The sequence below is a fragment of the Pseudomonas sp. W2Jun17 genome (assembly GCF_023127795.1).
Classification (GTDB): domain Bacteria; phylum Pseudomonadota; class Gammaproteobacteria; order Pseudomonadales; family Pseudomonadaceae; genus Aquipseudomonas; species Aquipseudomonas synxantha_A.
Genome location: NZ_SPKO01000024.1, coordinates 297,990 through 353,767, shown reverse-complemented (window position 1 = coordinate 353,767; position 55,778 = coordinate 297,990). Strand labels below are relative to the sequence as shown.

At 60.2% G+C, this 55,778-nt stretch carries 56 protein-coding genes (2 of these 56 cut by a window edge); 25 read left to right on the top strand and 31 right to left on the bottom strand.

What is annotated here, in order from left to right:
* The 5 genes from E4O98_RS13620 to E4O98_RS13600 form a co-directional block, all read left to right on the top strand.
* A protein-coding gene (locus E4O98_RS13620) for a response regulator (protein WP_005789979.1) crosses the window boundary here: on the top strand, positions 1–43 show its final stretch. The gene continues 638 nt to the left of window position 1, outside the view; the window shows 43 of its 681 coding nt (coding positions 639–681); its start codon lies beyond the left edge, outside the window; it ends in the stop codon at positions 41–43.
* On the top strand, positions 43–1,362 hold the full coding sequence (locus tag E4O98_RS13615; RefSeq protein ID WP_078821947.1) for an ATP-binding protein: 1,320 nt from the start codon (positions 43–45) through the stop codon (positions 1,360–1,362). The genes E4O98_RS13620 and E4O98_RS13615 overlap by 1 nt, the downstream gene beginning before the upstream one ends.
* Positions 1,363–1,485: 123 nt before the next feature.
* Positions 1,486–2,253 (top strand): N-acetylmuramoyl-L-alanine amidase, encoded by a 768-nt coding sequence (locus E4O98_RS13610; RefSeq protein WP_148852715.1) that lies wholly within the window; start codon positions 1,486–1,488, stop codon positions 2,251–2,253.
* A gap of 179 nt (positions 2,254–2,432) precedes the next feature.
* On the top strand, positions 2,433–3,830 hold the full coding sequence (locus E4O98_RS13605; protein ID WP_078821945.1) for an aspartate aminotransferase family protein: 1,398 nt from the start codon (positions 2,433–2,435) through the stop codon (positions 3,828–3,830).
* A gap of 82 nt (positions 3,831–3,912) precedes the next feature.
* Entirely contained in the window at positions 3,913–4,137 is a 225-nt protein-coding gene (locus E4O98_RS13600) for an MbtH family protein (RefSeq protein ID WP_003192847.1), read from the top strand.
* A 112-nt stretch (positions 4,138–4,249) separates the two neighbouring features.
* Here E4O98_RS13600 and E4O98_RS13595 read toward each other — a convergent pair whose 3' ends face one another.
* The 8 genes from E4O98_RS13595 to minC form a co-directional block, all read right to left on the bottom strand.
* Positions 4,250–5,596 carry an amidohydrolase gene (locus E4O98_RS13595; protein ID WP_032880106.1) on the bottom strand — a complete coding sequence of 449 codons (1,347 nt, stop codon included), beginning with the start codon at positions 5,594–5,596 and terminating at the stop codon, positions 4,250–4,252.
* A gap of 16 nt (positions 5,597–5,612) precedes the next feature.
* Positions 5,613–7,778, bottom strand: coding sequence for a mechanosensitive ion channel domain-containing protein (locus E4O98_RS13590; RefSeq protein ID WP_248135500.1), 2,166 nt, complete (start codon positions 7,776–7,778; stop codon positions 5,613–5,615).
* Between the two features lie 72 nt (positions 7,779–7,850).
* On the bottom strand, positions 7,851–8,027 hold the full coding sequence (locus E4O98_RS13585) for a hypothetical protein (protein ID WP_164699536.1): 177 nt from the start codon (positions 8,025–8,027) through the stop codon (positions 7,851–7,853).
* A 153-nt stretch (positions 8,028–8,180) separates the two neighbouring features.
* On the bottom strand, positions 8,181–9,470 hold the full coding sequence (locus tag E4O98_RS13580) for a M18 family aminopeptidase (protein ID WP_078821943.1): 1,290 nt from the start codon (positions 9,468–9,470) through the stop codon (positions 8,181–8,183).
* Positions 9,471–9,641: 171 nt separating this feature from the next.
* A complete protein-coding gene (locus tag E4O98_RS13575; protein ID WP_223018155.1) occupies positions 9,642–10,277 on the bottom strand; it encodes an RluA family pseudouridine synthase in 636 nt (211 codons plus the stop codon).
* A gap of 93 nt (positions 10,278–10,370) precedes the next feature.
* Complete coding sequence (minE, locus tag E4O98_RS13570; RefSeq protein ID WP_003175252.1) at positions 10,371–10,625, bottom strand: cell division topological specificity factor MinE; 255 nt, start codon at positions 10,623–10,625, stop codon at positions 10,371–10,373.
* Between the two features lie 3 nt (positions 10,626–10,628).
* Complete coding sequence (gene minD / locus E4O98_RS13565; RefSeq protein ID WP_003192835.1) at positions 10,629–11,441, bottom strand: septum site-determining protein MinD; 813 nt, start codon at positions 11,439–11,441, stop codon at positions 10,629–10,631.
* Between the two features lie 199 nt (positions 11,442–11,640).
* Positions 11,641–12,378 (bottom strand): septum site-determining protein MinC, encoded by a 738-nt coding sequence (gene minC, locus E4O98_RS13560; protein WP_005789962.1) that lies wholly within the window; start codon positions 12,376–12,378, stop codon positions 11,641–11,643.
* Positions 12,379–12,497: 119 nt separating this feature from the next.
* On the opposite strand from minC, the gene E4O98_RS13555 reads away from it, so the two are divergent.
* Together E4O98_RS13555 and E4O98_RS13550 are read left to right on the top strand one after the other, a co-directional pair.
* Positions 12,498–13,433: a lipid A biosynthesis lauroyl acyltransferase gene (locus tag E4O98_RS13555; RefSeq protein ID WP_005789961.1), complete on the top strand. Its 936-nt coding sequence runs from the start codon at positions 12,498–12,500 to the stop codon at positions 13,431–13,433.
* 29 nt (positions 13,434–13,462) lie between these two features.
* Entirely contained in the window at positions 13,463–14,611 is a 1,149-nt protein-coding gene (locus E4O98_RS13550; RefSeq protein ID WP_032880110.1) for a patatin-like phospholipase family protein, read from the top strand.
* 108 nt (positions 14,612–14,719) lie between these two features.
* On the opposite strand, the gene E4O98_RS13545 is transcribed toward E4O98_RS13550, so the two are convergent.
* From E4O98_RS13545 to puuE, 8 genes are all read right to left on the bottom strand, one after another.
* Complete coding sequence (locus tag E4O98_RS13545; protein ID WP_005789957.1) at positions 14,720–15,505, bottom strand: outer membrane protein OmpK; 786 nt, start codon at positions 15,503–15,505, stop codon at positions 14,720–14,722.
* 15 nt (positions 15,506–15,520) lie between these two features.
* Positions 15,521–15,901, bottom strand: coding sequence for a hypothetical protein (locus E4O98_RS13540; protein WP_248135498.1), 381 nt, complete (start codon positions 15,899–15,901; stop codon positions 15,521–15,523).
* Between the two features lie 44 nt (positions 15,902–15,945).
* Positions 15,946–17,289, bottom strand: coding sequence for a nucleobase:cation symporter-2 family protein (locus tag E4O98_RS13535; RefSeq protein WP_032880111.1), 1,344 nt, complete (start codon positions 17,287–17,289; stop codon positions 15,946–15,948).
* Positions 17,290–17,466: 177 nt separating this feature from the next.
* Positions 17,467–18,750 carry a urate hydroxylase PuuD gene (locus E4O98_RS13530; RefSeq protein WP_032880113.1) on the bottom strand — a complete coding sequence of 428 codons (1,284 nt, stop codon included), beginning with the start codon at positions 18,748–18,750 and terminating at the stop codon, positions 17,467–17,469.
* 51 nt (positions 18,751–18,801) lie between these two features.
* A complete protein-coding gene (locus E4O98_RS13525; protein WP_005789953.1) occupies positions 18,802–19,305 on the bottom strand; it encodes an ureidoglycolate lyase in 504 nt (167 codons plus the stop codon).
* Between the two features lie 118 nt (positions 19,306–19,423).
* Entirely contained in the window at positions 19,424–20,419 is a 996-nt protein-coding gene (alc, locus tag E4O98_RS13520) for an allantoicase (protein ID WP_032880115.1), read from the bottom strand.
* Between the two features lie 41 nt (positions 20,420–20,460).
* The gene (gene uraD / locus E4O98_RS13515; protein WP_223018159.1) at positions 20,461–20,976 is read right to left on the bottom strand and encodes a 2-oxo-4-hydroxy-4-carboxy-5-ureidoimidazoline decarboxylase; all 516 of its coding nucleotides are present in this window, start codon (positions 20,974–20,976) and stop codon (positions 20,461–20,463) included.
* Entirely contained in the window at positions 20,973–21,899 is a 927-nt protein-coding gene (gene puuE / locus E4O98_RS13510; RefSeq protein ID WP_005789948.1) for an allantoinase PuuE, read from the bottom strand. The genes uraD and puuE overlap by 4 nt, the downstream gene beginning before the upstream one ends.
* Before the next feature lie 401 nt (positions 21,900–22,300).
* Between puuE and uraH the strand changes: the two genes are divergently transcribed.
* Positions 22,301–22,684: a hydroxyisourate hydrolase gene (gene uraH / locus E4O98_RS13505; RefSeq protein WP_179119841.1), complete on the top strand. Its 384-nt coding sequence runs from the start codon at positions 22,301–22,303 to the stop codon at positions 22,682–22,684.
* 160 nt (positions 22,685–22,844) lie between these two features.
* On the top strand, positions 22,845–28,079 hold the full coding sequence (locus tag E4O98_RS13500) for a DUF6543 domain-containing protein (protein WP_248135496.1): 5,235 nt from the start codon (positions 22,845–22,847) through the stop codon (positions 28,077–28,079).
* On the opposite strand, the gene E4O98_RS13495 is transcribed toward E4O98_RS13500, so the two are convergent.
* Positions 28,063–28,701, bottom strand: a complete 639-nt coding sequence (locus E4O98_RS13495; protein ID WP_032880122.1) for a LysE family translocator — start codon at positions 28,699–28,701, stop codon at positions 28,063–28,065. The two genes, E4O98_RS13500 and E4O98_RS13495, sit on opposite strands and share 17 nt — an antisense overlap.
* A 13-nt stretch (positions 28,702–28,714) precedes the next feature.
* Positions 28,715–30,061: an NCS2 family permease gene (locus E4O98_RS13490; protein ID WP_032880123.1), complete on the bottom strand. Its 1,347-nt coding sequence runs from the start codon at positions 30,059–30,061 to the stop codon at positions 28,715–28,717.
* 307 nt (positions 30,062–30,368) lie between these two features.
* On the opposite strand from E4O98_RS13490, the gene E4O98_RS13485 reads away from it, so the two are divergent.
* Positions 30,369–30,971: a glutathione S-transferase family protein gene (locus tag E4O98_RS13485; RefSeq protein ID WP_032880125.1), complete on the top strand. Its 603-nt coding sequence runs from the start codon at positions 30,369–30,371 to the stop codon at positions 30,969–30,971.
* An 8-nt stretch (positions 30,972–30,979) separates the two neighbouring features.
* Here E4O98_RS13485 and E4O98_RS13480 read toward each other — a convergent pair whose 3' ends face one another.
* A complete protein-coding gene (locus E4O98_RS13480; protein WP_248135493.1) occupies positions 30,980–31,876 on the bottom strand; it encodes a LysR family transcriptional regulator in 897 nt (298 codons plus the stop codon).
* Positions 31,877–31,987: 111 nt separating this feature from the next.
* Here E4O98_RS13480 and E4O98_RS13475 point away from each other — a divergent pair, with 111 nt between their 5' ends.
* From E4O98_RS13475 to E4O98_RS13465, 3 genes are read left to right on the top strand one after another with little or no spacing between them, the layout of a single operon-like run.
* On the top strand, positions 31,988–33,280 hold the full coding sequence (locus tag E4O98_RS13475; RefSeq protein ID WP_032880128.1) for a citrate:proton symporter: 1,293 nt from the start codon (positions 31,988–31,990) through the stop codon (positions 33,278–33,280).
* A 1-nt stretch (position 33,281) separates the two neighbouring features.
* Positions 33,282–34,607, top strand: a complete 1,326-nt coding sequence (locus E4O98_RS13470) for an acyclic terpene utilization AtuA family protein (RefSeq protein WP_248135491.1) — start codon at positions 33,282–33,284, stop codon at positions 34,605–34,607.
* Complete coding sequence (locus E4O98_RS13465) at positions 34,604–34,924, top strand: hypothetical protein (RefSeq protein ID WP_248135489.1); 321 nt, start codon at positions 34,604–34,606, stop codon at positions 34,922–34,924. Before E4O98_RS13470 ends, E4O98_RS13465 begins: the two co-directional genes overlap by 4 nt.
* A gap of 48 nt (positions 34,925–34,972) precedes the next feature.
* On the opposite strand, the gene E4O98_RS13460 is transcribed toward E4O98_RS13465, so the two are convergent.
* The 5 genes from E4O98_RS13460 to E4O98_RS13440 form a co-directional block, all read right to left on the bottom strand.
* Positions 34,973–35,344, bottom strand: coding sequence for a glutathione S-transferase N-terminal domain-containing protein (locus tag E4O98_RS13460; protein WP_005789930.1), 372 nt, complete (start codon positions 35,342–35,344; stop codon positions 34,973–34,975).
* Between the two features lie 101 nt (positions 35,345–35,445).
* Positions 35,446–35,991: a GTP cyclohydrolase I FolE gene (gene folE / locus E4O98_RS13455; RefSeq protein WP_005789928.1), complete on the bottom strand. Its 546-nt coding sequence runs from the start codon at positions 35,989–35,991 to the stop codon at positions 35,446–35,448.
* Between the two features lie 76 nt (positions 35,992–36,067).
* Positions 36,068–36,625, bottom strand: coding sequence for a Smr/MutS family protein (locus tag E4O98_RS13450; RefSeq protein WP_005789925.1), 558 nt, complete (start codon positions 36,623–36,625; stop codon positions 36,068–36,070).
* Between the two features lie 75 nt (positions 36,626–36,700).
* Positions 36,701–37,021 (bottom strand): hypothetical protein, encoded by a 321-nt coding sequence (locus tag E4O98_RS13445; protein WP_005789923.1) that lies wholly within the window; start codon positions 37,019–37,021, stop codon positions 36,701–36,703.
* A gap of 136 nt (positions 37,022–37,157) precedes the next feature.
* A complete protein-coding gene (locus tag E4O98_RS13440; protein ID WP_032880134.1) occupies positions 37,158–37,748 on the bottom strand; it encodes a cysteine hydrolase family protein in 591 nt (196 codons plus the stop codon).
* 239 nt (positions 37,749–37,987) lie between these two features.
* Between E4O98_RS13440 and prmB the strand changes: the two genes are divergently transcribed.
* A complete protein-coding gene (gene prmB / locus E4O98_RS13435) occupies positions 37,988–38,896 on the top strand; it encodes a 50S ribosomal protein L3 N(5)-glutamine methyltransferase (protein WP_032880136.1) in 909 nt (302 codons plus the stop codon).
* A 128-nt stretch (positions 38,897–39,024) separates the two neighbouring features.
* On the opposite strand, the gene E4O98_RS13430 is transcribed toward prmB, so the two are convergent.
* Together E4O98_RS13430 and E4O98_RS13425 are read right to left on the bottom strand one after the other, a co-directional pair.
* Entirely contained in the window at positions 39,025–39,828 is an 804-nt protein-coding gene (locus E4O98_RS13430) for a hypothetical protein (protein ID WP_248135487.1), read from the bottom strand.
* A 99-nt stretch (positions 39,829–39,927) separates the two neighbouring features.
* Positions 39,928–40,890, bottom strand: coding sequence for an alpha/beta fold hydrolase (locus E4O98_RS13425; RefSeq protein WP_032880137.1), 963 nt, complete (start codon positions 40,888–40,890; stop codon positions 39,928–39,930).
* A gap of 143 nt (positions 40,891–41,033) precedes the next feature.
* Between E4O98_RS13425 and aroC the strand changes: the two genes are divergently transcribed.
* The 4 genes from aroC to E4O98_RS13405 all read left to right on the top strand — a co-directional run bounded on the left by aroC (position 41,034) and on the right by E4O98_RS13405 (position 44,385).
* Positions 41,034–42,125 (top strand): chorismate synthase, encoded by a 1,092-nt coding sequence (gene aroC, locus E4O98_RS13420; protein WP_032880139.1) that lies wholly within the window; start codon positions 41,034–41,036, stop codon positions 42,123–42,125.
* A 90-nt stretch (positions 42,126–42,215) separates the two neighbouring features.
* A complete protein-coding gene (locus tag E4O98_RS13415; RefSeq protein ID WP_248135485.1) occupies positions 42,216–43,379 on the top strand; it encodes an MFS transporter in 1,164 nt (387 codons plus the stop codon).
* A complete protein-coding gene (locus E4O98_RS13410; protein ID WP_032880142.1) occupies positions 43,376–43,906 on the top strand; it encodes an acireductone dioxygenase in 531 nt (176 codons plus the stop codon). Before E4O98_RS13415 ends, E4O98_RS13410 begins: the two co-directional genes overlap by 4 nt.
* A 209-nt stretch (positions 43,907–44,115) precedes the next feature.
* Positions 44,116–44,385: a helix-turn-helix transcriptional regulator gene (locus E4O98_RS13405; protein WP_032880144.1), complete on the top strand. Its 270-nt coding sequence runs from the start codon at positions 44,116–44,118 to the stop codon at positions 44,383–44,385.
* A gap of 58 nt (positions 44,386–44,443) precedes the next feature.
* Here E4O98_RS13405 and E4O98_RS13400 read toward each other — a convergent pair whose 3' ends face one another.
* Complete coding sequence (locus E4O98_RS13400; protein WP_003172952.1) at positions 44,444–44,722, bottom strand: DUF3509 domain-containing protein; 279 nt, start codon at positions 44,720–44,722, stop codon at positions 44,444–44,446.
* 405 nt (positions 44,723–45,127) lie between these two features.
* On the opposite strand from E4O98_RS13400, the gene E4O98_RS13395 reads away from it, so the two are divergent.
* From E4O98_RS13395 to E4O98_RS13375, 5 genes are all read left to right on the top strand, one after another.
* A complete protein-coding gene (locus E4O98_RS13395; protein WP_248135483.1) occupies positions 45,128–46,954 on the top strand; it encodes a long-chain-acyl-CoA synthetase in 1,827 nt (608 codons plus the stop codon).
* A gap of 106 nt (positions 46,955–47,060) precedes the next feature.
* Positions 47,061–47,576 (top strand): ankyrin repeat domain-containing protein, encoded by a 516-nt coding sequence (locus tag E4O98_RS13390; protein WP_032880147.1) that lies wholly within the window; start codon positions 47,061–47,063, stop codon positions 47,574–47,576.
* Positions 47,577–47,616: 40 nt separating this feature from the next.
* The gene (locus E4O98_RS13385) at positions 47,617–48,147 is read left to right on the top strand and encodes a hypothetical protein (protein WP_005789905.1); all 531 of its coding nucleotides are present in this window, start codon (positions 47,617–47,619) and stop codon (positions 48,145–48,147) included.
* 68 nt (positions 48,148–48,215) lie between these two features.
* Complete coding sequence (locus E4O98_RS13380) at positions 48,216–48,407, top strand: PLDc N-terminal domain-containing protein (RefSeq protein ID WP_003172956.1); 192 nt, start codon at positions 48,216–48,218, stop codon at positions 48,405–48,407.
* A 397-nt stretch (positions 48,408–48,804) separates the two neighbouring features.
* Complete coding sequence (locus E4O98_RS13375) at positions 48,805–50,892, top strand: LTA synthase family protein (RefSeq protein ID WP_005789904.1); 2,088 nt, start codon at positions 48,805–48,807, stop codon at positions 50,890–50,892.
* A gap of 55 nt (positions 50,893–50,947) precedes the next feature.
* Here E4O98_RS13375 and E4O98_RS13370 read toward each other — a convergent pair whose 3' ends face one another.
* Entirely contained in the window at positions 50,948–51,100 is a 153-nt protein-coding gene (locus E4O98_RS13370) for a DUF3309 family protein (RefSeq protein ID WP_003192767.1), read from the bottom strand.
* A 329-nt stretch (positions 51,101–51,429) separates the two neighbouring features.
* Between E4O98_RS13370 and E4O98_RS13365 the strand changes: the two genes are divergently transcribed.
* Positions 51,430–52,245, top strand: coding sequence for an SDR family oxidoreductase (locus tag E4O98_RS13365; RefSeq protein WP_248135481.1), 816 nt, complete (start codon positions 51,430–51,432; stop codon positions 52,243–52,245).
* Positions 52,246–52,372: 127 nt separating this feature from the next.
* Positions 52,373–52,576 (top strand): carbon storage regulator CsrA, encoded by a 204-nt coding sequence (gene csrA / locus E4O98_RS13360; protein ID WP_005789902.1) that lies wholly within the window; start codon positions 52,373–52,375, stop codon positions 52,574–52,576.
* Positions 52,577–52,585: 9 nt separating this feature from the next.
* Here csrA and E4O98_RS13355 read toward each other — a convergent pair whose 3' ends face one another.
* The 3 genes from E4O98_RS13355 to ngg form a co-directional block, all read right to left on the bottom strand.
* Positions 52,586–52,813, bottom strand: a complete 228-nt coding sequence (locus E4O98_RS13355; protein WP_003192759.1) for a YheU family protein — start codon at positions 52,811–52,813, stop codon at positions 52,586–52,588.
* A 75-nt stretch (positions 52,814–52,888) separates the two neighbouring features.
* Positions 52,889–54,073 carry an osmoprotectant NAGGN system M42 family peptidase gene (locus E4O98_RS13350; protein WP_005789901.1) on the bottom strand — a complete coding sequence of 395 codons (1,185 nt, stop codon included), beginning with the start codon at positions 54,071–54,073 and terminating at the stop codon, positions 52,889–52,891.
* A gap of 171 nt (positions 54,074–54,244) precedes the next feature.
* Positions 54,245–55,778 carry the 3' portion of an N-acetylglutaminylglutamine synthetase gene (gene ngg / locus E4O98_RS13345; RefSeq protein WP_078821927.1) on the bottom strand. Its footprint extends 212 nt past the window's final position, so the window shows 1,534 of its 1,746 coding nt (coding positions 213–1,746); the start codon falls outside the window, past its right edge — the gene reads right to left on this strand; its stop codon occupies positions 54,245–54,247.

The window sequence follows — 55,778 nt, the reverse complement described above, 5'->3', positions numbered from 1 at the left end:
CTATCGCCTGGGGCCGGCTGATGCAGGAGAGAACACTCAGTGATGAGCTTGCGCCTGCGCCTGACGTTCAAGCTGGGCGCCGCTTTTGTGCTGATCTGGGTGCTGGCGGCCGCCTGGATGCTCAACGATTTGCGCAACCAGATGATGTTCTCCCTCGACCAGCGCCTGGTGGCCTCGGCGCGCATGGTAGCCGGGCTCACCGAGCAGATGCCGGGTTTGGCCAGCGTCAGCGGTGGTGCACATTTGCGCACCGAACAGTTGAATGTGCCGGGGGGCATGGCCTGTCAGGTCAGCTCCTTGCGCGGCGAGATCCTGGCACGCAGCCACACGACCCCGGATGAAGGTCTGGAGTCGCGCAGGAGTGGTTTTCGTGACCAGATGATCGATGGCGTGGGTTGGCGCAGTTTCACCCTGTCCCGGGGCGACCTGCTGATCACCACCGCAGACCGCCAGGTGGAGCGTGAGGCACTCAACCTGTCGATCCTGCTGGCAGCATCGGTACCGGTCGGCGTGGCATTGCTCGGTTGCCTGTGCCTGTTGTGGCTGGGCATCGGCCAGAGCCTGGTGCCGCTCAATCGTATGCGCGACGCCTTGATGCGCCGCAGCGCCGACTCTCTCGAACCCTTGCAGATTCACCCGTTGCCCAGCGAGCTCAAGCCGTTGCTCGACACCCAGAACCAACTGTTGCAGCGCATCGCCAAGACCATCGAGCGCGAGCGCCGCCTGACCGGTGACGCGGCCCATGAACTGCGCAGCCCGTTGACGGCAATCAAGACCCACCTGCAAGTGGCGCGCATGACCGAAGGTGCGGCGCGCGACCAGTCGCTGGCGCACGCCGAGGAGGGAGCCGACCGCTTGCATCGCACGCTGGAGCAATTGTTGCTGTTGGCGCGGGTGGAGGGCAGCTTGTCGTTTGACGATGGCTTGCAGTCCAGTGCCGAAGAAGTCGCCAGGTTGGCGATCCAGGACGCCAATGCCGGTGACAATTCCCGTATCGATCTTATTCTTGCGCCGGACCTCTCCCACGTTCCGGTAGAAATGCCCGTAGGCCTCGCCGTCGCGGCCTTGCGTAACCTGCTGGACAACGCCTTGCGCCATACCCCCGCCGATACCCGCGTGGAACTGCACGTGTTTTCTACCCCGGATAACGTGGTGTTTCGCGTGCGTGACCATGGCAAGCAGATCTCCAGCGAAGACCTGCAATACCTTACCCAGCGCTTCTGGCGTAATGGCAACAGCGAAGGCTGCGGCCTGGGCCTGGCGATCGTGCAGGCGATTGTGCAGCGCTGCGCCTGCTCGCTTGAGTTCGACAGCCAGCCGGACGGCTTGCGGGTTGAGCTGGGTATGCCGCTGCGCCGCTGAACCTTGCTTTTCATGTGCCAAGTAATTACCGCCCGCCTGACATTCAACCCTTCAGGATGGCGGTAATTTTTTTGCGCTTGAACGGGCCGAATGATTCGGCCTGAAATGAAAAGGACGGTTCTTATGTTGGTTATCGACACCAGTTTCCCAGCCAGGGATTTCAACGACCGCCAAGGTGAATCCGTGCAGCAGGTTATTCTGCACTACACCGCGGCGCCTTTTGCTTCGTCCCTGCGTACCCTTACGCAACACGGCGTCAGCGCCCACTATCTGCTGCCCGACCCCGATGAATCCAGCTACCGCGCCGCGGGTTATGAAGAGTTGCGCGTGTTTCGCCTGGTGGAGGAGGACAAACGCGCCTGGCACGCGGGAGTGAGCCATTGGGCGGGGAGGGACGACCTCAACAGCCGCTCGATTGGCGTTGAAATCGTCAACCTGGCGCGGGATGACGCGGGGGTATTTACCTTTCCCGAATACTCCCCGGCACAGATCGATGCGTTGATTGCATTGGTTCGCGACGTGCTTGCACGTTATCCGCAGGTCGGCCCGACTGACCTGATCGGGCATTCGGATGTGGCCTATTGGCGCAAGAGTGATCCGGGGCCGCGGCTGCCCTGGCGTGTTCTGCATGAGGCCGGTATTGGGGCCTGGTTTGATGAGCCAACACGGGCGATGTACCAGCGCCGCTTTTGTGTCGGCTTGCCGCCAGAGGTTGAGGTAGAGCGGGCGTTTCAGCGTTTTGGCTACAAGCCCGCGCAGAATCGCCGAGCCTTTGAACAGCGCACCCGGGCGTTCCAGATGCACTTTCGGGCTAGGGATTATTGCGGGTTCCTGGATGCAGAGAGCTGCGCGATCTTGTATGCACTGAACGACAAATACCGCGGGCTATGAAGTGTGGGAGGGGGCTTGCTCCCACATCTGCATCTTCATTCATCAGTTATCGATCACCGCCCCCTAAATCCTGTTCTAGCTGATGCGTTTCCAGAACAGGAAATCCGTGCGCATGCCCTTGGGCCAGCCGCCAACGGATCGGCAGTTTGGTCATCATCAGCGTATTGAGGGATCGAGAGATGTCAGTCGCTACCAGCCGTATCGAAGACGCCCTGGCGCCTGCGGAAACGCTCTACCAGTTTGACGAAACCCCGCTGCTGGCCCGCCAGCGCCAGCAGGAGTCCAACGCCCGCAGCTACCCGCGGCGTATCCCCCTGGCGCTCAAACGCGCCAAGGGCCTGTATGTGGAAGACGTCGAGGGGCGGCGTTTCATCGACTGCCTGGCCGGCGCCGGCACCCTGGCGCTGGGGCATAACCATCCGGTGGTGATCCAGGCGATCCAGCAAGTCTTGAGCGACGAGTTGCCGCTGCACACTCTGGACCTGACCACACCGGTCAAGGATCAGTTCGTGCAGGACCTGTTCGGCTTGCTGCCATCGGAACTGGCGCGGGAAGCGAAAATCCAGTTCTGCGGCCCCACTGGCACCGATGCGGTGGAAGCCGCGTTGAAGCTGGTGCGCACCGCAACCGGGCGCAGCACTGTGCTGTCGTTCCAGGGCGCTTATCACGGCATGAGCCAGGGGGCGTTGAGTTTGATGGGCAGCCTGGGGCCGAAGAAGCCGCTGGGGGCGTTGTTGGGCAATGGCGTGCAGTTCCTGCCATTTCCGTATGACTACCGCTGCCCGTTCGGGCTGGGCGGCGCCCAGGGTGTGCGGGCCAACCTGCACTACCTGGAAAACCTGCTCAACGATCCCGAAGCCGGGGTGGTGCTGCCGGCGGCGGTGATTGTCGAAGTGATTCAGGGTGAAGGCGGCGTGATCCCTGCCGACCTCGATTGGTTGCGTGGCTTAAGGCGTATCACCGCGCAAGCGGGGGTGGCGCTGATCGTCGATGAAATCCAGAGCGGCTTTGGGCGTACCGGCAAGATGTTTGCCTTCGAACACGCCGGCATCATTCCGGATGTGGTGGTGATGTCCAAGGCCATTGGCGGCAGCCTGCCGCTGGCGGTGGTGGTGTATCGCGACTGGCTCGACACCTGGCTGCCGGGTGCCCATGCCGGGACGTTCCGCGGCAACCAGATGGCGATGGCGGCGGGCTCGGCGGTGATGCGCTACCTCAAGGATCACGACTTGGCCAGTCATGCGGCGGCCATGGGCGAGCGTCTGTGCGAGCACCTGCGCATCCTGCAGCGCGACTTCCCGCAGTTGGGGGATATCCGTGGTCGTGGGCTGATGCTGGGGGTGGAGCTGGTGGATCCGACAGGCCCGCTTGATAGCCTGGGGCACCCGCCGGTGCATCGCCTGTTGGCACCGCTGGTGCAGCGTGAGTGCCTCAAGCGCGGGCTGATCCTGGAGATGGGCGGGCGCCATGGCGGCGTGGTGCGCTTTCTGCCACCGCTGGTGATCACCGCGGCCGAAGTCGACCAGGTGGCCGAGATCTTCGGGCGCGCCTTGGCGGCGGCGGTTGCCGGCGTTTAATTTTTGCGGTGCCTGGTACGTTTCTACAGATATCAGCGCTGCGCGTGGTGCGCAGCCAGCCTTTGAGCGATGGAGAACAGCAATGACCTCAGTATTTGACCGCGACGACATCCTGTTTCAGGTAGTGGTCAACCACGAAGAGCAGTATTCGATCTGGCCTGACTACAAGGCTGTGCCTGAAGGCTGGCGAACCGTGGGCAAGAGTGGCATGAAGAAGGAGTGCCTGGCGTATATCGAGGAAGTGTGGACGGATATGCGTCCGTTGAGCTTGCGCCAGAAGATGGACGGCGCCGCCCTCGCCAACTGATTCACTTGGGCCCGACTGTGGGAGGGGGCTTGCTCCCGATAGCGGTGTATCAGTCAGCCAATGTTCAACTGAAACACTGCTATCGGGAGCAAGCCCCCTCCCACATCAAGCATTAGTGCGGGGTGTGGGTGTAGAGGTAATCCGTCGCCAACGACGCCAGCGTCCTCACGCCCACCACCAACGCCGACTCATCCACAAAGAACCCAGGGTTGTGATTCGGCGCCGCCTTGCTCATGTCCTGGTCCCTCGGTGTCACCCCCAGGAAGACAAACAGCCCCGGTGCCTCTTTGGCATAGAACGAGAAGTCTTCGGCGCCACCCACCAACGGGCCTTGCACCACATCACCCTGAGCCGCCCAGCGCAGGCTCGGCAGCATTTTCTCGGTCAGCGCCGGGTTGTTGATGGTGGGGTCGTACTTCTCGATGATCGTCACTTCGGCCTTGGCGCCACCGCTTTCGGCGATTTTCTCTACGGTTTGACGCACGTCTGCATGCAGCTTCTGGCGAATGCCGTAGTCGTAGGAGCGAATGGTGCCGCTCATGTCTACCGACTCGGGGATGATGTTGTAGCGGGTACCACCGTTGATGGTGCCGATGCTCACGACAGAGGGGAATGACGAAATATCGGTACGGCGGCTGACCACGGTCTGCAGGCCGACAATGGTTTGCGCGCCAACGGTGATCGGGTCGATACCGTCCCAGGGGCGGCCGGCGTGGGTCTGTTTGCCGAGGATCCTGATGCGCAGGTCGTCGGAGCTGGCCAGGGTCGGGCCTGGGCGGTAGGCGATTTGCCCGGCAGGCACACCGGCCCACACATGCAGGCCGAACACCGCGTCAGGCTTGGGCGCTTTCATCACGCCTTCCTGCACCATCATCTTCGCGCCCCAGGTGTTCTTGCCGTCGGGGATAAAATCGCTGGGGCCTTCTTCGGCCGGTTGGAAATAAAACACCACGGTGCCGGGCAGGCGGTCGCGCATCCCGGTAAGAATCTTCGCAGTGCTCAGCAGGATGGCGGTATGGGCGTCGTGACCGCAGGCGTGCATCACATCGACTTCCTTGCCCAGGTAGGTGCCCTTGGCTTTGGAGGCGAAGGGCAGGTCGGCGACTTCCTTGACCGGCAGCGCATCCATGTCGGCGCGCAGGGCCACGGTCGGGCCGGGCAGCGCGCCTTTCAATATGGCAACGACGCCGGTGCGGGCCACCCCGGTCTTCACCTCAAGGCCGAGTTCGCGCAATTGTTTGGCGACCAACTCGGCGGTGCGGGTTTCGGTATTGCCCAGTTCCGGATGGGCGTGGATGTCGCGGCGGGTTTCCAACAGGCTGGGTTCGAGTATTTTTGCCTGGGAGGCAATGGTTTCCCTGGCACCGTCCTGGCCGCTGCTGGCGGCAATCACTGCACTGCTCGTGACCGCGCAGAGCAAACCCAAAACCCATTGGTGTGTCAGACCGTTCATTCGCATACCAACCTCTGCTTGCTTATTGTTGTGGATCTTTCTCCTGCACGCTGCCGGCGGTCAGCACCTGCACGCTCAAGCGCGGCGTTGCCAGGTCGAGGCCGGCTTCATCCAGATGCCGCTTGAGCGACAGGTTGAACGCTCGCGAGACTTCCCACTGCTTGATCGGCGCGGTCTTGAAGCGTGCGCGCAGGATCGCGCTGCCGGATTCGAAACTCTCCACGCCCTGGATTTCCAGCGGCGACCAGATATTGCGGCGTTGCAGGGGGTCATTGCGCATGGCTTGGCCGACATCGCGCATCAGCTTGATCGCGTCGTCGATTTCCATGTTGTAGGGGATTGCCACCCGGAAGATCGCGTAGCCGAACTCTCGGGAGTAGTTCTTGATGCTCTTGATCTCGCTGAACGGGATGGTGTGCACGATGCCGTCGATATCGCGCAGGCGCACGGTGCGGATGGTCAGGCCCTCCACCGTACCCAGGTGGCCGCCAACGTCTACGTAGTCGTCGATGGCCAGGGAGTCTTCGATGATGATGAACAAGCCAGTGATCAAGTCCGCTACCAGCGACTGCGCACCAAAGCCGATAGCGATACCGATTACACCCGCACCGGCCAGCAATGGGGTGACGTTCATGCCCATGTTCGCCAGCGCCACGATGGCGGCGATGATGAAGATGGTCACGAACAGCACGTTGCGGATCAGCGGCATCATGGTTTGCGCACGCGCGTTGGCCAGGCCTTTGCGTGAGCGGGTCAGGGCGTGGTGGATGGCGGTGTCGCTGAGGATCCAGATCAGCCAGGCAAACAGCAAGGTCCCACCTAGGCCAAACAGCTTCACGGCTATTTCATGGCCGTCACCTTCGGTAAAGCGAATCATCGACAGGCCCCACACCCGCAGCCCCAGCTCGATAAACGCCAGCCACACCACCAGGTGCACCAGGGTGTAGACAAACCCTTTGAGGCGTTCGGAGTACAGCGCGTGGCGTTTGTGCCCGCGCTGCGGCTTGAGGGCGTGGCGGCGCACCAGGCCGTTGATCACCATGCACAACACCAGCAGCACCGTGCACAGCAGCGACTGGCGCAGGGCGGTGCTGGTATCGCCGGCCGACAGGAAGGTCGCGAACAGTGAGATACCTACCAGCAGCAAGGCCGGGATGTACCAGAAGGTACCGATGATCGACAGGGTGTCGGTGAGGGCGCGGCGGGTCAGGCGGCGCGACAGCGGCTGGTTGCGGATCAGGTGTGCAATCGGTCGACGGAAACGCAGGATAAACACGCCGGTGGACAGCGCCGCCATTACATTGGCCACGGTTGCGGCGGTGTGGGCCAGGTGCTGGCCGAGCGCCTCGACCAGGCGCGGATCGCTCAAGGCTTCACCGAAGGCGGCAAAGCTGCCGATCCACCACAGCGGGCGGAACGCCTGATGGCGCAGGATATACAGGGCGCGGTGGCGGTGCGGGCCGTCGAGTACGGAGAAGGCAATTACGCAGATTGCCGAAAAACAGGTGCCGACCACCAAGGCATACGCCAGCACCATCGCCAGGGATTTGCCCAGGGAGGAAGGCAGGGCGTAGCTCAGGTAAACCGTGATCACCAGGGCGATCAACCAGGGGCCCAGCTTGCGCAGGGCAAAGCGCAGCATGTCCCAGGTGCGCGGGTGTTGCGGCAACTCTTCGGGCAGGCCGAAACGCTCGCGTACCCGGTGGCTGAGCCAGATCAGCGCGGCTGCCAGCAGGCTCCACACTGCCAGGATCACGGCAAAACCAAAGATGATCGGCAGCCATTCGTTGGCCGGCAGCATCAGCGCGCCCAGTTCATCCTTGGCCAGGTCGACTTCATTGGACCAGCGCCCCAATGGGCTGTCGGCGCCGGAAAACTGCTGTTCAAAGCCCGACAGCGTGCTGCCGATCAACCCGAGCACACCTTGCTCAGTAGCAGGTTGGGCCTTTTGCGTGGCGGCGCGCAGCTTTTTCAGGTCGCTCAGCAACTGGGTGCGCTGTTGGTCGTTTTCGAGAGTCTTGATCACCTCGTCCAGCGACTGCCCTAGGGGCACTTCAGCCTGGGGTTGGGTCTTGCTGGAACCACCCAGCATTCCGGGCAAGCCTACGGCTTGGGCGGATGACAGCGGCAGCAGCGTGAGCAGGGCGATCAACAGGTAGCAGGGCAGGGCAAACAGACGGGAAAGCACGAGGCGGTCAACCTTCAAAGCAACGAATTGACCGAGTGTACGAGGCCGCTATGCCCAATGCGAGCGCATTTGTCATTGCGCCAGTTTGGCGAGGATCTTGTAGACCACGGTGCCCAGGATCAGCAGCATACCAACCCACATGCCGAACACGCCGAGGGGCTTGTCGCGAAAGTTGAAGCCGACCGCGAGCATGATCATGCCGATCACGATGGGGATGAGCATGGCGTGGAACGAGGACATTGAAATCATGGGAGCAATAGCCTTGTCGCAGTGGAAGTTTTGACAAGTCTAGGCGCGATTGCAGGAAGTGCAGGTGATACAAGTCAGTTTGGCAGTACATCGAACCAAATGTGGGAGGGAGCAAGCCCCCTCCCACATTTCGATCACATTTTGCCCGTCAAATCAGGGCAGGTCGCGGCTCGCGTAAAACGCCCCCAGCACCTTCACCAGATGCGCCAGGTCATGGCTGCCGCACAGCTCTCGAATGGAGTGCATGGCAAACGTCGGCAAGCCGATATCCACGGTGCGTACACCCAGGTGGCTGGCGGTGATCGGGCCGATGGTCGAGCCGCAGCCCATGTCACTGCGCACCACAAAGCTTTGTACCGGCACTTCTTCGGCCATGCACAGGTGACGGAAGAACCCGGCGGTTTCGCTGTTGGTGGCGTAGCGCTGGTTGCTGTTGACCTTGATCACCGGCCCGGCATTGAGTTTCGGACCGTGGTTGGCGTCGTGCTTCTCGGCGTAGTTGGGGTGCACGCCGTGGGCGTTGTCCGCCGATACCAGCAGTGATTTCTGAATGGTGCGTACGAACTCATCACCTTCAGGCAACAGGCGGCGCAGGGTCTGCTCCAGCATCGGGCCATCGGCGCCGCAGGCCGAGCAGGAGCCGACTTCTTCGTGATCGTTGCACACCAGCACGCAGGTTTCGTCGGTCTCGCTGGTCAGCAAGGCTTGCAGGCCGGCGTAGCACGACAGCAGGTTGTCCAGGCGCGCACCGGCGATGAAATCGCCATTGAGGCCTATGACCGCCGCGCTTTGGGTGTCGTAGAAGCTCAGCTCGTAGTCGAGCACCACGTCAGCGTTAAGCCCATGCTCGCGGGCCAACTGCTCGGTGAGCACGGCGCGAAAGTCCACGCGTTCGTCACCGGCAAATTGCGCAAGGATCGGCGGCAGCTCGGTCTGGGCATTGATCGCCCAACCCTGGTTGGCCTCACGGTTCAGGTGAATGGCCAGGTTGGGAATGATGGCGATCGGCAGCTTGAAGTCGATCAATTGGCTTTCGACCTTGCCGTCGCGGCGGAAGGTGACGCGGCCAGCCAGGGATAGGTCGCGGTCGAACCACGGCGCGAGCAGCGCACCGCCGTAGACTTCCACGCCCAACTGCCAGAAACCCTGGCGTTGCAGCTCAGGCTGGGGTTTGACCCGCAGGCACGGGCTGTCGGTGTGGGCGCCGACCAGGCGGATGCCGCCCTGCAACGGTGAGTGGCGACCGAGCTTGAAGGCGATGATCGAGGAGTCGTTGCGGGTCACGTAGTAGCGACCATTGGTCTCGGTGGTCCAGGTGTCGCGCTCGTCGAGACGCTGGTAACCGGCCGCTTCCAGGCGCTGGGCGAGGGCCGCAGTGGCATGAAAAGGAGTAGGGGAGGCCTTGAGGAAGTCGATCAGGCCTTGATTCAACGCTTCGCGCATAAATAGCTCCAGACAGCAATGCGCGGAGTTTACCGTTCGATGGCCAGAAGTGCACAGAACAAATGCGGGAGGGGGCTTGCTCCCGATTGCGGTGTGTCAGTGAGCAAATACAGTGACTGACACTCCGCCATCGGAGGCAAGCCCCCTCCCACATTTACCCGTGTTCACAGCTTAAAAGGGGGCAGGGCACTCGAAGCGCAAGCGCTCGCCGCTTTGTGGATGGGTGAAACTGAGCATGCTTGCGTGCAGGCACAGCCGCGGCCAGGCAGCCAAGGCTCGTTCATGAGCATACAAACCATCACCCAGCAACGGATGCCCGATGGACAGCATATGCACACGCAACTGGTGCGAACGCCCGGTGATCGGCGTCAGCTCCACGCGGCACCAGTCGCCACAACGCTCCAGCACTTTCCAGAAGGTCAGGGCGTGCTTGCCGAACTCGTGGTCCACCACATGCCGTGGCTTGGTCGGCGGGTCGTAGCGCAGGGGCAGGTCGATGCTGCCGCTGTCCAGTTCCGGCTGGCCCCAGGCCAGGGCGGTGTAGGCTTTTTCTGTTTCGCGGTCGTGAAACTGGCGGGACAGTTCGCGATGGGTGTCGGCATCCCGGGCCAGCAGGATGATCCCCGAGGTTTCCCAGTCAAGCCGATGGACGATACGGGCTTCGGGGTAGCCGTTTTCCTGCAGGCGGGTAATCAGGCAATCCTTGTTGTCGTCGGCGCGACCAGGCACCGAGAGCAGCAGGGTCGGCTTGTTCACCACCAGGACAGCGTCGTCCTGATGCAGGATATGTATATTGGACAGCGGCATTAAACAGCCTCGTAACAAACGCCAACGGCGGCTCGCCCACCTGGTTCCCGAAGGATCAAGGTGATCGAGCCGCCGTGGCGACCGCCTTTTCGATCAACGATCGGGCAGGGTGATATTGAGTTCCAGAATCGAGCAGCTGCCGTCATTTTCCAGAGCGACATGCACGTCATCGTTGCCGATATTGACGTACTTGCGGATCACCTCGACCAGTTCCTTCTGCAAGGCTGGCAAGTAATCCGGCGTGCTGCGTTGGCCGCGTTCGTGCGCCACGATGATCTGTAGACGCTCTTTCGCTACCGACGCGGTACTTGGCTTTTTGTTGGCGCGAAAGAAGTCGAGAAATTTCATTGTTTAGTTGCCTCCAAAGATACGCTCGAAGAATCCCTTCTTCTTGACATCGAGGAAGCGGTGTTCCACGGTCTTGCCCAGCAAGCGATCGACGGCATCGCTGTACGCCTGGCCGGCGTCGCTCTGGTCGTCAAGAATCACCGGCACGCCCTGGTTGGATGCCTTCAGCACGGCCTGGGATTCCGGAATCACGCCCAGCAGGGTCACGGCGAGGATTTCCTTCACGTCTTCAACGCCGAGCATCTCGCCATTGTTGACGCGCTCCGGGTTGTAGCGGGTGAGCAACAGGTGCTCCTTGATCGGGTCCTGGCCTTCTTCGGCGCGCTTGGACTTGCTGGCCAAGAGGCCCAGCATACGGTCCGAGTCACGTACCGAGGAGACTTCCGGGTTGGTCACCACGATGGCTTCATCGGCGAAGTACATCGCCAGGTGAGCACCGGTTTCGATACCGGCCGGGGAATCGCACACCACGTATTCGAAGGTTTCCTTGAGCTCGGCGAGAACCTTGCCCACGCCTTCCTTGGTCAGCGCGTCTTTGTCGCGGGTCTGGCTGGCGGCCAGTACATACAGGTTCTCAAGGCGCTTGTCCTTGATCAGGGCCTGTTGCAGGTTGGCTTCGCCGTTCACCACGTTGACGAAGTCGTACACCACGCGGCGTTCGCAGCCCATGATCAGGTCGAGGTTACGCAAACCGACGTCGAAGTCGACGATGACTGTCTTGTGGCCGCGCAGAGCGAGGCCGGTACCGATAGCGGCGCTGGTGGTGGTCTTACCCACACCACCCTTGCCGGATGTAACCACGAGAATCTTGGCCAAGGTGTTTCACCCCTAAGGAAAAAGGACTTTCGGTCCCTGAAAAACATCTCTTGAAACTCGCTGCAGGCGGACAGCCTTTGCAGGAAAAAGATGGTGTTTCCGTAGGGAGGCACCAACTTCCAAATATTCCTACACAAGTCTTGCCGGTTTCGCTTTGCTATCAGAGTCTAGAGATGCTTGGAAAATGCGGCAGTATCCGTTAAAGCCGGATGATGTTCAACACATCGCCCGACAGGTTGACCTGTACCGAAGCCCCCCACAGTGGATCGCGGCGCAAATCTTCGGAAACCTTGTACTGACCCGCGATGGAAACCAGCTCAGCGGTCAACTGCTGGCAGAAAATCCGCGCTCTGGTATCACCCTTGATGCCGGCGAGGGCACGCCCGCGCATCGGGCCGTATACATGGATGTTGCCATCGGCGAGAAGTTCCGCCCCCGGGCTGACCGAGGAGATCACCACCAGGTCGCCGCCCTGGGCGTAAATCTGCTGCCCGCCGCGTACCGGCGAGGTGATGATCTTTGTCGGCTTGATCGCAGGCTCGGGTGGTTTTTCCGGTTTTTTCTTCTCTTCACCGACCAGCGGTTCCAAGGGACGCTCGCGGGCACCGGACGGAGGCAGTACTGGCAGTTCAATGGCGATGGCGGCGGCAATGTCTTCGATGCGGCTGGCACGAATCGCCAGGGTGCGCAGGCCATGGGAGCGGCACACGCGCATCAGCCCGGGCAAATCAATCACGCCCTGGCCGGCCGGCAGCTTGTCCAGCGCCAGCACCAGCGGGGCGTTGTTGAAAAAGTTTGGCGCCAGGGCAACCTTGGCGGCCAGTTGGCGGTCCAGGGCATCAAGGTCATTGCGCGCCAGTTCCAGCACGGTAATGGCGAGCATGCTGCCTTTTAGCTGGAACACGGGATCTTGGTCTAGCGGTTCGGTTTGGCTCATGGTCGGCGAAAGCGGCTTGTCACGAAAAGTGTCGAGACTTATAACGAGAACACTCACCCGCCGCAAGCCGAGTCGAACCGTTGTAGAATGCGCGGCCCTTGTCTTTACCGGAATCTGTAATGGATCGCCCGCGTTTTCGAGCTGTATTTCTTCACCCGCGTTTTTGGCTGCTATGGCTGGGGCTCGGCCTGCTGTGGCTGGTCACCCAGTTGCCGTACCGGGCGTTGTTGACCATTGGTCGCCTGCTGGGTGCGGGCATGTACCGCGTGGCTGGCGATCGCCGCCGTATCGCGGCGCGTAACCTTGAGCTGTGCTTCCCGGAAAAATCCGTGCAGGAGCGCAAACGCCTGCTCAAGGAAAACTTTGCCTCCACCGGTATCGCCTTTTTTGAAATGGCCATGAGCTGGTGGTGGCCCAAGCCGCGCCTGGCGCGACTGGCCCATGTCGAAGGGCTGGAACACCTCAAGCAGGCACACTTGGAAGGCAAGGGCGTGATCCTGATGGCCCTGCACTTCACCACCCTGGAAATCGGCGCGGCGCTGCTGGGGCAGAAACACACCATCGATGGCATGTACCGCGAGCATGGCAACCCGCTGTTCGATTTTATCCAGCGCCGTGGTCGTGAGCGCCATAACCTCGATTCCCTGGCCGTGGAGCGCGACGACGTGCGCGGTATGCTCAAGCTGCTGCGTGCCGGCCGGGCCATCTGGTACGCACCGGACCAGGATTACGGCGCCAAGCAAAGCATCTTCGTGCCGCTGTTCGGTATCCAGGCAGCTACCGTCACCGCTACCAGCAAGTTCGCACGCCTGGGCAAGGCGTTGGTGGTGCCGTTCACCCAGGAGCGCCTGGCCGATGGCAGCGGTTACCGATTGGTGATCCATCCACCGTTGACCGATTTTCCGGGTGAAACCGACGAAATCGACTGCCTGCGCATCAACCAATGGGTCGAAGCCTCGGTACGTGATTGCCCCGAGCAATACCTGTGGACCCATCGCCGTTTCAAGAGCCGGCCGCCGGGTGAGCCCAAACTGTATGAAAAGCGCCGTCGATAACGCTGATTTTTACCACACGGAGTGACGCAATGCGCTCAGTTGAACCGGTCACAGGCTTGATTCTTTCCGGCGGCGGGGCGCGAGCGGCGTATCAGGTGGGGGTGTTGGCGGCGATTGCCGAGTTGCTGCCACCGGGGGCGCCGAATCCATTTCCGGTGATTGTCGGCACCTCCGCCGGCGCGATCAATGCAGTGAGCCTGGCCAGTGGCGCTACCGATTTCTCGGCAGCGATCCAACGGCTGACGGCATTCTGGCAGGGCTTTCGCAGCCACCAGGTGCTGCGCAGCGACTGGCCTGGGGTAATACGCCAGGCCAGCCGTTTCCTCATCCACAGCCTATTGGGCCTGGGCGCCCAGGTGCCCGTGGCGCTGCTCAACAGCTCGCCACTGCGCGACTTGCTGCAAGAACGCTTGAACCTGGACGGCATCGACGAGGCTATTCGCCGCAAGCACTTGCAGGCAGTGGCGGTGACGGCGTTTGGCTATGAGTCCGGGCAAGCGGTGACTTTCTACCAGGGCGGCGGCACCATCGATGCCTGGCTGCGCCATCGGCGTATCGGCGTGCCGACCCAACTGACGGTGGAGCACTTGCTGGCGAGTTCGGCGATTCCGCTGTTGTTTGCTCCGGTCAAACTCGACGAAGAGTACTTTGGCGATGGCGCGGTGCGGCAGTCAGCGCCCATCAGCCCGGCTTTGCACCTGGGCGCCAGCCGCGTGTTGGTGGTCGGCGTGAGCGGCAATCCCAGGGGCAATGAAGCGTCGACGCAACGTACCTACACCGGCCAGCAACCGACCCTGGCGCAAATCGGTGGGCATATGCTCAACAGCACCTTCATTGACAGCCTGGAAAGCGATATCGAACTGCTGGAGCGCTTGAACCAGTTTAGTCGGGTTGTCCCTGTCGACGCCGCGGTGCAGGGCCTGGCGCCGGTAGACGTGCTGGTGATTGCGCCCAGCCAGCCTATCGATGAAATCGCGGCGCGACATCGCCAGGAATTACCGGCGGCGTTGCGCTTGTTCTTGCGCGGACCGGGGGCGACCAAGACCAGTGGGGCGGGGGTGTTGAGTTATTTGCTGTTCGAGGCGGGGTATTGCAGCGAGTTGATCGAGTTGGGGCGCAAGGATGCGCTGGCCAAGCGCGACGAAATCACCCGATTCCTCGGCCTGACGCCTAACTGAATGTGGGAGCTGGCTTGCCTGCGATAGCGGTATGCCAGCCAACACTGCTGGCACAGACACACCGCGATCGCAGGCAAGCCAGCTCCCACAGGGAACCGCGATCAACCTTTAGAAGTGGTACTTGACCAGGAAGCTTGCGGTGTCCTGAGTCGTCTTGAACGCGCCGCTGTCTTCAATCCCGTACTTGTTCTTCCAGTAGTCGTATTCAAAACCTACATACAACTGCTTGTCGCCCCAGTGCAGCGCCTTGCCCAAGTCGTATTTGACCTGCGGGTTGAAGTGCAGGTTGGCGTGATAAGTGCCACGGGCGTTTTTGTCGTTATCCACCACCCAGTCCATGAAACCGTCGATCAGCACGTCGGAGTTGCCCACGGGGATGGTGTACGACCACACCGGAGTGATCTGCCACACACCGTCACCCGGGCGATTGCCCTCGGTCTGGCGCTGGTAGAAATTCAACTGGAAGTAGTCGAAACCGGGGATGTTCAAGTCGAATGCCGGGCCCAGCAGGTAGGACTCGTTATCGCCCTCGCCGAACTCGTAGGTGAAGGCCAGCAGCACGTCCTTGATCGGGCCGAACGACAGGTCCTTGTCGAAAATCTTGCCGAACGACAAACGCGGGCTGAACTCGCCGTAGTAAGTGTTCGGGCCGACATTGCCGTCTTCCTTGCCGTTGTAAAAGATACGGTCGAGGAAGAAGAAGTTGTCGCCGTACTTCCATGCGTCGGCATGTTCGAAGGTGACGGTTTGCTGGATCTGCGGGTTGACGGTAAAGCTCTTGCCCCACAGGTAAGTCAGGCTGTTGTTCTGCCACTGCAACAAGTCACCGGCGACGGCCTGGCCACCAGCCAGCAGGGATCCCGCCAGCATCAGGCCTTTGAACATGGGTTTCATTCGGTTGCTCCCGAGTTAAAGTTTTATGGTTTTTTTTTCTTCTACGCAGGCGCTCTGGTATGGCGCCTTTTGGTTCGCTGCAAAAATCGTCTGTTCGGTCAGCTTTAATGCTGTTAGCAAGAGCTGCGCCAAGGTGTTTGAAAAGCCAAAAAATCCCCGTCGGCTGCAGCGGATGCAGTCGAATTCAGAGGACTTTTGCGCACTTTGGCAGCCAACATCAGGCCGGGATAAGTTGGCCTTGAAGTCAGCTTTTACATTCGCTGTTTTTTTTTGAGTCGATTCGAGCGGGCGCGGAGAATACTGGCTCCCAGGCCTGGGCTCAAGTGCGCTGTAACAGAGCGCGAGGGGCGAGAATGGGGCGCGGCGTGTGGCCGGCCCCGGTTGAAGGCTGTGCATGTGGCTGTTCCCTGTTTGTTGTTATTTTTGTACTAACAAAGGAATCAATGCGTATGGGCGACTTCGGGGCGTTCAGCGCCGCCGAGGATGTTGAACAGGATGTTCAGCGACAACGCGCTGAGTGTGGCCATGGCGATCCCGCTGTGGGTAATCGGGCTCATCCACAGTGGCAGTTGCGCGAAGAACTCCGGCCGTACCACGGGGATCAGGCCCATGCCGATGCTCACGGCTACCAATAGCTGGTTGCGACGGTCGGCGATGTCGGCTTCCTGCAGGATCTTGATCCCGGTCGCCGCCACCATGCCGAACATGGCTATCGCCGCGCCACCGAGTACTGCCGGCGGAATCGACGCGACCAGATAGGCGGCCTTGGGCAACAGGCTCAGCACAATCAGAAAGGCCCCGGCCATGATCGTGACCGAGCGGCAGCGCACGCCGGTCATTTGTACCAGGCCGATATTCTGCGCGAAGGAGGAGTGGGTAAAGGTGTTGAAGAAACCGGCAAAGAACGACGCGCCGGCGTCACACAACAGGCCACGGCGCAGCATCTTCGGGGTGACCTCCTGGCCGGTGATCTTGCCCAGGGCGAGGAACATGCCGGTGGACTCGACAAAGATAATCACCACCACCAGGCACATCGACAGGATCGGCGCCAACTCGAACTTGGGCATACCGAAGTGCAACGGCGTGACCACCTGCACCCAAGGCGCCTGGGCCAGGCCACTGAGGTCGACCATGCCGATAACGCCGCACAACCCATAACCCAGGCCCATGCCGATCAGCACCGAGATATTCACCCAGAAGCCGCGCATGAAGCGGTTGATCAGCAGGATGGTCGCCAGCACCAGGGCAGCAATCGCCAGATACACCGGCGAGCCGAACGTGGCGGCAGCGCTGCCGCCACCGGCCCAGTTCACGGCCACGGGAAACAGCGAGAGGCCGATGGCGGTAATGACGGTACCGGTCACCAGCGGCGGGAAAAAGCGCACGACCTTGGACATGAATGGCGCGATAAGGATGCCGAAGAACCCGGCGGCGATAGTCGCGCCAAAGATGCCTTGCAAACCGATACCGGGCATACCGGCCATGGCGACCATGCTGCCGACGGCGGCGAAGCTGGCACCCATCATCACCGGCATACGGATACCTACCGGGCCGATGCCGAACGACTGCACCATGGTGGCGATACCGGCCACCAGCAGGTCGGCGTTGATCAGGAAGGCGATTTCTTCACGGCTCAAGCCTGCGGCCTGGCCAATGATCAGGGGGACGGCGACGGCGCCGCCGTACATCAGCAAGACGTGTTGCAAGCCAACCAGAATCAGTTGCAAGAGGGGCAGCCGCACCATGGCGGGCGCGGCAGGAGTCTGCGTTTCTAACTGGGACATGCAACACCTCGAATCTTTTTATTTTTGTGTTGTTTGCAAAGCAATTTTCAAAACACGGCAGATCTCAATTGTGGGAGCTGGCTTGCCTGCGATAGCGCAGGGTCGGCAACTCATCCGGTGACTGACACACTGCTATCGCAGGCAAGCCAGCTCCCACATTGGTCCCGTGTGAAACAGTCAGTTGGTGCGGGCCCCCTGATTGATCCAGGTGCCGATCAGGTCTCTTTCCTGCTGGGTCATCTGGGTAATATTGCCCAACGGCATGATCTGGCTGGCCACGGCCTGCGCTTGAATACGCGCGGCCTGCTGCTGGATCTGTGTCGGTGTGTCGAACATCACCCCAGCCGGAGCGGTGCTGAACAACGGGCTGGTGGGCTTGGCCGAATGGCACACGGTGCAGCGTTGCTCGATCACATGGTGCACCTGGCCGAAGTCGGTCGTGGCCTGGGCCGGTGCCGGTTCAGCGGCGGGGGCGGCAGGCGCTGCGGGTTTCAAGCCACCGCCCAGGGCGGTTTCCGGCAGCGGCTGGTACTCGATCGCAGCAGGTGCCTTGGCAATCGGTTCTGCAGGTTTGGGCCCGGTTACATACGCCAGGCTGATCATCGCCAACGCGCCCACCGGCAAGGTCCACGCATACTTCTGGCTGTCATGCCGGGTGTTGAAGTAGTGCCTTACCAGCACCGCCGCCACTGCGATCCCGGCCAGGATCAGCCAGTTGTATTGGCTGCCGTAGGTACTCGGGAAGTGGTTGCTGATCATGATGAACAGCACCGGCAAGGTGAAGTAGTTGTTGTGGCGTGAACGCAGCAAGCCCTTGGCCGGCAGCGCCGGATCCGGTGTGCGGTTCTCGGCGATGGCTGCCACCAGTGCACGCTGGGCGGGCATGATGATGCGGAACACGTTACCGACCATGATCGTACCGATCACCGCACCCACGTGCAGGTAGGCGCCACGGCCGCTGAACACCTTGCTGAAGCCATACGCCGCCGCAATCAGCAGCACGAACAGGATCAAGCCGAGCAGGGCAGGGCGCTTGCCCAGGGCCGAGTCGCAGAGGAAGGAGTAGATGAACCAGCCGGCGAACAGTGAGCCGATGCCCAGCAATACGCCTTCGGTGCCGCTGAGGCTGCTGCCGGGGGCGAGCAGGTACAGCGTGGGGTTGAGGTAGAACACCACGCAGAGCAGCGCGACGCCCGACATCCAGGTGAAGTAGGCTTCCCATTTGAACCAGTGCAGGTTGTCCGGCATGGTCGGCGGAGCCAGTTTGTATTTTTCCAGGTGGTAGATACCGCCACCGTGGATCGCCCACAAGTCACCGGCCAGGCCGTTCTTGGGGTTGACGCGATTGAGGTTGTTTTCCAGCCAGACAAAGTAGAACGAAGCGCCGATCCAGGCGACGCCAGTGATCATGTGAACCCAGCGCACGCTCAGGTTCAGCCATTCCAACAGATGTGCTTCCACAGTCTTTACCTCTCGCCTGTCACCCTTGTTGTCGGGTGATCCGGCCTTCTCTTATTGGTGGGGGGCGAGGATCAACCGCTCATCCTCTTTGAAAAAATGCTCATCGCAGTTATTGCCTGTGCCACTGCGATCAACCACCAGGAAGTCATCCCGCTTTTCGATCGTCAGCACCGGGTGGTGCCAGACGCCGCGATGGTAATTGATGCCCTGCCTGCCGTTGGTAACGAAGGCGCGGACCAAGCCTGATACAGGTGCATCGCCAAGTGGCGCGACCACGATCAGAAAGGGGTTGCCGAGCAGCGGTATGAACGCCTGGCTGCCCAGCGGGTGTCTCTCCAGCATGCACACGGTCAGCGGCATGTCCTGCGCGTCGGCGCGGAAGATGCTGATGATGGCGTGGTCTTCAGGCTGTGCTGTTTCGACCGTTGCCAGTTTGTGAAAGCGCATGGTCGACCCGTTGTTGATCATGAAGTGATCGCTGCCATCGGTTTCGATAACGTCTCCGAAAGGGGCGAAGGCTTCTTTGGTCAGGGGTTCGATCATCAGTGTGCGCATGGCTGTCTCTTATCCGAATACTGTGTTGTTTGGTCTATTGCTATCGCGGGCAAGCCCGCTCCCACATTTGGAATGCATTCCCCTGTGGGAACTGGCTTGCCTGCGATGGCATCACCGCTTATTTCGACACTTTGCCCAGGACGCGCAGGCGACTCACACCGCCATCCGGGAACACATTCAGGCGGATATGGGTAATCGGCCCCAGCGCCTTGATCTGCTCGGCGAAGGTGTGTTCTGCGTGCATTTCCAGTTTCTGCGCCGGCAACAGTTCACGCCAGAACAGCGATTGGGTTTCGATCTGGCTGTCGGTGCCGCCTCTGACGAAGGCGCCCTGGATCGAGCAGGTGTCCGGGTAGTTGCCCTTGAAGTGCAGGGTGTCGACGATGATCTTTTCGATCTCGCCCGGGTGGCCCAACGCGACGATCACCCAGTCATTGCCCGGTGTACGACGACGCGCGGTTTCCCAGCCATCACCCATGTTGATGCCACGGCCCGGGTTGAGGATGTTGCTCATGCGGCCGAAGTGTTCATCGGAGCAGGCCAGGGCACGACCGCCATTGAGCGCGGCAGCCAGGTCGACCTGTTCGTTGTCGCCCACCGAAGACCAATCGCGGAACGGCACGCCATACACACGCAGACGGGCGACGCCGCCATCCGGGTAGATGTTGAAGCGCAGGTGGCTGAACGCCTGGTCGTTGTTGATCTCGTGGTAGTGGTGACTGTTGCCTTGCAGCTCTACCGCCGACAGCACTTCAACCCATTGGGTATTGGCGTCCGGCTCGCCCGAGGCCAGGAAGCAGGCTTCCAGTGAGGCCGACGGCGGGAAGTTGCCGGTGAAGAATGAAGTGTCGATGTCCACGCCTTTGATCGAACCCGGCACGCCCAGGCGGATCACCGCGCTGTCGTAGCCTTCGAAGCGCTTGCGGCGTGACTCCCAGCCGTCCATCCACTTGCCGTTGTCATCGAAAACGCCCTCCTTCCACACGGCCGGGGTCGGCTGGAACAGGCGGTTGGCGTCGGCGAACCAGTCATCGGTCACCGAGATGATCTTGGTGCCCAGGCGGGCGTCGGCCAGGTTGACGAACTTTTCGAAAGGTACGGCGTAAGCTTTCATTCTTCTTGTCTGCCTTGGATAGAGTGGCTGGGGATGGTCGTTTAGAGGGTCAATAAACGGAACAACGCGATCTTGTTGATCTCGTCCAGCGCGCACTTGAACTCGGTGTCTGTCGAGTTATGGATGCGCGTTTCGAACGCGGCGAGAATCTGGTGCCGGTTGCTGCCTTTTACCGCCATGATGAAGGGAAACTTGAACTTGGCCTTGTAGGCGTCATTCAGCTCGGTGAAGCGAGAAAACTCTTCGGCCGTGCATTGGTGGATACCGGCGCCAGCCTGTTCATTGGTGCTGGCTTCGGTCAGTTGGCCCTGGACGGCGGCTTTACCGGCCAGGTCCGGGTGGGCGTTGATCAGGGCCAACTGGCTTTGATGATCAGCGCTCAACAGGATATCGCTCATGCGCTGGTGCAGGATTTCGATCTGGTCGATCGACGCATCCTGGCCCAGCTCGAAGGCCTTTTCGGCTACCCATGGCGAATGTTCGTAGATGTCGGCGAAGGCAGCGACGAAGGCGTCGCGGCTCAGGGTCGACGGTTGCAAGGTCTGGAACGCAGTCATTTCGCCGCTCCCGTGCAGGGGTGGGTTTGGTGCCAGTGACGGGCGATGTCCACGCGGCGGGTGAACCACACCTGATCATGGCCTTTGACGTATTCAATGAAGCGCTTGAGCGAGGCCAGGCGTGCCGGGCGGCCGATCAGGCGGCAATGCAGGCCGATCGAAAGCATCTTCGGCGCTTCGGCACCTTCGGCATACAGCACGTCGAAGGCATCCTTGAGGTATTCGAAAAAGTCGTCACCCTTGTTGAAACCCTGCACCTGGGTGAAGCGCATGTCGTTGGTGTCCAGGGTGTAGGGGATCACCAGGTGCGGCTTGCCGTTAGGGGTATTGGGTTCCCAGTAGGGCAGGTCGTCGTCATAGGTGTCGCAGTCATACAGGAAACCGCCTTCCTCCATCACCAGGCGGCGGGTGTTGGGGCCGGTACGACCGGTGTACCAACCCAGCGGGCGTTCGCCGGTCAGCTCGGTGAGGATGCGGATGGCTTCGAGCATGTGCTCGCGCTCCTGGGCCTCGTCCATGTACTGGTAGTCGATCCAGCGGTAGCCGTGGCTGCAAATCTCGTGGCCGGCGGCGACCATGGCGCGGATTACATCCGGATGACGCTGGGCAGCCATGGCCACGGCGAAGATAGTCAGCGGTATGTCGAATTCTTTGAACAACTTGAGGATGCGCCACACCCCGGCACGGCTGCCGTATTCGTACAGCGACTCCATGCTCATGTTGCGCTCGCCTTGCAGCGGCTGGGCCGAGACCATTTCCGAAAGGAAGGCTTCAGACTCTTTGTCGCCATGCAGGATATTGCGCTCGCCGCCCTCTTCGTAGTTGAGTACGAACGACAGCGCAATGCGTGCGTTGCCCGGCCAGTGGGGGTGAGGAGGGTTACTGCCGTAACCGATCAGGTCGCGTGGGTAGTCAGCGCTCACTGCAGTCTTCCTTCTTGTTCGTGGTAGCTAGGTGTGTGGCGGCCGGGCAGTGGAAAGACTGGGTGGCGTCACAGCGATGAGTGATTGTATACAACTTATCGCAAACTTTGTAAGCCTGCATTTCTGCATTTTTTCTGAACGGTCTGTCTGCAAGAAACTTGCCTAAGTGGTCAGGTTAAAATGAAAAAGCCCACTGCGGGAGCGAGCTTGCTCGCGAAAACCCTGAGGGCGCCACTTTTCATTCTGAGAGCCCGCGTCATCGTTGGCGTTTTTCGCGAGCAAGCTCGCTCCTACAGGAGGGTGGAAGCGCTGTGAAATTTATTGTGTACAATTTTTTATAAAAGTGTCTTAATCGGCCATCGCCGGCTTTTTCACTGCCCTGAAAGAGTGCGGGTTTCTCTATGACTGACTTCGGGAGGCGCATAAAAGCCATGGGACGTTTGACCACACACGTTTTGGACGCCGCACACGGCTGCCCCGGCAGCGCGATCAAGGTCGAGTTGTATCGCGTCGAAGGCGCGCAGCTTGAACTGGTGGGTAGCGCCGTGACTAATAGCGACGGCCGTTGCGACGCGCCGTTGCTGCAAGGCGATGACTACCGCAGCGGTGTCTACCAATTGCAATTCAGCGCTGGCGACTACTACCGCGCCCGCGGTGTGCAACTGCCGGAGCAGGCTTTTCTCGACGTGGTGGTATTGCGTTTCGGCATCAGCGCCGAACAAGACCATTACCATGTGCCACTGCTGATTTCGCCTTACAGCTACTCCACCTATCGCGGTAGCTGAGTCGTCACCTCGCTTCACACCCCCCCCAAAAAAATGCTCTTCGTTGGTTTCGCCCGCGCACACTGCGGGCTTTTTTTGCGCGCGCTGCATTCAACTATCTAAAGCCTTAAGTGCCTGTGCGTTGCCTAGGCTCGGTGTTTTCCTCAATCAAGAAAACATCATGGCCTCACTCAACCACATCCCCGACCCAGAAGATCCGGAGATCGCTGCTCAAGCAACGCTTCAGGGTATGCGCAGCCAGCTGACCCGGCGAATCAACGCTCACGCCCATCCAAGCCGCCTGATCAATCAGATTGCTTTTGCCGAACTGCGCTGCGTCGAGGTAATAAAGGTGCTTGGAAGGCTGATAGCGCGCGCGCCAAAAGTTTTGTGGGTGATCCGCGACGAGCTACGCAAAGAGTTTGAAATAGACCCGGACACCCTGCTGTTCACCGTGCCCAAACCACCAGCAGAACCCCAGAAAGTCGACAGCCTGACTGATCGGGCGCTGCTGTCACTGGCCTTGCCCGCAGTGCCGATCAACCTGAATCAGTTCACTGCCCTGAGCGTCAAGGGTGACCCGACTCGCCAGTTGCCTTATACGCCGTTGCAAGTGCTGCAGCGAGTTATCGCCATGAAGCTGCAAGACAGAATTGCCTGGTCGGCCACGCCTTATTGGGACGCGCTGCAGCCCGGTTCCTCGCAAACACGCAGGGGGTATTGGGCAGAGCTGCACGCCGAACTCTTCGCTGACCGGGCTTTTATGGCGCAGCAATTGGACGAGCTGTCGAGTGCCGGGATGGCTCTGCTTCAGGCCCTGATCGACGCACCCAGTGCTGGGGCGCGCCAGCGAGCAGGGGGCGATTGGGCCACTGTGCGAGCGAGTTCGTTGATGTGGCCGGGTACGCCTGCGGTTGCAATTCCCGGTGCATTGCATATCTACCGTGAAGGCGATCCTGATGGTGCACCGCATGTGATTTATCTGCCGGGTGTGGTGCGCAATTTCTACGAGTACCCGTCCTTCTTCGACCTGCAATGCGGTTTGGTAAAGTTGGCCAGTGAGTCACTGTTCGACGAACTCTGGCAATGCCTGCCGTTAGAGCGCCGACATGAGTTGTGTCGGCCTACGGACCTGACCCCCGCGTTAAGCGTGGATCGCGGTTCGACAATCTCCGGTGATGCGCTGGCGATGAGCGCGCAAGCGTTGCTGGAAGGTCAATGGGAAAACGAGCTGGCCTGTGCGCTGGCGATCAATCACGCACACGTGTTTTCTCCAAAAAAGCCGCGACCTCAACCGCTGACCGCTGTGCCTTTTCTGCGTTTTATCGAGCGTGCAAGGAAGCAACTGGTCGGTAAAGTCCGGCTTGGGACCCTCCTCTATCAATTGCTCAAGTGGGACGAGCAGCGACGACGCGCAGAAATTATCTTTGCCAGCACCGCGCCCGGCCTGGCCCTGCTCACCGCAGAACAGCAGGTCAAACGCTACGAAAAAGGTCTGCTCGCACTATTCAACGCCGATGACCTGAGCGTCGAGACTGCAGCGCTTGAGGAATTTGTGGTGCTTGAGAGCCAACTCAAAGCGCATAAAGAAGCGTTGAATTCGCTGATTAACGGTGCACAGCAGCGGCTCTACGATATGCCTTTTTGGATTGAGCGCCCAACCGGTGCGCACAAACGTTATGCCTTGTTCCTGCGTGCCCATGTCGAGGCCCTGCGCTGTGAAGTTCAGTTGCAACACCGGCTCAAGCTGATACCCACTGCACATCAGGACTTGGTGATGGAGGTCGTGGAGCGGCTGTCGGCATCCAAATACGTGGGCGGTAAAGCCCAGGTGTTTTCGGTCTCTGTGGGCAGCGTGCAGGCTGCCTTCTACCCGCTTCATAACGTTTGGGTAGTGGCTCGGGCGACGGCGATGAAGCACCCGTCCCGTGGGGTTCCGGTCGCGCTGTATGCATTCGGGCAATATGGCGGGCTGAAGGCTTTTTCAGGCCTGGACGCTTTGACCCGCGGTCTGAAAGCCAGCCTCGGGAGCAGTGATGATTCGGTCCTGTGGGGCTGTATAGAGCACGATAAGCGTCACGACTTACGTGACCATGCCCGGCGTGAAACCCTGACGGTGCGCTATGAACCCATTGAGGGGAACCCTGCGACGGTTTCTTTCAAACACTTGATGGCCTACTACTTTCGCTTGAACAAGCGCATTGAGGGTACTGCCGGTCTGTTCAATGAGGTAAAAGATGCCGAGCTGAGCCGTTTGTTGCTATTGGCTGAGCTGGACGCGCACTTGAAGATTCCCGACAGTCCCGCCTTGAACCAGGCTCAGGCCAACATTGATCTTCTGCGCAAGGCTGCGCTTGAGGCAAAAAAATTGCCACAGTGGTTAGCGGGCGCAACACCTGCCCAGCTTAAACACTTCAAGCGCTTGCAGCGCCGGTACCTGAGCAGCGCCTTTGCCTCTGAAAGCCTGCTTGAACGCTCTCTGACTGACTTGGAAACGTTCGCCCGCCGCAAGTTGATCGCCCGCTTAACCGAGGATGGTTTCTACCCGGAGCTGGACATCGACAAGCCCCTGATCACGATGCCGGATGATGTCAGAGGCAGCTTCTGCGGTAATCAAAGCCACTGCACGCCGGGTGATCGCGGGCAGGTCCTGACCCCAAGTACTCAAACCACAACCTTCAGCATGTTGCAGCTGGCGTTGCATAATCTTGATCCGCAAGCACCCTGGGTGCCTTGGCGATTGAATCGAGCACGCTATCTGCAACCGCAGTGGAAGCAACGGCTGAACAAGGACTATCTGATCAAGACAGTCTCCTCGCTGGATATCGGCGGAAACTACAACACGCAGATCAACCACACCTTCTACCCCACGGTTAAAACCAAACCGAGTTCGGATGCAGTTCGCATTCCTGCGCTGATCAATCGCACGCTGGATGAATGCGCGCACATGCAGCTTTTTTCGGCGGTTCAACAAGGGCTAAGCACCTTTGCACAGAGCCTGTTCAGCACGGCGATGGCGGCGCGAACGCCTGAGGACCTGCTGAAAAACGGGTATGATTTGAAGTTGTCCGTCGTTCATCTGGCGGCGCACACGATGCAGCATGATCGCTATATCTCAGGGATCGTGGTCATGCAGGATCAGGGCAGCGGGCGCTGCGTAGTTTACTGGCCTGCTGCGCCGCATGCCTTGATCATCACCGAGTACATCAGCGTGGCGATGGCGCGGGTAGAACTCAGTCGCGTTGCCGCTTCGGCTGACCTTGTAAAGTTACTGGCGCGGCAGGTAGCGCCCGGTTGGGCATTTGACGCAATCATTCATGACGCCGATGAAGCAGGAGAGCCTGGATGGCTTTCTGTCATGCCGGATGCTTATTATTTCGAAGGTAAGTGGAGGCTCCCTGGCTTTGTTCGCTCCTTCAGCATTACACATCTGCAACCGACGCCAGTGCTCGATGAGATCGAAAAACTGATCCGCGAGCAAATTGCCAGTAACCCGTCAAACTGGCTGGCGATCGTTCCCATATCCCACAGTGAACCCAGGGCATTGCTGTATTACGCCAATGTGCTGGATTTGCAACGCCGCACTCAAGCGGCGAGTAATTCCGGCAAGGTGCTGGATGAGTATCGTGTCCGCCGCCTTGCGGAGCAGACTGATAGCAGCCTGCGAGCGCTCATATCTTTTTTCTTTCCGTTATTTGCGCTGGCTAACTCCTTTTATGAATTGCTGATTGTGGCACGACGTTTTCACCGTTTCGCAGACCCCAATGATGTCGTGGATATTGTGTTTATGACCCAGTATCTGGTGTTCGATTTGTGGCAGACCTTTACCCCCGGCCCCAAGGTCAGAGGCGTAGCGGCGGGTATCGTGCGGCGCCCGCTGGGGGCGGTGTTGAATCGGATACATCGTTCGCATTTCAGCCGTGGCCGAGTGCTGCGTCAGGCTGCGCCTTCTGCGGCCGCGTTAAAACCCTTGGACCGTTTCAAAGTCAAGGGCGTGCCTCCGGATGCTGTGGCGCTCAAAGGGCGTGGCAGGGAGGGCGTTTATGTGAAAGACGGTCAGCAATTTGTAACGGATGACACTCACCATTATCCCGTTTACCAACGTGATAGCGAGTCTGCGTTTCGGCTGAGAAACATGCTGAAAAGCGGTGAGGATGAGTTGGTCCTGAATATCCATCAGCCCAAGGAGTGGATGCTGGAGGCCGATAATCCTCAACCTGGGCCCAGCTCCGGGGTGCATGACCCATGGCGCGCTCCCCGGGCGCCCTCGTCGGATTGGCAACCCCCTCGTGAGCGCATGGCGACTGAGAACCGGATTGTCCAGTCACGTACAACGGACACCCAGTGGTTGAGTTGGCGTGCTCAAGTTCACCCCCGTGACATTGTGGGCTTCCCTGCGCCTGGAGTGTTTGAGGTTGGCTCGGCTCCCAGAGGTTCTTCGCTCAATGCCAGGTTTTTGCGCGTGGCTCCTCCTTATACCGACTTCCAGGATCCGAACAGCGGTTTTTACCGGATGCTCCCGCAGGGCGACCATGCATCGTTGACCGACCTGGTGTTTATCACCCGAAATGAGCCACCGGGGCCATCCGCGCGAGCCGATATCATGCGCTGGACCAGCACTGATATTCGCGACCAGCCCATTCCTGTATCACGCCTGCCTACAGGTGAATGGCAACATCATTCGGCGCTGTTCGACAGTTCGTTGGAGCACTCTGTGGGCAGGGCCTTTCCCTCCATGACGAATGAAGCTCGAAAGTTTACCGTCATGAGAATGATTGAATTGGCAGATCCTTCCCACTCTGCCACGGCAAGCCATTTGCTCGGCATCCGCGCGACGCTGGACGAATGGCTACCCCCGCTCCCTGCGAGGAGCGGCCAAACGGACGATTTACTACGGATGTTGCGGACTAATGAACGGCGCAAGCAATATCTATACGTCGGTTTCGAAGGCAAGGCACCCGGCTTCACGCGCGTTGATTTCACGCCGCCTCATCCGTTAGACCCGAGCCTGCAATATGGTGTCGTCCCGGTCAGGACGCAGAGGCTTGAAGCGGAGCGCGCCGCCGTCAGGACCGTGCTGGAGCAGCAGGGTTACCGCGTCGAGGACTTGTCTGTGCGGCGCGCAGGGATGCGTTTTGGAGAACCCAGTATTGAATCAGTCGTTACTCATCCCCGTTCGAACACCATTTACTACGTGGCCTACCAATGGCTTGAACTGGGGCGAATGACCGTGAGAGGGAAGCTTTCGAACCGTTGGGTTCGGATAGCCATCAACTCACACCCCGACTCTCTTTTATTAAGGGCAGTTGACACCGCGATGCAGGAACAGCGCTTGGTGCGGATTGTGGCCGGCATCCAATGGCCCACAAAGGGGCGTCTCGATCCAACTGTTTATTTCGTCAAATTGACCCCTTAGCATTGATGAGTGCCATCGCACCGGCGCCGCCGAACAGTGCCGCGCTGATGCGGTTGAACCAGCTCTGGCCCGAACCGCTGCGCAAGTAACGCGCTGCGCCATGGGCACCCAGACCGTAGGCCAGCTTGCACAGCAGGTCGAGCACCGTCCAGGTGGCGATCATGATCAGCAATTGCGGCAGGAACGGTTGCTGGCTGCTGAGAAACTGCGGCAGGAAGGCAGCGAAAAACAGGATGTCCTTGGGGTTGCTGGCGCCCAACACAAAGGCTCGCCCAAACAACGCACGAAAGCGCGGTACAGACGGCGTTTGTGGGACTTCGGCGCCTTCGCTCGGCAGACGCGATTGCTGCCAGCTCTGCCAGGCCAGGTAGAACAGGTACAGCGCGCCGACAATTTTCAAGGCACTGAACAGCTGTTCCGAGGCCAGCAACAAGGCCCCCAGACCCAAGGCCGAAGCACTCAACAGGCAGATCGACGCAAACACTCCGCCCAAAAACGCCGGGTACGAGCGGCGCAGGCCGTAGTTGAGACTGTTGCTGATCATCAGCAGCGACAATGGCCCTGGAATCAGGATCACGATCAATGCAGCCCCACTGAACAGCAGCCAGGTATCCAGGTTCATCATTTGCTCCTTTTTATAAAAATATGAATTTCGCAATGAAAATCGCGCACAACACCCACAGGCTGACAGAAATCTCGCGGTACTTGCCGGTGCCGGCCTTCAGCGCTACATAGGTGATAAAGCCCAGAGCGATCCCGTCGGCGACCGAGAACGTCAGCGGCATCATGATGGCAGTGACGATCGCCGGAATGCTGTCGGTAGCTTCATCCCAATTGATATGGGCCATGCTCGCCATCATCAGCATCGCTACGTAGATCAGCGCGCCAGCGGTGGCGTAGGCGGGAATCATGCCGGCCAGCGGTGCGAAGAACATCGCCGCCACGAACAGCACACCCACCGTTACAGCGGTCAACCCGGTGCGGCCACCGGCTGCCACACCTGCGGCGCTTTCCACGTAGCTGGTCACTGGCGGCACGCCAACCATGGCGCCGAACACACTGGAAGCACTGTCGGCCTTCAATGCGCGGGACAGGTTGTCGATCTTGCCGTCGGCCTTGACCAGCCCGGCCCGTTGGGCAACGCCCATCAGTGTACCGGCAGTGTCGAACATGTGTACAAAAAGAAAGGCAAATACCACGCTGATCATGCTCACATTGAACACACCCATTACGTCCATCGCCATCCAGGTCGGTGCCAGGCTCGGTGGGGTGGAGAGAATGCCGTTGTAATGCACCAGGCCCAGGCCCCAGCCGGCCAGGGTCACGGCGATGATGCTGATGAGAATTGCACCGAATACACGGTGATAACTGAGGATGGCGATCAGCAGGAAGCACACCGCCGCCAGCAGCGGGGCGGGTTCATGCAGGGAGCCGAGCTTGATCAGGGTGGCCGGGCTGTCGACGATGATGCCGGCGGTTTTCAGGCCGATCACCCCGAGGAACAGGCCCACACCTGCGCCCATGGCATGACGCAGGCTGACCGGAATACTGTTGAGCAGCCATTCTCGGATGCGTGACAGCGTCAGAATCATGAACAGTACGCCCGAGATAAACACCGCGCCGAGGGCGGTTTCCCAGTTGTAGCCCATGGTGCCGACCACGGTGTAAGTGAAAAACGCGTTCAGGCCCATACCCGGCGCCAGGCCCACCGGCCAGTTGGCGTACAGGCCCATCAACAGGCACCCCAGGGCTGCGGCGATGCAGGTGGCGACAAAGGCCGCACCGTGATCAATACCGGCGTCGGCCATGATGTTGGGATTGACGAAGATGATGTAGGCCATGGTGATGAAGGTGGTGAGGCCGGCGATCAGCTCGGTCTTCACTGTGGTGCCATGCAAGCGCAGTTTGAACAGGCGTTCCAGCCAACCGCCTTGCGGCGTGGCCTGGTCCAACGTAGGGGCTTCGGTTTTACGGCTATCCACAGCGAGTACTCCTCAATCGTTTTATTGTTATGTCCAGCGCCGGTCACATGAGTGGGCAACAGCGCTTTGAGGTACTGGCGGGTTTGTTGACCAAAAGGTCAGGAACTCGCACGAAGCGAATTATGCTTTTGTATACAAATAAAGCAAATAATGTTTTCGAATGTCTGGGCGAAAGTGGATGAAAGGCTGACTCCCAGGGGGACAGGTAGATTTATTCCGCCCGCCGCCTTGAAACATTGCCGCAATACCCGCACTTTGAGGGCGCAAGCATTCGCTCGGAATGCGCAAAGCGGCATAAGGGGAGCCCATGTACAAGGTTTATGGCGATTACAAGTCGGGCAACTGCTACAAGATCAAATTGATGCTTAGCTTGTTGGGGATCCCGTTTCAGTGGATCGATATCGACATCCTCAAGGGCGACACCCAGACCCCTGAGTTCCTGGCGAAGAACCCCAACGGCAAGATCCCGGTGCTGGAACTGGAAGACGGCACCTGCCTATGGGAGTCCAATGCGATTCTCAATTTCCTCGCCGATGGCAGCGAGTTCCTGCCCACGGAACCGCGCCTGCGCACCCAGGTATTGCAGTGGCAGTTTTTCGAGCAGTACAGCCATGAGCCGTATATAGCGGTGGCGCGGTTTATCCAGTTTTACCTGAATATGCCGCAGGACCGTCTTGAGGAATACAAGACCACCCACAAGGGCGGTTACAAGGCATTGAGAGTCATGGAGCGCCAGTTGCAAGCCACGCCGTACCTGGTGGGCGACACCTATTCGATTGCTGATATCGCGCTGTATGCCTACACCCATGTAGCCCATGAAGGCGGCTTTGATTTGGCGCCTTACCCGGCGGTGCAGGCGTGGTTGCAGCGGGTGGCCAGCCATCCCAAGCACGTGGCGATGCTGGATTGAGTTCACATTTAGAGCGATGTGCTTGCAGATAATGTGCTGTTGAGCAGTTCAAAGCAGCGCTGCGCCGCCGGGCTCAATGCCATCGCGCTGCGTGTGATCAAGCCGATCTCCCGGCTCACGCCGGGATGATCGATGTCGATTCGCTTCAATCCCTCCAGGCTGTCCGCCGCCGATTCCGGCAGCACGCTGATCCCCAACCCCTGGCGCACCAGCGCCAATACCGTCGACATGTAGTTGGCCTCCATGCCCGCATTCAGCGTCAGCCGTGTCTGGTCGAACAGTGCGTCGACCTGTTCGCGCACGCTGCTGTCACGTCCGGTAAGGATAATTGGCTGGTCGGCCAGTTGCGCCAGGGTCAGTGACCGATAGCGCGTCAGCGCATGATCCAGCGGCACAAACGCGCACAAGCGATCATTGAGCACCGGCTGAAATTGCAGGCCATGGCTCAGGCGCGCCCGTACGCCGATGCCGAAATCCACCTCGCCGTTGCGGACCTGGGCATGAATGCGATGGGCCACCAGGTCATGCAGGCGCACCTCGATCCCGGCAAAGCGCTGGCGAAACAGGCGCAAGGCCGGAGGCAGGGCGCCGGCGCAAACTGACGGCAGGGCGGCGATGGTCACCACGCCGCGACGCAAGGCTGCGAGGTCGCGTGAGCCGGTGACGATGTTGTCCAGGTCCAGCAGCAGTTTTTCCATGGGCCCGCGCGCATCCTGGCCGGCAGCGGTGATGCTCACATGGCGCGGGCTGCGGTCGAGCAGGGCGACGCCGAGCCAGTCTTCCAATTGCTGTACTTGCACGGTCAGGGCCGAAGGCGACAGGTGCAGCTCGTGGGCCGCCTTGGTGAAACTACCGGTGCGGGCCACCGCGAGGAAGGCCTGGATGTGCTGGATCGAGTTCTTCATTTTGTTTTTCCGAACGTGCTAGGCCGAATATTCCAATTTACAAAGACTAACCCGCTTCCAATACTCCGGGAAAACAATAACCGGCCCAAAACGGCCACCCTGGAGTTATCCATGCTCGCAACCCTGGGCGTCATCACCATTCTCAGCCTGCTTGTCGCTGTCATGAGCAAGCGTCTCTCGCCACTGGTGGCCCTGATCGCCTTGCCGATCATCGCCGCGCTGGTCGGTGGGTTCGGCCTGCAAACCAGTGCCTTTATCATCACCGGTATCAAGAACGTCGCCCCTGTGGTCGGCATGTTTGTGTTCGCGATCCTGTTTTTCGGGATCATGACCGATGCCGGGATGCTCGACCCCATCATTGATCGCATCCTGCGCACGGTAGGGACGCGTCCTACACGAATTGTGGTCGGCACCGCGACGCTGGCGTTGCTGGTGCATCTGGACGGCTCCGGCGCGGTGACCTTTCTGGTGACGGTGCCGGCGATGCTGCCGCTGTATACGCGGCTGGGCATTGATAAACGCATCCTCGCCTGCGTGTGTGCGATGGCCGCAGGCGTCAACTTCCTGCCCTGGACCGGCCCGGTGCTGCGTTCGTCGGCGGCGCTGCATGTGCCGGTGGCCGATCTGTTCCAGCCGTTGATCCCGGTGCAGATCGTCGGGCTGATCTTCGTCTTCGCGTGCGCCTGGTGGCTGGGCCATCGTGAAGAAAAGCGCCTCGGCCTGGGCGCCGGTTCCGGCGTGGAGGCGGTGCCGCAACGGGTGCTCAGCGACGACGATATCAAGCTGCGCCGCCCACGGTTGTTCTGGGTCAACCTGATCCTGACCGTGCTGGTGATGGTGGTGATGATTGCCGGTTGGGTCGACCCGGTGGTGATGTTCATGCTCGGCACCGTGGTTGCGCTGTGCATCAACTACCCCAACGTGGACGCCCAGCGTGCGCGCATCGACGCCCATGCGAAAACCGCCCTGACCATGGCCAGTATCCTGCTCGCCGCCGGGGTGTTCACCGGCATCATGCAAGGCTCCGGCATGCTCAAGGCTATCGCCGAAGTAGCGGTGGCGCAGATTCCGGCGGGCCACGGCAAGTTGATCCCGGCGGTCGTGGGGTTCCTGTCGATGCCCCTGAGCATGTTGTTTGACCCCGACTCCTATTACTTCGGCGTGATGCCGGTGATCGCCGAAGTCGGCAAGGCGCTGGGCGTCGACCCCCTGCAAGTGGCCCAAGCCTCGTTGCTGGGCGTGCACACCACCGGTTTTCCGGTCAGCCCGCTGACGCCTGCGACCTTCCTGTTGGTGGGCCTGTGCAAGATCGAGTTGGCCGATCACCAGCGATTCACGATTCCTTTTCTGTTTGCCGCCTCGGTGTTGATGACCCTGACGGCGTTGCTCCTGGGAGTGATTTGAGATGAACACCTTGCGCATTGGCTCCGGCGCCGGCTATTCCGGTGACCGTATCGAACCTGCCGTGGAACTGGCCGAACATGGCGACCTGGATTACCTGGTCTTCGAATGCCTGGCCGAACGCACCATTGCCCTGGCACAACAGGCGCGCATCGGCGACCCGCAGGGCGGTTATGACCCGTTGCTGAGTGAACGCATGCGCCGAGTATTGCCCTGCGTGGGCCAGCCCGGCGGTCGCCGTCGCTTACGGGTGATCACCAACATGGGCGCGGCCAACCCGGTGTCGGCGGCCATTGAAGTGCGGCGCATTGCTGCCGAGCTGGGCCTGGGTCTGAAGGTTGTCGCGGTGGTGGGGGATGATGTGCTGCACGCTTTGCCTGCCGAGCAGGTGCTGGATAACGGCCAGTCTGTTGGCTCCCTTGGCGAGCGGTTGATCTCTGCGAATGCCTACCTGGGTGTTGACGGCATTCTTGAGGCGCTGCGCGCCGACGCCGATGTCGTCATCACCGGGCGGGTGGCCGACCCTTCGTTGTTCCTGGCGCCTCAGATGTTCGAGTTTGGCTGGGCCTTCGATGATTGGCAACGATTGGGCCGGGGCACGTTGGTGGGGCATTTGCTGGAGTGCGCGGGGCAGGTCAGTGGCGGTTACTTCGCTGATCCCGGTTTCAAGGATGTGGAGAATCTGGCGCGCCTGGGCTTTCCCCTGGCCGAGATCGACGCCGACGGCAATGCGGTGATCACCAAGGTGGCAGGCTCCGGTGGGCGGGTCAGTCGCGCGACCTGTGCTGAACAACTGATCTATGAAGTTCACGACCCAGCAGCCTATTTGACCCCGGATGTGACGGCCGACTTTTCCCGGGTGGGGTTTGTCGAGGAGGGCGTGGACCGGGTGCGCGCTGAGGGGGCGAGCGGGCGTGCTCGGCCTGATCAACTGAAGGTCAGCGTCGGTTATCTGGACGGTTGGATCGGTGAAGGGCAGATGTCCTACGGCGGTCCCGGTGCTGTCGCACGGGCCGAGTTGGCGCGGGACGTGGTGCTCAATCGCCTGGCGTTGATCGGCGTAAACATGCAGGACCTGCGCGCCGAATTGATCGGCATGGATTCATTGCACGGCCCGCGCAGCAGCGTCGAGCCTTGGGAAGTGCGCCTGCGGATTGCCGCCCGTTGTGACGAACGCAGCGACGCCGTGCGGGTCGGCAATGAAGTGGAAACCCTCTATACCAATGGCCCAGCCGGCGGCGGTGGGGCTAGCAAGAGTGTGCGCCAAGTCGTGGCGGTGGCGTCGTTGTTGCTGCCCCGTGAAGCGGTCAAACCGAGGATTGAAGAATGAAACTGCATGCGCTGGCCCATTCCCGCACCGGGGATAAGGGCGACACGTCGAACATCTCGATCATTGCCTATCGCGCGCAAGACTACCCGTTGCTGTGCGAACAGCTTACGGCGGAGCGCGTCACAGAGTTTTTCAAGGATTTGCTGGACCCGTTAGCGGCCCCCGTTCGACGTTATGAATTGCCGAATGTGCAGGCGCTGAACTTCGTGTTGCCGGGTATCTTGCGTGGGGGCGTGACCCGCTCACTGGCGCTGGATGCCCACGGCAAGTGCCTGGGCTCGGCATTGCTGGATCTCGACCTGACAACACCGGTCTGATTTCTGTAGGAGCGAGCAAGCTCGCTCCTACATTGACCGTCGCGTGCTTCAGATTGCCGCGAAGCGCTTGTCCAGGTAGTCGATGATCACCTTGGAGTCGTACATCCAGGTGGTCTGGCCGTTCTCTTCGATGCGCAGGCACGGCACCTTGATCTTGCCGCCTTGTTCCAGCAGGGTCTGGCGGTCCTGCTCGTTGTTCTTTGCGTCCTTCAGGGCTACCGGCACGTTCAGGCGATGCAGGGTGCGGCGGGTCTTCACGCAAAACGGGCAGGCGTGGAATTGGTACAGCGTCAGCGCCTTGGCCGCGTCGTTCACCCGCGCCTGTTGTTCGGCGGGGCGCTGCTTTTTGCGTGGGCGGGTCAGGAAATCGCCCGCGATGATAATCTGGCCGAGGCCCACTCGAAGTGCTTTGACGAACATGGCTGTTACCTCTTGCCCATAACTGAGGGGGCGCAGCTTACCTGATTTCTGCAGGCGAAAAAAAACCGGCGATGAACGCCGGTTCTTTCCTACCCAGCCCGTTACTTGATCAGGCTGAGAAATTCGCTGCGAGTGGCCGCGTTATCGCGGAACTCACCGAGCATCACCGAGGTGATCATCGACGAATTCTGTTTTTCCACACCGCGCATCATCATGCACATGTGCTTGGCTTCGATTACCACGGCCACGCCCAGGGCGCCGGTCACTTGCAGCACCGCATCAGCGATCTGGCGGCTGAGGTTTTCCTGGATCTGCAGGCGGCGCGCATACATGTCGACGATTCGTGCAACCTTCGACAGGCCCAGCACTTTGCCGCTTGGAATGTAGGCCACATGGGCCTTGCCGATAAACGGCAGCAGATGGTGTTCGCACAACGAGTACAGCTCGATGTCCTTGACCAGCACCATTTCGCTGTTATCGGAGCTGAACAAGGCACCGTTGGTGACTTCTTCGAGCGTCTGTTCATAACCGCGGCAAAGGTACTGCATCGCCTTGGCGGCACGCTTTGGCGTGTCGAGCAGACCCTCGCGGGAGACGTCCTCGCCGAGTTGGCCGAGAATCTCTGTGTAATTCTGTTCCAGGGACATGAAACTACCTGTGGGATTTTCGCAAAGCGCAAGGTTACGGTGGCGGGCACATCGCTGCAAGCCTGACGATGGCACTTTACTCGTCGCGGCCTTCGAGCATGGTGCGCTTGAGCATCACATACACCGCACCGGCACCGCCGTGGCGGGCCTGGCAGGAAGTAAAGCCGAGCACCTGGGCATGTTGACGCAGCCAGGTGTTGACGTGGCTCTTGATCATTGGCCGCTTGCCATCCAGCCGCACAGCCTTGCCGTGGGTGACGCGCACGCAGCGGATTTCGAATTTAGTCGCTTCGGCGAGGAAGGCCCACAGGGTTTCCCGGGCCTTTTCCACGTTCATGCCGTGCAGGTCGAGGCTGCCTTCGAACGGGACCTGGCCGGCCTTGAGCTTGCGCATCTGGCTTTCCTGCACACCATCTCGGGCCCACATCAGCTCGTCTTCGGGGCCGACGTCAATCACGAACTGATCCGACAGGCCATCCACGGTAGTGGCATCGCTGCGCACGGTCGCGGCCTGGCGCAGCTTGGCGATCTGTGCCCGGTCGGTCTTGGGTTTGCCGGTGTCGGCGCGGTCGTGCTTGATCGGCTTGACGCCGCGCAGCTCGTTTTTGAACAGGGAAAAATCGTCGTCTTGCATGTCAGCCTCCGCGAAGGGCGGGCAGTTTACCTAAATCGCGGCGGCCAGGGCGCAGCAAACGCTATCCAAGCGCCATCAGTCGTGCTTTTTCATCAGGTGCGAGGCGATATTCAACGACAAGGGCTGACGCATCCGCCGACGGCTGCGGCGCCATAACCATACGCCCAACCACAGCACCAGCAGGCCGATCCCCAACAGGATCGCCGAGCCGCCCGGGCTGGCATTCAACTCGCCCAGTGCCGGCGAATGCCCAAACAGGCCGGCGCCACCAGCGCCTGCCAACAACAAGCCTATGATCGCCAGCAACGCGGCAATGCCCGCCACCAGGCGCAGACGCCAGTTGCTCGGGCCCTTGGGGCGCAAGCGACGAGCATCAAAACCATCGGATATCTTCATTCCGACCTTTCCTCCAGGGTATCGGCCCTTCGACCGGACAATACACAGGTTGTTCCGGAGGGAGGGGTAAATGCGCCAAATGAAAGGGCTTTGCGGATGAGCGGAGCAATAAACACGCCGCTCAACGCCAGAATGATCAGATCAGATCTTTAGTCAGTGCGAGGGTGGCGAAGTTGTCGGCCATGATCGCCATTTCGGTGTGCTGCACATGTTCGGCGCTCAGGATGCCGCCCTTGTAGGGCAGGTCGCGAGTGGCGCAGGCGTCTTCCACCAGGGTGCAGCGAAAGCCCAGGTTCTTGGCCGCACGCACGGTGGTGCTGACGCTGGAGTGGCTCATGAAGCCGCAGACGATCAGGTCCAGGGAGCCAAGGTCCTGCAAGTGTTTTTCCAGGCCGGTGCCGTGGAAGGCGCTCGGCAGCAGCTTGCCGATGATGGTTTCGTCACCCTCTGGCTCAAGCCCCGGGATGAATTCGCCGCGCTCGCCCTGTGGATCAAACAGACCGCCTACGGTACCCAAGTGGCGTACATGCACAATCGGGCGCCCGGCATTGCGCGCGGCGCTGACCAGTTGTTTGATATTAGCGACAGCTGCGTCCATGCCCGAGAGGGCGAGCGGGCCGCTGAGGTATTCCTTCTGGGCGTCGATGATCACGAGGGTCGCATGACTGAGGTTGGCTGCTGCGTAACCGCGACCGCTGAGTTGAAACATCGTCTTTGGAACGGACATTCTGGGGCTCCTGTGAGTGGGGCTTTTGCGACATTGTCCACTGGCTGAGCGCTTCTGTGAATCGCTACTATCGTAAGGTACGCCGTTGCTGGCGTGCAGCCATGTCAAGAGGTGGGCTTGTTTAACACAATGCGGGGCAATTGGATGAAATCCGACGTACGGCGCCAGTGTTTTCGTACATCGTCGGTACAGGTGAAGGCTGTTAGAATTGCCAGTCGTTTTTTCCAGGAGCTTGCCCCGTGATCACTTCCCGCCTGCGCACTTTGCGCGACCATATCCGTTGGGCTGTCAGCCGTTTCCATGGGGAAGACCTGTTTTTTGGCCATGGCACCGACAATGCCTGGGACGAAGCCCGGCAATTGGTGCTCGGCGCCTTGCACCTGCCGTGGGAAATTGCTGACAGCTACCTGGATTGCAACCTCGAAGAAGAGGAAATCTCCCATGTGCAGCGTTTACTGCATCGCCGTATTCACGAGCGTGTGCCCACCGCCTACCTGTTGAAAGAGGCGTGGTTCTGCGGCATGTCGTTTATTGTCGATGAGCGCGTGTTGATCCCGCGTTCACCGATTGGCGAACTGATCGAAAACCGCTTCGAACCCTGGTTGGCGCAGCCGCCGGCGCGCATCCTCGACCTGTGCACCGGCTCCGGTTGCATCGGCATTGCCTGTGCGTACGAGTTCCAGGAGGCCGAAGTGGTACTGGGTGACCTGTCCTTCGAAGCCCTTGAAGTGGCAAACCAGAATATCGAGCGCCATGGCGTCGATGAGCGGGTCTATACCGTGCAGGGCGATGGTTTTGACGGCTTGCCCGGCCAGCGATTCGACCTGATCGTGTCAAACCCGCCGTATGTGGATGCCGAAGATTTTGCCGACATGCCGGATGAATACCAGCACGAGCCGGAACTGGGCCTGGCCTGTGGTGACGATGGCCTGAACCTGGTACGCCGGATGCTGGCCGAAGCGGCGGACCATCTGACCGAGAAGGGTTTGCTGATTGTCGAAGTGGGCAACAGCCAGGTGCATGTTGACGCGCTGTATCCGGAAGTCGACTTTGCCTGGCTGGACTTCCAGCGGGGTGGGCATGGGGTGTTCATGCTGACGGCTGAGCAGTGTCGCCAACACCAGGCCGTTTTCGCTGCCCGGATATAACTGCACAAACTCGGTCAATGTGGGAGCTGGCTTGCCTGCGATAGCGGTGGGTCAGCTTGCACTTGTGCTACTGATACATCGCTATCGCAGGCAAGCCAGCTCCCACATTTTGATTGCATTTCAATCTGTCAGCGGTGAGTGGCAATCCAGATCAACAACCCTGCCTGAAACACCGTAAACGCCACCAGGCACGTGATGGTAAAGCGCAGCCCGCTGTCCTCGCGCTTGAACTTGATGACTTTTTCCTCTTCCTTGCGCAGCTTCACTTCCTGTTCCGCCAGGTTCTGATCGGCCTGTTGCAGCATCTGCGCGGCTTCGAGGATCTCCACGAACTGCACCTTCTCGGTGTTCCAACTGTCCAGCACGTCGCCGACCTTGCCCGGCTGCACATTGCCTTTGAGGTGCTGCACGTCGGCATAGGCCACATCAAATCCCTGGATACGCAGGAAGTGATCACGACGCAGGCGCGTGGCTTCGTTGAGGGCGTCCTTGTTGGCCAGGTCTACACCGTCGACGCGGTAGTGGGACCACTTCTTCTTCGCCCAGGCGGCGGCCTGAGCGACCAGGAAACGGCCGATCCCCCGGTTGGCCGGTTCGATTTCCAGGCTGTTGCCTGGGCCGAAATGCACGCGATGTTTATCGTGGTCCACCCAGATATCCAGGTGGTTCTGCTCGCGGCGTACTCGCTGGCCGGGCAGTTGAATAACCATGCGCAACAGGCTGTGGTGCTTGTCGTGGCGCTCGGCATAGCCGAACTGCACAAAGCGCAACGGCCGTGCGCCAGTGGCACGGTCGGTGGTCAGCGGAGCCAGGCGCAGCATCTTGAAGTGTTCGGCGTGGACGTCCGCCCACGGCAGGGCCGCCGCCTCGACGGCCGCGGTTGCAATCGAGGTGTCGGCGGTAGATTCGGGTGTTGCTTCGGTGGTTGTCATGCGGCGCGATCCTGTCCAAGCCCAGCAAGCCGACAGTCTTTTTACTGTCGACTCTGGACTTATCGGCCGGTTTGCCCAGGACTGGAGGCAAATTGTCGCTTAACGGGGTTGAAGTCCGTCGATAAACGCGACGATACGCTGGCCCAGTTCCGCAGCCAGGGGCAGTTTCGGGTCATTGTAGGACGCCAGTTGCTGCTTCACGTTGTTGGGCACGATGCGCATCACGTGGTTCATGCCTTCGATAACCGTCAACTGCGCGTCGGGCTTGGCGTGTTTCAACTGCTGGGCATCCGCTACGCCGACCTGAATATCGTTGGTGCCCTGGATGATCAACGCCGGCATGTTCAGCCTGGCGAAGGCGGCCGATGGGTCGGCGCGGAACAGGCTGATCAGATAAGGCTGCACGCTTGGTCGGAAGATGCCTTCGAGTGGGCGCGGCACGTCGGCATCCACTTGGCCGGCCTTGAGGTGGTCGAGGATTTCATTGCTGCGCAACAACAGGGCAGGGGGCAAGTGATCGGCCAGTTGCTGGCGAATCACCTGGTCTACCGGGCGGGCGCTGCCCGATAGGGAAATCACCCCGGCCGGCGCCAGTTGCGGCGCGGCGAGGGCGGCTACCAGCGCGCCTTCGCTATGGCCCAGCACAATCAACGGGCCCATGCGCTTGTCGGCCTTGAGCAGCTTGCCCCAGGCCACCGCATCGGACACATAGGCGTCCAGGGTGAGGTTGCGCTCATCCGGCGTGGCGGCCAGGCTGGCGGCGACCCCGCGCTTGTCGTAGCGCACGCTGGCGATGTTATGTCGGGCAAGCACCCAGGCCAGGCGCTTGAGGCTGTCATTGCGGGCGCCGTCGGCGCTGTTGCCATTGCGGTCGGTAGGGCCGGAGCCGGCGATGATCAGCACCACCGGCACCGGTTTGTCGGACTGCGGCAACAATAATGAGCCAAACAGTTGGCCGCTGCCGGTGTCCAGGCTGATAGGGCGTTGCAGTACCACAGGGGAGGCGGCCTGGACCGCGGTGGTAAACAGGGTAAGGGTGAACAGCAGAACTCGCAGCATCATCGCGCCATCATCAGTGAGGTGCCGGTTGGACCAATGTCTACCGGTAAGGTTTCGAGGATGAACTAGTCGGTTAGCCTGCGTATACTGGCCGCCTTAAGTTATTACGGTTGACTTGATTCAACTGATTTCACGGAGCGCCCTGCATGTCCGGCAATACCTTCGGCAAGCTGTTCACTGTCACCACCGCGGGCGAAAGCCATGGCCCGGCGTTGGTCGCCATTGTCGACGGCTGCCCACCAGGCCTTGAGCTGTCCCTGGACGACCTGCAGCGTGACCTCGACCGCCGCAAGCCCGGCACCAGCCGCCACACCACCCAGCGCCAGGAGCCGGACGAAGTCGAAATCCTTTCCGGGGTGTTCGAGGGCCGCACCACCGGCTGCGCCATTGGCTTGTTGATTCGCAACACCGACCAGAAGTCCAAGGACTACTCGGCAATCAAGGATGTGTTCCGTCCGTCCCATGCCGACTACACCTACCACCATAAATACGGCGAGCGCGACTACCGTGGCGGTGGCCGCAGCTCGGCGCGTGAAACCGCCATGCGCGTGGCCGCCGGTGCCATCGCCAAGAAATACCTGGCCACCCAAGGCATCGTCATCCGTGGCTACATGAGCCAGTTGGGTCCGATTGAGATCCCGTTCAAGAACTGGGACAGCGTGCAAGACAACGCCTTCTTCTGTCCCGACCCGGACAAGGTGCCGGAGCTGGAGGCCTATATGGACCAGTTGCGCCGCGACCAGGACTCCGTCGGTGCCAAGATCACCGTGGTGGCCGAAGGCGTCAAGCCGGGCCTGGGCGAGCCGATCTTCGACCGCCTCGACGCCGAACTGGCCCACGCGCTGATGAGCATCAACGCGGTCAAAGGCGTGGAAATCGGCGCAGGCTTCGCCTGTGTTGCCCAGCGCGGCACCGAACATCGCGATGAGCTGACGCCTGAAGGTTTCCTCAGCAACAATGCGGGTGGCATCCTTGGCGGTATTTCCTCCGGCCAACCGATTGTTGCGCACCTGGCGCTCAAGGCGACCTCAAGCATTACCACACCGGGCCGTTCGATCGATGTACACGGCAACCCGGTGGACGTGATCACCAAGGGCCGTCATGACCCGTGCGTCGGCATCCGCGCCACACCGATTGCCGAAGCCATGATGGCCATCGTGTTGATGGACCACCTGCTGCGCAACCGTGGGCAAAATGCCGATGTGCGCGTGACCACGCCGGTACTGGGCCAACTGTGATCGCCGCCGGCAAGCGAGCTTGCCAGGGTGAGTGCGCTTGTTGTGGCGAGCGAGCTTGCTCGCGCCGGGCTGCGAAGCAGCCCCAATAAAATGACCCCACCGCTCCCATACTGGCGCCTTTCCAGCTTTTACCTGTTCTACTTCGCCCTGCTCGGGGCGACGGCGCCGTTCCTGGCGTTGTACTTCGATCACCTGGGCTTTTCCAGCGCGCGTATCGGCGAACTGGTGGCCATCCCCATGCTGATGCGCTGCGTGGCGCCTAACCTGTGGGGCTGGATCGGCGACTTCACCGGCCGGCGCCTGGCCATTGTGCGATTTGGCGCGGCCTGTACCCTGGCCAGTTTCTGCCTGATCTTCGTCAGCAAGACCTACGCCTGGCTGGCGATGGTCATGGCCCTGCACGCATTCTTCTGGCACGCGGTGCTGCCGCAGTTTGAGGTCATCACCCTGGCCCATCTGCACAAGCAAACCTCGCGCTACAGCCAGATCCGTCTGTGGGGCTCCATCGGCTTTATCCTCACTGTAGTGATCATGGGGCGCCTGCTCGACTGGCTGAGCCTGGATATCTACCCGGTCGTGGTGGTAGTGATCATGGCCGGCATCATCGGCGCCAGCCTGTGGGTGCCCAATGCCCAGCCTGCCAGCCATGGCAATCGCTTGGCCGGTGACGGTTTCCTCAAGCAATTGCGCAGCCCCGGGGTGCTGGCGTTCTATGCCTGCGTGGCATTGATGCAAATGAGCCATGGCCCGTATTACACCTTCCTCACCCTGCACCTGGAACACTTGGGCTACAGCCGTGGCGTGATCGGGATGTTGTGGGCCCTGGGGGTGGTGGCGGAGGTCCTGATGTTCCTGGCCATGAGCCGTATCCTGGCGCGTTTTTCGGTGCGCCGGGTGCTGCTGGCCAGCTTTGTGCTGGCGGCGCTGCGCTGGTTGCTGCTGGGCTCCTTTGCCGAATTTTTCTGGGTGTTGCTGTTGGCGCAGCTCCTGCACGCAGCCACATTCGGCAGTTTTCACGCGGCGGCGATTGCCTTTGTGCAGCGCAGCTTCGGCGACCGTCAGCAAGGCCAGGGCCAAGCCCTGTACGCTGCCTTGGCCGGTACTGGCGGTGCCCTCGGCGCCCTGTATTCCGGTTATAGCTGGAACCTGCTGGGCCCGACCCTGACGTTCAGTATCGCCAGCGTCGCTGCGCTGGCCGCCGCCATTATCATTGGCCTTCGATTGCAAGAGCCGAATCAAGGAACCGTGCAATGAGTTACGTAGCCGTTTACCACATCGCCACCGCGGACACACCCAACAAGGTGCTGACCCATTTCGACGACATCCAGTCGACCCTGGCCGAACACCGCATAGGCTTTGAACGTTGGCAGCCCAGCGTTATCGAGAAAGGCGCCAGTGACGCGCAAATGATCGCGGCGTACCGTCCACAGATCGATGCGCGCGGCTATGCCACGGCGAAGGTGATCAGCGTGATGGGCGACCATCCCCAGAAGCACGAATTGCGTGACCCCTTCCTGGTAGAGCGCACCTGCCGTGAAGATAACGCGTATTTCTTTATCGCCGGCCAAGGCCTGTTCATGCTGCATGTGGGTGATTATGTATACGGCGTGCGCGCCGAGAAAAATGACCTGTTGGTTATCCCGGCGGGTATGTCGCACTGGCTCGACATCGGCGAGAACCCGCACTTGGTGGCGCTGCGTTTGTTCAACACCGCCCAGGGCGAGGTGCCGACGTTCAGCGCAGATAACATTGCCGCGCGTTTTCCAGGGCTGGACGACTAAGCATAAATATCTAAATGTTCAACCCGGGCAAGTTGGAACTTGTTGTGGGAAAACGCCTGAATATTCGTAGGGCGAAGCTGTTTGTTCTGTGTTGTACGCTTTCACTCCGCTGGTTATGTAACTCTCTGTGCGGCGCCAATGTTTATGTCATCTGTCAATAGGAGGAGTCCGAAAGGCGGTGCCGCATCAGCAGATATAAGGAGAGAGCGATGAGCAGCCCAGAGCAGACGTGTGCCCCCATCGATAGCGTGCCGACGGCTATCAGAAAACGCCTGAACTTGTCCGGCAAGCCCCTGACCCCGACGGAGCTGGAAATCCTGCGGTGGGCTTCCGAGGGCAAGACCATCTGGGAGATCAGCCAGATTCGCGGCACCTCCGAAGCGGCGGTGAAGTTTCATCTGCGCAATATCTACGGCAAGCTGGACGTGACCAACCGGGTACAGGCGAAAAACGAAGCCACTCGCCAAGGCTTGTGCTGAAGGCACAAAAAAGGGCCGCGACGCTCAACGGCGTCGCGGCCCTTTTCATGTCTGTCGCTTATGCCGAATGGTAGGTCGGCAGCGCAAAGCGGTTCTGGCTTTGCAGCATGGAAATCTGCGGCAGCTCGCTGGCTTGTTCGGCCAGGTCACGGCGAATGGCGCTGATCACCCAGGTCAATTGATCGGCGGTGTGCAATTGCTGGTACGAGATCGAGCGCTTGACCTGTTTGCCTTCGCTGTTGCGCAGGGTCAACAGGATCCCACCGTCAGGACGTGGCTGGGTGGTGACGTCGTAGTTGGAGAATACCGAAGCGAATTTATCTTGGATCAGGCTCATGTCTATCAGCTCCATTGGCTCAAGTTGGCAAGCATGGAGTGATAGGTGCAGTGATTGTGCCAGTATTGCTTAAAGAAAAAAGTCTTTAAAAATCAGATACTTATAAAATAATCGAATTTTCATTTTCGTGCAATTTGCATGAAAGGCCATCGTGCATCCTGCATTTTGCGTTATTTAGTCGGCGCCTTTGCGAAGGTGTCGGGCTTGCCTTACAGCTATTGACCGCCTTTTTTGCCGGAAAATTCCGTTGCCTGCGGCGACTGCCCTTTGGGATACAAAACTTTTCAAATCCCGCGTGTACAGCCCAAGAAGGGCTGACGTATTTTCCTGTAACGCATTGGCGAGTGCTTACAAGCTCGTCAGGTATCTGGACTCGACCAAAAATAAGAAAAAGGAAGTCCCGCCATGAGCCATCGGCAAAACGACATGATTACCTGGGGCATGATGCTGCGAAAGGTGCCTGCCATCGTTCGGGCGCTCCCGCGTGTGGTACGCGGCATGCGCGCGGCCAATGTCACCGACCCCAGGCAATCCTGCGGCCTGGGCTGGCATTTCGAGCAAGCGACCTTGCGCAATCCTGACGGTGCCGCGCTGCTTTACGCTGACCAGGTGATCAGCTATCGCGACGCCAATCAGCAGGCCAATCGCATCGCCCATCACCTGCATGACCAGGGCATTCGCAAAGGCGACGTGGTAGCGCTGTTAATTGAAAATCGCCCCGAGTTGCTGCTCAACGTGTTGGCCGTGGCCAAGCTGGGCGGCGTCTGCGCCATGCTCAATACGTCGCAAACCCAGGGAGCGCTGGTGCACAGCCTGACGCTGGTCGACCCGGTTGCCATTGTGGTGGGGGCAGAGTTGCTGAGCGCCTACGCAGCGGTGCGCGATCAGGTGCAGATTCCGGCCGAGCGCACCTGGTTTGTGGCGGATCAACCCGATGGCGCAGTTCCTGAGGGCTACATCGACCTGATGGCGGCCAGTGCCGGGCACCCGGTGGACAACCTTGCGATCTGCGCGCAGATTTCCTACAACGATCCCTGCTTCTATATCTACACCTCCGGCACTACCGGCTTGCCCAAGGCCGGCATCATGAAGCATGGGCGCTGGACCAAAACCGCTGTGAGCTTCGGCAGGATTGCCCTGGACATGGCACCGCACGACGTTCTCTATTGCACCTTGCCGCTGTACCACGGCACCGGTTTGTGCGTGTGCTGGGGCTCGGCCATTATCGGCGCGTCCGGCTTCGCCATTCGGCGCAAGTTCAGCGCCAGCCAGTTCTGGGAGGATGCGCGCAAGTTCAACGCGACCACCCTCGGCTATGTCGGTGAGTTATGCCGCTATTTGCTCGACCAGCCCCCCAGCGAACAGGATCGCGATAACCGCGTGACCAAGATGGTCGGCAATGGCCTGCGCCCCGGTGTATGGGCGCAGTTCAAACAGCGCTATGAGGTGGAGCATATTTGCGAACTGTATGCGGCCAGTGACGGCAATATAGGTTTTACCAACGTGCTGAATTTTGACAACACCATCGGCTTTTGCCTGCAGCATTGGGCGTTGGTGGATTACGCTCCGGACACAGGGGAACCGTTGCGCGGCAGTGATGGGTTCATGCACAAGGTCTCAACGGGCGGGCATGGCTTGTTGCTGGCGAAGATCGATGAAAAGTCACCGTTCGATGGCTACACCGACCCGCAAAAAAATCGCAAAGTGGTGATCAGCGACGTGTTCGAGAAGGGCGACCGGTATTTCAATACTGGCGATCTGGTACGCAGCATCGGCTTCGGTCATGCGCAATTTGTCGATCGCCTGGGGGACACCTACCGATGGAAGGGTGAAAACGTCTCGACCACCGAAGTGGAAAACGTGCTGCTGCAACACCCGCAAATCGCCGAAGTGGTGGCTTATGGTGTCGAGATCGCGAACACCAATGGCCGTGCTGGCATGGTCGCCATCACCCCGAGTGAGTCTCTGGCTGCCCTGGACATGCGCGAACTGCTGCAATTTGCCCACGGCCAGTTGCCGCACTATGCGGTGCCGCTGTTCCTGCGGATCAAGGTAAAAATGGAAACCACCGGCACCTTCAAGTACCAGAAAATGAAACTCAAAGAGGAAGCATTCGACCCGGCCAAGGCCGGCAATGACCCGGTGTACGCCTGGCTGCCAGGTTCGCAGAGCTACGTGCCGGTTACCGGGCAATTATTGGCGCAGATCCAGGGCGGGCACTTTCGTTATTGATTCTGGCTATGGCGGCTTTTGACAAAAAAGCCATGACAGGGGGGAACTCCATCGCGACACTGGGCGCCTTATTCAGTTACACAAGCCGCCTCAGCAAGGAGCCCCCATGTCAGATCAGCCTAAACAAATGACCGAAGACGAAGCCGCCGAATTTGCCGAGCAGGTCTTCGACGTGGCCCGCCGCGGCGATGCAGCCATGCTCGCTGCGTTGTTGACCAAGGGCTTGCCAGCCAACTTTCGTAACCACAATGGCGACACCTTGTTGATGCTCGCGGCCTACCACGGACACGCCGAGGCGGTAAAAGTACTGCTGGAATTCAAGGCCGACCCCTTGATCGCCAATGACAAGAACCAGTTGCCGATTGCCGGCGCGGCGTTCAAAGGCAACCTGCCGGTGGTTAGGGCCCTGATCGAAGGCGGTACGCCGGTTGAGGCGGCCTCATCGGACGGGCGTACGGCGTTGATGATGGCGGCGATGTTCAACCGCGTTGAAATGGTCGAATACCTGCTCGGTCAAGGCGCCAATCCCAAGGCTACCGACGCTCAAGGTGCCACGGCACTGGCTGCGGCACAGACCATGGGCGCGGTGGATACGGCGGCGCAGTTGCAGAAACTGGTGTAGGCTACGCGCCCTCGAAAACCCGCCCGCTACAGGATCGCCCATGAAAACCGCCCTCGTCGAACTCATCAGCAAAATCAGCGCCGGCGTCATGGCTGAGGACGAGGTGGCACGTATCGCCGACGAAGCGGCGCAAGCCTACGCAGACCCGGCCGCTTTCCTGGCGGCTAACCCGGATATCAACTACGACGACAGCTTCCCGATACCGCTGGGGGAGTGGGTGGTGGTCGGCAGCCTGCCCGACACGGTGTTGTTTCAGGCTGATACCTACGGCGACCTGTTCGCGCAGATCGTCGCCTCGTTTGGTCCGGGCGTGGCGTTCAATCTCAAGCCCAAGCAATTGACCAAGACTGAAGACCTGACCGCGTTGAACCGCATCCAGATTCAGATGAGCGCCTTGAGCCCGGAAGACGGCGGTTATGTGCTGATGAACTTCAGTCAGTTGCTCGATGATGAGATCCAGGCGGTATTGGTGTTCGGCAACGACCTGCCGCGCGTGCTGCAACTGTGCGCTGAAGTCGGCATCAAGGCTGAGCCGTCGCTTGAGGCATTGAAGATCGCCGTGCACGTCTGAAATTAAAACGGAACCCCCGCCAAGGCTGACTATCCTACAAGTGCATGCCCTCACTTAGGAGCGACACCATGGGTTCCACTTTCAACGGCCTGATTGGCCTGATCATCCTCGCGCTGGATATCTGGGCGATCATCAACGTGTTCAAAAGCGGCGCAAGTACGGGCGCCAAAGTGCTGTGGATCCTGTTGATCCTGCTGTTGCCGGTACTGGGTCTGATTATCTGGGCTATCGCTGGGCCACGCGGTAACGTGCGGATCTGAGCGCCTCACTCCTCCTGGAGTCGGCGCAGTCAATGTGGGAGGGGGCTTGCTCCCGATAGCGGTGGATCAGTGACAAATAAGCTCACTGACACACCGCTATCGGGAGCAAGCCCCCTCCCACATTTGTTCGAAAAATTTGTGTATCGAAATATTCGCTGTACAGAATTTTCACATTCCATCCAAGACAATTCGCCGGCTTTATTCGCCTGCCAAGGCTCTATCCCTGGGGCCTTTAAAGACACGACAAGGTTGCACGTTCAGTAATTAATAGCCTTGCCGGCCTTGATCGGGCACCATTTGTGCCACCGCGTAAACCGCTTACCCCAGCCAGCCTGGGCGAGGGCGGACGCCACTGCATTATTTCGCAACTTAAACTTCCAATGGGTCCTAAAACGACATGGCAAACCCGGACGCCCTGAATCAGCAGCGAGCTTCAAATCGCCTGCTGCAACCGACCGTCAAATCCCATCTGGCGTACACGCTGCTCTGCGCACTGGTCATGATGGTGATGTTCTCCCTGCTGCGCCTGGCGTTGCTGGTCTACAACCGCGAGATGATCCTGGACACGCCGGCCTCGACGTTCCTGGAAGCGTTCGCCAATGGCCTGCGCCTGGATATCCGCTTGGTGATGTACCTGCTGATCCCGTTGCTGCTGGCGTTGTTCAGTGTACGGGCCATGGCGGCACGGGGTTTCTTCCGTTTGTGGCTGACCGTCGTGTCCAGCATCGCCTTGTTCCTGGGGCTGATGGAAATGGACTTCTACCGTGAATTCCACCAGCGCCTCAACGGCCTGGTCTTCCAGTATGTGAAGGAAGACCCGAAAACCGTGATGAGCATGCTCTGGTACGGTTTCCCGGTGGTGCGCTACCTGCTGGCCTGGGCCGTGGGCACGCTGATCCTGAGCATGGCCTTCAAGGGCGCCGACCGTGCAACGCGCCCGCGTGGCCCGTTCAGCGGCGGTACGATCAGCACGCGCCAGGTGGCTCCGTGGTACAGCCGCATCGCTGTATTCGTGGTTTGCCTGCTGGTCGCCGTGGTCGCCATTCGCGGCACCCTGCGTCAGGGCCCGCCATTGCGTTGGGGGGATGTCTACACCACCGATTCGAACTTCGCCAACCAGTTGGGCCTCAATGGCACCCTGTCGCTGATCGCGGCGGCCAAGGCGCGGTTCGGTGAAGACCGTGCCAACATCTGGAAAGCCACCCTCGAACAACCGCTGGCCACCCAGACCGTGCGCGACATGCTGGTGTTGCCGAGCGAAAAACTGGTGGATACCGACACCGCTGCCGTGCGCCGTGATTTCACGCCGCCGGCCGAGAAAACCCTGCCGATCAAGAACGTCGTAGTGATCCTGATGGAAAGCTTTGCCGGTCACTCGGTGGGCGCATTGGGCCGTCCGGGCAATATCACGCCGTACTTCGACAAGCTGACCAAGGAAGGCTTGCTGTTCGACCGCTTCTTCTCCAACGGTACCCACACCCACCAGGGTATGTTCGCCACCATGGCCTGCTTCCCGAACCTGCCGGGCTTCGAATACCTGATGCAGACCCCGGAAGGCAGCCACAAGTTGTCGGGCCTGCCGCAGTTGCTCAGTGCGCGTGATTTCGACGATGTGTATGTCTACAACGGCGATTTCGCCTGGGACAACCAGTCGGGCTTCTTCAGCAACCAGGGCATGACCAACTTCATCGGCCGTAATGACTTTGTCGACCCGGTGTTCTCCGACCCGACATGGGGCGTGTCCGACCAGGACATGTTCAACCGTGGCCTGGAGGAACTCAAAGCCCGTGAAGGCGGCAAGCCGTTCTACGCATTGCTGCAAACCTTGTCCAACCACACCCCGTACGCGTTGCCGACGCCATTGCCGGTTGAAAAAGTCACCGACCGTGGCAGCCTCAACGAGCATTTGACGGCCATGCGCTACTCTGACTGGGCCTTGGGCCAGTTCTTTGAAAAGGCCCGCAAGGAGCCGTACTTCAAGGAAACGCTGTTCGTGATTGTGGGCGACCACGGTTTCGGCAACGAGCAACAGATCACTGAAATGGACCTGGGCCGCTTCAACGTGCCGATGCTGATGATCGCACCGGGCATGCAGGAAAAGTTCGGCGTACGTGACCACACCGTGGGCACCCAGATCGACATCGTGCCGACCATCATGGGCCGCCTGGGTGGCGACACGTTGCACCAGTGCTGGGGGCGTGACCTGTTGAACCTGCCGGAAGGCGACAAGGGCTTCGGCGTGATCAAGCCATCGGGCAGCGACCAGACCGTGGCCTTGCTTACCGCTGACCGCGTACTGGTATTGCCCAAGGAAATGCCACCCAAGTTGTGGGAATACACCCTGGGCGCCGAACCGACTGGCAAGGTGATCCCTGAGTCGCCGGACGAAGCTGCGCTCAAGCAGAAACTTGAGTCGTTCCTGCAGACCGCTACCAAGAGCCTGCTGGATAACACCGCAGGTGTTGTAGATGGTAAGCCGGACTAACTGACCGGCAATAAAAAAGAGGCCTCGATCGAGGCCTCTTTTTTTGTCCCGGCTTTTATATCTTGCCGAGCAACAACAGCACCAGCAGGACGACCAGCACCACACCCAGGATACCCGACGGTCCATAACCCCAGTTACGCGAGTGCGGGAACACTGGCAGGCCGCCGACCAATAGAAGGATCAGGATAATGATTAGAATGAGGCTCATGGTTTTATTCCTTATAGGTTCTGTGCAAAAACCGGCTGTTTGACCGTTATCTCGTCCATGTGCATCGGGACGTCTTAACCATTCCGACTCATGCACTTCGCAGAAAATTCATTGTTTTTCTAAAACATTTTGATTAGTTGCTTATTTCTTTTAACCCGTGCGCAACTTGAACTAATCAGTTGAAAAAAATTGAACTTGGGCTATATGCGTGCCTGCGACCCGGCCCACGGTTTGCCTGGGGCATTCATCAATCTGATGGTGCGTGGGTGCGGGAAAAACCTTCGCTACACTGCCGGTCACTTCTTCGGTAAACCACAAGGCTACTTCCTATGCAAAATCGCATGATGATCACTGGCGCCGGGTCCGGCCTGGGTCGTGAAATCGCTCTGCGCTGGGCCCGTGAGGGCTGGCAGTTGGCGTTGTCGGATGTCAGTGAGCCCGGTTTGCAGGAGACCCTCAAACTTGTGCGCGAGGCGGGGGGTGAAGGGTTTATCCAGCGCTGCGACGTGCGCGACTACAGCCAGCTCACCGCGTTTGCCCAGGCGTGCGAGGTCAAGCTCGGCGGCATTGATGTGATCGTCAACAACGCAGGCGTGGCCTCGGGTGGGTTCTTCGCCGAACTGTCTCTGGAGGATTGGGACTGGCAGATCGCAATCAATCTGATGGGCGTGGTCAAGGGCTGCAAGGCATTCCTGCCGCTGTTGGAGAAGAGCAAGGGCCGGATCATCAACATCGCGTCGATGGCTGCATTGATGCAGGGGCCGGCCATGAGCAACTACAACGTGGCCAAGGCCGGCGTAGTGGCGTTGTCGGAAAGCCTGCTGGTCGAGCTCAAGCAGCAGGAAGTGGGCGTGCACGTGGTGTGCCCATCGTTTTTCCAGACCAACCTGCTCGACTCCTTCCGTGGGCCGACCCCGGCCATGAAGGCGCAGGTGGGCAAGTTGCTTGAAAGTTCACCTATTTCGGCGACCGATATCGCCGATTACATCTACCACCGCGTGGCCGCGGGCGAATTCATGATCCTGCCCCATGAGCAAGGGCGCATGGCCTGGGCCCTGAAGCAGAAAAACCCGCAGTTGCTGTATGACGAAATGACGCTGATGGCCGACAAGATGCGCGCGAAGGCGCAGGTCGTTAAGGGCTGATTTGGATGGAGTCTGTCAGGCAAATTACCTACCTGTGTAGGTAATGCCTGATTTTCCAGCAAGCCATTGCCGGTCCATTTCCAAGGGCGCATGGTCCAGGTCCTGCTACTTGAAAAGGACACACGCCATGCTGGTCTTAAGCCGCACCATAGGCGAAGCCATCGCTATTGGCGATGACATCACCGTCTATATTCTCGAAGTGAACGGCACCCACGTGAAATTCGGTATCGAAGCCCCCGTGGGCGTCAATGTGCACCGCGCCGAGGTTTACCAGAAGATCCGCGAACGCCAGGGGCCCGTCACGCATCCCGTGTCGGTACCCAATCCTTAGGCGGGGTTTTCAGTCGAACAGATGCTTGGGTACATCGTGCTTGAGCATCAGTTGGCATTGCTCGCTCTCGGGGTCGAAGACGATCAGCGCCTGGCCCTTGGTCAGCGCCTGGCGTACGCGCAGCACACGCGTTTCCAGCGGCGTGTCGTCGCCATTGTCGGTGCCGTCGCGGGTGACGAAGTCTTCGATGAGGCGGGTCAGGGTGTCGACTTCAAGTGCATCGTAGGGAATCAGCATACAAGCCTCAGGTGTCAGGTCCCGGCGATGCTACTGCGCCGGGACCTATGTTGCCAGTAGCAGCTGTCGCCAGCGTCAGGACTTGTTTCCGACCAGGCTGTCCACCGACGGCACGCGGGTGTCGCTCTCCATTTGCGTTTCATGCTCGATCTGATGACTGAACCGATCCAGGGAACCCTGGGCCGGTTGCGCATCGCTGGCAAAGACCGGCGGGCTGAGGATATAGGCGCCCAGCAAGCGACTCAGGGCGGCCAGGCTGTCGATATGGGTACGCTCGTAGCCGTGGGTGGCATCGCAACCGAAGGCCAGCAGGGCGGTGCGAATGTCATGGCCGGCGGTAACCGCTGAGTGCGCATCGCTGAAGTAATAGCGGAACAGATCGCGGCGCACCGGCAAGTCGTTATCGGCGGCCAGGCGCAGCAAGTGCCGCGACAGGTGATAGTCGTACGGCCCGCCGGAGTCCTGCATCGCCACGCTCACCGCGTGTTCGCTGGAGTGCTGGCCCGGGGCGACCGGGGCGATGTCGATGCCGACAAACTCGCTGACATCCCAGGGCAGGGCGGCCGCTGCGCCACTGCCGGTTTCCTCGGTGATGGTGAACAGCGGGTGGCAGTCGATCAGCAGCGGTTCGCCACTGTCGACGATTGCCTTGAGCGCGGCGAGCAGGGCGGCGACCCCAGCTTTGTCGTCCAGGTGACGGGCGCTGATATGCCCGCTTTCGGTGAACTCCGGCAGTGGGTCGAACGCTACATAGTCACCGACGCTGATGCCCAAGGAGTCACAGTCGGCACGAGTGGCGCAGTAGGCGTCCAGGCGCAGTTCCACATGGTCCCAACTGACCGGCATTTCATCCACGGCGGTGTTGAACGCATGCCCGGACGCCATCAACGGCAATACGCTGCCGCGGATGACACCGTTATCGGTGAACAGGCTGACCCGGCTGCCTTCGGCAAAGCGGCTCGACCAGCAGCCCACCGGTGCCAGGGTCAGGCGGCCGTTGTCCTTGATCGCTCGCACGGCGGCGCCGATGGTGTCCAGGTGCGCAGAGACGGCACGGTCAGGGCTGTTTTTCTGGCCCTTGAGGGTGGCGCGAATAGTGCCGCGCCGGGTCATTTCAAACGGGATGCCAAGTTCTTCCAGGCGTTCGGCGACGTAGCGCACGATGGTGTCGGTAAATCCGGTGGGGCTGGGAATGGCGAGCATCTCCAGCAGCACTTTTTGCAGGTAGGCGAGATCGGGTTCTGGGATGGTTCTGGTCATGGAAACTCCTGATGAGTTGAGGGCATCGATGGTTTCGATGATAGGGTTGAGAGATTCGTTGCCAGTGCCGGCCTCATCGGGGGCAAGCCCCCTCCCACCCTTGATGTGTGAACACAGGAAAATGTGGGAGGGGGCTTGCCCCCGATAGCGGTTTCACATTCAACACAAGCCTCAAGCGGCCGGTTGACTGTGTGGAAACAACAAATCCACAAACTTCTCTGCAGTTGGTTGCGGTTCATGGTTGGCCAGCCCGGCCCGTTCGTTGGCTTCGATAAACACGTACTCCGGTTGGTCGGCCGCCGGCACCATCAGGTCCAGGCCGACCATGGGAATATCCAGGGCACGGGCGGCGCGCACGGCGGCGTCCACCAGCGTCGGGTGCAGGATGGCGGTGACGTCTTCCAGACAACCGCCGGTATGCAGGTTGGCAGTTCGCCGCACGGCCAGGGTCTGGCCCCGGGGCAGGATGCTGTCGTAGTCGTAGCCGGCGGCCTTGAGTGTGCGCTCGGTCTCGCCGTCCAGGGGGATCTTGCTTTCGCCATCGGTGGCGGCCTGACGACGTCGGCTTTGCGCTTGGATCAACGCACGAATCGAATGCTGACCGTCGCCGATCACTTCGGCGGGGCGGCGAATCGCGGCGGCGACTACGTCGAAACCGATCACCAGGATGCGCAGGTCCAGGCCCTCGTGAAAGCTTTCGAGCAGTACGCGGCTGTCGAACTGGCGTGCCGTTTCGATGGCTTGCTGCACCTCCTCGATCGTTCGCAGGTCCACCGCCACGCCCTGGCCTTGTTCGCCATCCAACGGCTTGACCACCACGCGCTGGTGCTCGTCCAGAAACTCCAGGTTGTCGTCGGCACTGCCTGCCAACTGCTGCGCAGGCAACTTCAGGCCAGCGGCCTTGAGCACCTTGTGGGTCAGGCTCTTGTCCTGGCAAAGGGTCATGCTGATGGCGCTGGTCAAATCGCTCAGTGACTCGCGGCACCGCACGCGGCGCCCGCCGTGGCTGAGGGTGAACAGCCCGGCATCGGCGTCATCCACCTGCACATCGATACCGCGCCGATGGGCTTCTTCGACAATGATTCGCGCATACGGATTGAACCCCGCCTGCGGCCCCGGGCCGAGAAACAGCGGCTGGTTAATGCCGTTCTTGTGCTTGATCGCAAAGGTGGTCAGTGCGCGAAAACCCAGCTTGGCGTAAAGGCTCTTGGCCTGGCGGTTATCGTGCAGCACCGACAGGTCCAGGTAGCTCAAGCCACGGCTCATGAAGTGTTCCACCAGGTGGCGCACCAGCACTTCACCCACGCCGGGGCGGGTGCACTGTGGGTCTACCGCCAGGCACCACAGGCTGCAACCGTTTTCCGGGTCGTGAAAGGCTTTCTGATGGTTGAGGCCCATCACGCTGCCGATCACGGCGCCGCTGTCTTCGTCTTCCGCCAGCCAATACACCGGGCCGCCTTGATGGCGCGGTGTGAGGCGTTCGACGTCGACGGGCAACATGCCGCGGCCCTGATACAGCAAGTTGACGGCGTGCCAGTCGGCTTCGCTCTGTACCCGACGGATCCGAAAACCGCGAAACACACGGGTGGCGGGGCGGTAGTCACTGAACCACAGGCGCAAGGTGTCTGACGGGTCGAGGAATAACTGCTGCGGGTCGATCCCGAGGATTTGCTGGGGCGCGGCCACATACAGAGCGATATCACGT

Excerpts from the sequence above, each read along its gene's own strand:
- E4O98_RS13615 (WP_078821947.1), top strand. The coding sequence starts at position 43 with ATGAGCTTGCGCCTGCGCCTGACGTTCAAGCTGGGCGCCGCTTTTGTG.
- E4O98_RS13610 (WP_148852715.1), top strand. The coding sequence starts at position 1,486 with ATGTTGGTTATCGACACCAGTTTCCCAGCCAGGGATTTCAACGACCGC.
- E4O98_RS13605 (WP_078821945.1), top strand. The coding sequence starts at position 2,433 with ATGTCAGTCGCTACCAGCCGTATCGAAGACGCCCTGGCGCCTGCGGAA.
- E4O98_RS13600 (WP_003192847.1), top strand. The coding sequence starts at position 3,913 with ATGACCTCAGTATTTGACCGCGACGACATCCTGTTTCAGGTAGTGGTC.
- E4O98_RS13595 (WP_032880106.1), bottom strand. The coding sequence starts at position 5,596 with ATGCGAATGAACGGTCTGACACACCAATGGGTTTTGGGTTTGCTCTGC.
- E4O98_RS13585 (WP_164699536.1), bottom strand. The coding sequence starts at position 8,027 with ATGATTTCAATGTCCTCGTTCCACGCCATGCTCATCCCCATCGTGATC.
- E4O98_RS13580 (WP_078821943.1), bottom strand. The coding sequence starts at position 9,470 with ATGCGCGAAGCGTTGAATCAAGGCCTGATCGACTTCCTCAAGGCCTCC.
- E4O98_RS13575 (WP_223018155.1), bottom strand. The coding sequence starts at position 10,277 with ATGCCGCTGTCCAATATACATATCCTGCATCAGGACGACGCTGTCCTG.
- minE (WP_003175252.1), bottom strand. The coding sequence starts at position 10,625 with ATGAAATTTCTCGACTTCTTTCGCGCCAACAAAAAGCCAAGTACCGCG.
- minC (WP_005789962.1), bottom strand. The coding sequence starts at position 12,378 with ATGAGCCAAACCGAACCGCTAGACCAAGATCCCGTGTTCCAGCTAAAA.
- E4O98_RS13555 (WP_005789961.1), top strand. The coding sequence starts at position 12,498 with ATGGATCGCCCGCGTTTTCGAGCTGTATTTCTTCACCCGCGTTTTTGG.
- E4O98_RS13550 (WP_032880110.1), top strand. The coding sequence starts at position 13,463 with ATGCGCTCAGTTGAACCGGTCACAGGCTTGATTCTTTCCGGCGGCGGG.
- E4O98_RS13545 (WP_005789957.1), bottom strand. The coding sequence starts at position 15,505 with ATGAAACCCATGTTCAAAGGCCTGATGCTGGCGGGATCCCTGCTGGCT.
- E4O98_RS13540 (WP_248135498.1), bottom strand. The coding sequence starts at position 15,901 with ATGCACAGCCTTCAACCGGGGCCGGCCACACGCCGCGCCCCATTCTCG.
- E4O98_RS13535 (WP_032880111.1), bottom strand. The coding sequence starts at position 17,289 with ATGTCCCAGTTAGAAACGCAGACTCCTGCCGCGCCCGCCATGGTGCGG.
- E4O98_RS13525 (WP_005789953.1), bottom strand. The coding sequence starts at position 19,305 with ATGCGCACACTGATGATCGAACCCCTGACCAAAGAAGCCTTCGCCCCT.
- alc (WP_032880115.1), bottom strand. The coding sequence starts at position 20,419 with ATGAAAGCTTACGCCGTACCTTTCGAAAAGTTCGTCAACCTGGCCGAC.
- uraD (WP_223018159.1), bottom strand. The coding sequence starts at position 20,976 with ATGACTGCGTTCCAGACCTTGCAACCGTCGACCCTGAGCCGCGACGCC.
- uraH (WP_179119841.1), top strand. The coding sequence starts at position 22,301 with ATGACTGACTTCGGGAGGCGCATAAAAGCCATGGGACGTTTGACCACA.
- E4O98_RS13500 (WP_248135496.1), top strand. The coding sequence starts at position 22,845 with ATGGCCTCACTCAACCACATCCCCGACCCAGAAGATCCGGAGATCGCT.
- E4O98_RS13495 (WP_032880122.1), bottom strand. The coding sequence starts at position 28,701 with ATGAACCTGGATACCTGGCTGCTGTTCAGTGGGGCTGCATTGATCGTG.
- E4O98_RS13485 (WP_032880125.1), top strand. The coding sequence starts at position 30,369 with ATGTACAAGGTTTATGGCGATTACAAGTCGGGCAACTGCTACAAGATC.
- E4O98_RS13480 (WP_248135493.1), bottom strand. The coding sequence starts at position 31,876 with ATGAAGAACTCGATCCAGCACATCCAGGCCTTCCTCGCGGTGGCCCGC.
- E4O98_RS13475 (WP_032880128.1), top strand. The coding sequence starts at position 31,988 with ATGCTCGCAACCCTGGGCGTCATCACCATTCTCAGCCTGCTTGTCGCT.
- E4O98_RS13470 (WP_248135491.1), top strand. The coding sequence starts at position 33,282 with ATGAACACCTTGCGCATTGGCTCCGGCGCCGGCTATTCCGGTGACCGT.
- E4O98_RS13465 (WP_248135489.1), top strand. The coding sequence starts at position 34,604 with ATGAAACTGCATGCGCTGGCCCATTCCCGCACCGGGGATAAGGGCGAC.
- E4O98_RS13460 (WP_005789930.1), bottom strand. The coding sequence starts at position 35,344 with ATGTTCGTCAAAGCACTTCGAGTGGGCCTCGGCCAGATTATCATCGCG.
- folE (WP_005789928.1), bottom strand. The coding sequence starts at position 35,991 with ATGTCCCTGGAACAGAATTACACAGAGATTCTCGGCCAACTCGGCGAG.
- E4O98_RS13450 (WP_005789925.1), bottom strand. The coding sequence starts at position 36,625 with ATGCAAGACGACGATTTTTCCCTGTTCAAAAACGAGCTGCGCGGCGTC.
- E4O98_RS13445 (WP_005789923.1), bottom strand. The coding sequence starts at position 37,021 with ATGAAGATATCCGATGGTTTTGATGCTCGTCGCTTGCGCCCCAAGGGC.
- E4O98_RS13440 (WP_032880134.1), bottom strand. The coding sequence starts at position 37,748 with ATGTCCGTTCCAAAGACGATGTTTCAACTCAGCGGTCGCGGTTACGCA.
- E4O98_RS13430 (WP_248135487.1), bottom strand. The coding sequence starts at position 39,828 with ATGACAACCACCGAAGCAACACCCGAATCTACCGCCGACACCTCGATT.
- E4O98_RS13425 (WP_032880137.1), bottom strand. The coding sequence starts at position 40,890 with ATGATGCTGCGAGTTCTGCTGTTCACCCTTACCCTGTTTACCACCGCG.
- aroC (WP_032880139.1), top strand. The coding sequence starts at position 41,034 with ATGTCCGGCAATACCTTCGGCAAGCTGTTCACTGTCACCACCGCGGGC.
- E4O98_RS13415 (WP_248135485.1), top strand. The coding sequence starts at position 42,216 with ATGACCCCACCGCTCCCATACTGGCGCCTTTCCAGCTTTTACCTGTTC.
- E4O98_RS13410 (WP_032880142.1), top strand. The coding sequence starts at position 43,376 with ATGAGTTACGTAGCCGTTTACCACATCGCCACCGCGGACACACCCAAC.
- E4O98_RS13405 (WP_032880144.1), top strand. The coding sequence starts at position 44,116 with ATGAGCAGCCCAGAGCAGACGTGTGCCCCCATCGATAGCGTGCCGACG.
- E4O98_RS13400 (WP_003172952.1), bottom strand. The coding sequence starts at position 44,722 with ATGAGCCTGATCCAAGATAAATTCGCTTCGGTATTCTCCAACTACGAC.
- E4O98_RS13395 (WP_248135483.1), top strand. The coding sequence starts at position 45,128 with ATGAGCCATCGGCAAAACGACATGATTACCTGGGGCATGATGCTGCGA.
- E4O98_RS13390 (WP_032880147.1), top strand. The coding sequence starts at position 47,061 with ATGTCAGATCAGCCTAAACAAATGACCGAAGACGAAGCCGCCGAATTT.
- E4O98_RS13385 (WP_005789905.1), top strand. The coding sequence starts at position 47,617 with ATGAAAACCGCCCTCGTCGAACTCATCAGCAAAATCAGCGCCGGCGTC.
- E4O98_RS13380 (WP_003172956.1), top strand. The coding sequence starts at position 48,216 with ATGGGTTCCACTTTCAACGGCCTGATTGGCCTGATCATCCTCGCGCTG.
- E4O98_RS13375 (WP_005789904.1), top strand. The coding sequence starts at position 48,805 with ATGGCAAACCCGGACGCCCTGAATCAGCAGCGAGCTTCAAATCGCCTG.
- E4O98_RS13370 (WP_003192767.1), bottom strand. The coding sequence starts at position 51,100 with ATGAGCCTCATTCTAATCATTATCCTGATCCTTCTATTGGTCGGCGGC.
- E4O98_RS13365 (WP_248135481.1), top strand. The coding sequence starts at position 51,430 with ATGCAAAATCGCATGATGATCACTGGCGCCGGGTCCGGCCTGGGTCGT.
- csrA (WP_005789902.1), top strand. The coding sequence starts at position 52,373 with ATGCTGGTCTTAAGCCGCACCATAGGCGAAGCCATCGCTATTGGCGAT.
- E4O98_RS13355 (WP_003192759.1), bottom strand. The coding sequence starts at position 52,813 with ATGCTGATTCCCTACGATGCACTTGAAGTCGACACCCTGACCCGCCTC.
- E4O98_RS13350 (WP_005789901.1), bottom strand. The coding sequence starts at position 54,073 with ATGACCAGAACCATCCCAGAACCCGATCTCGCCTACCTGCAAAAAGTG.